Source organism: Pseudomonas sp. C32 (assembly GCF_030417915.1).
Taxonomy (GTDB): Bacteria; Pseudomonadota; Gammaproteobacteria; order Pseudomonadales; family Pseudomonadaceae; genus Aquipseudomonas.
The window spans coordinates 286,547-343,740 of the sequence record NZ_JAUHUK010000001.1 but is presented as its reverse complement, the minus strand read 5'-3'; the positions used below and the strand labels follow the sequence as shown (position 1 = coordinate 343,740).

At 59.3% G+C, this 57,194-nt stretch carries 56 protein-coding genes and 1 tRNA gene (2 of these 57 running past the window's edge); 17 read left to right on the top strand and 40 right to left on the bottom strand.

Annotated elements, in window-relative coordinates; translation table 11 throughout:
- Nucleotides 1-498, bottom strand: partial view of a CoA pyrophosphatase gene (locus QYH43_RS01605; RefSeq protein WP_095058620.1) — the 5' portion only. The gene continues 102 nt to the left of window position 1, outside the view; the window shows 498 of its 600 coding nt (coding positions 1-498); it begins with the start codon at nt 496-498; the stop codon falls past the left edge of the window.
- A gap of 147 nt (nt 499-645) precedes the next feature.
- Here QYH43_RS01605 and QYH43_RS01600 point away from each other — a divergent pair, with 147 nt between their 5' ends.
- Nucleotides 646-1,197 carry an NUDIX hydrolase gene (locus QYH43_RS01600; RefSeq protein WP_301156012.1) on the top strand — a complete coding sequence of 184 codons (552 nt, stop codon included), beginning with the start codon at nt 646-648 and terminating at the stop codon, nt 1,195-1,197.
- A gap of 108 nt (nt 1,198-1,305) precedes the next feature.
- Nucleotides 1,306-1,809: a L,D-transpeptidase family protein gene (locus tag QYH43_RS01595; RefSeq protein ID WP_095058618.1), complete on the top strand. Its 504-nt coding sequence runs from the start codon at nt 1,306-1,308 to the stop codon at nt 1,807-1,809.
- Nucleotides 1,810-1,938: 129 nt separating this feature from the next.
- Here the strand turns inward: QYH43_RS01595 and QYH43_RS01590 are convergent, their stop codons facing one another.
- Both QYH43_RS01590 and purL read right to left on the bottom strand, forming a co-directional pair.
- Nucleotides 1,939-2,250: a YqfO family protein gene (locus QYH43_RS01590; protein WP_095058617.1), complete on the bottom strand. Its 312-nt coding sequence runs from the start codon at nt 2,248-2,250 to the stop codon at nt 1,939-1,941.
- 5 nt (nt 2,251-2,255) lie between these two features.
- Nucleotides 2,256-6,152: a phosphoribosylformylglycinamidine synthase gene (gene purL / locus QYH43_RS01585; RefSeq protein ID WP_301156011.1), complete on the bottom strand. Its 3,897-nt coding sequence runs from the start codon at nt 6,150-6,152 to the stop codon at nt 2,256-2,258.
- Between the two features lie 285 nt (nt 6,153-6,437).
- Between purL and mltF the strand changes: the two genes are divergently transcribed.
- Nucleotides 6,438-7,898: a membrane-bound lytic murein transglycosylase MltF gene (mltF, locus tag QYH43_RS01580; protein WP_095151951.1), complete on the top strand. Its 1,461-nt coding sequence runs from the start codon at nt 6,438-6,440 to the stop codon at nt 7,896-7,898.
- A 120-nt stretch (nt 7,899-8,018) separates the two neighbouring features.
- On the opposite strand, the gene pdxJ is transcribed toward mltF, so the two are convergent.
- The 8 genes from pdxJ to lptF all read right to left on the bottom strand — a co-directional run bounded on the left by pdxJ (nt 8,019) and on the right by lptF (nt 16,410).
- Complete coding sequence (gene pdxJ, locus QYH43_RS01575) at nt 8,019-8,765, bottom strand: pyridoxine 5'-phosphate synthase (RefSeq protein ID WP_095058614.1); 747 nt, start codon at nt 8,763-8,765, stop codon at nt 8,019-8,021.
- 50 nt (nt 8,766-8,815) lie between these two features.
- Nucleotides 8,816-9,505 (bottom strand): DNA repair protein RecO, encoded by a 690-nt coding sequence (gene recO / locus QYH43_RS01570; RefSeq protein ID WP_301156008.1) that lies wholly within the window; start codon nt 9,503-9,505, stop codon nt 8,816-8,818.
- Nucleotides 9,506-9,636: 131 nt separating this feature from the next.
- The gene (era, locus tag QYH43_RS01565) at nt 9,637-10,539 is read right to left on the bottom strand and encodes a GTPase Era (RefSeq protein WP_095058612.1); all 903 of its coding nucleotides are present in this window, start codon (nt 10,537-10,539) and stop codon (nt 9,637-9,639) included.
- Complete coding sequence (rnc, locus tag QYH43_RS01560; protein ID WP_053162288.1) at nt 10,532-11,221, bottom strand: ribonuclease III; 690 nt, start codon at nt 11,219-11,221, stop codon at nt 10,532-10,534. The genes era and rnc overlap by 8 nt, the downstream gene beginning before the upstream one ends.
- Nucleotides 11,222-11,406: 185 nt before the next feature.
- Nucleotides 11,407-12,261 carry a signal peptidase I gene (lepB, locus tag QYH43_RS01555; RefSeq protein WP_095058611.1) on the bottom strand — a complete coding sequence of 285 codons (855 nt, stop codon included), beginning with the start codon at nt 12,259-12,261 and terminating at the stop codon, nt 11,407-11,409.
- A gap of 5 nt (nt 12,262-12,266) precedes the next feature.
- The gene (gene lepA / locus QYH43_RS01550) at nt 12,267-14,066 is read right to left on the bottom strand and encodes a translation elongation factor 4 (protein ID WP_095058610.1); all 1,800 of its coding nucleotides are present in this window, start codon (nt 14,064-14,066) and stop codon (nt 12,267-12,269) included.
- A gap of 171 nt (nt 14,067-14,237) precedes the next feature.
- Entirely contained in the window at nt 14,238-15,299 is a 1,062-nt protein-coding gene (gene lptG, locus QYH43_RS01545; protein WP_095058609.1) for an LPS export ABC transporter permease LptG, read from the bottom strand.
- Nucleotides 15,292-16,410 carry an LPS export ABC transporter permease LptF gene (gene lptF, locus QYH43_RS01540; RefSeq protein ID WP_095058608.1) on the bottom strand — a complete coding sequence of 373 codons (1,119 nt, stop codon included), beginning with the start codon at nt 16,408-16,410 and terminating at the stop codon, nt 15,292-15,294. Before lptF ends, lptG begins: the two co-directional genes overlap by 8 nt.
- Nucleotides 16,411-16,825: 415 nt before the next feature.
- Between lptF and QYH43_RS01535 the strand changes: the two genes are divergently transcribed.
- From QYH43_RS01535 to QYH43_RS01525, 3 genes are read left to right on the top strand one after another with little or no spacing between them, the layout of a single operon-like run.
- Nucleotides 16,826-18,316, top strand: coding sequence for a leucyl aminopeptidase (locus tag QYH43_RS01535; protein ID WP_095151948.1), 1,491 nt, complete (start codon nt 16,826-16,828; stop codon nt 18,314-18,316).
- Nucleotides 18,317-18,374: 58 nt separating this feature from the next.
- Nucleotides 18,375-18,803 (top strand): DNA polymerase III subunit chi, encoded by a 429-nt coding sequence (locus QYH43_RS01530; RefSeq protein ID WP_301156002.1) that lies wholly within the window; start codon nt 18,375-18,377, stop codon nt 18,801-18,803.
- Between the two features lie 8 nt (nt 18,804-18,811).
- The gene (locus QYH43_RS01525) at nt 18,812-19,204 is read left to right on the top strand and encodes a DNA polymerase III subunit chi (RefSeq protein ID WP_095058605.1); all 393 of its coding nucleotides are present in this window, start codon (nt 18,812-18,814) and stop codon (nt 19,202-19,204) included.
- A 143-nt stretch (nt 19,205-19,347) separates the two neighbouring features.
- Here QYH43_RS01525 and QYH43_RS01520 read toward each other — a convergent pair whose 3' ends face one another.
- Nucleotides 19,348-20,115, bottom strand: a complete 768-nt coding sequence (locus tag QYH43_RS01520) for a sulfite exporter TauE/SafE family protein (protein ID WP_301156000.1) — start codon at nt 20,113-20,115, stop codon at nt 19,348-19,350.
- Nucleotides 20,116-20,214: 99 nt separating this feature from the next.
- On the opposite strand from QYH43_RS01520, the gene QYH43_RS01515 reads away from it, so the two are divergent.
- From QYH43_RS01515 to QYH43_RS01505, 3 genes are read left to right on the top strand one after another with little or no spacing between them, the layout of a single operon-like run.
- A complete protein-coding gene (locus QYH43_RS01515; protein ID WP_301156130.1) occupies nt 20,215-21,105 on the top strand; it encodes a LysR family transcriptional regulator in 891 nt (296 codons plus the stop codon).
- A 42-nt stretch (nt 21,106-21,147) separates the two neighbouring features.
- Entirely contained in the window at nt 21,148-22,527 is a 1,380-nt protein-coding gene (xseA, locus tag QYH43_RS01510; RefSeq protein WP_095151945.1) for an exodeoxyribonuclease VII large subunit, read from the top strand.
- A 3-nt stretch (nt 22,528-22,530) separates the two neighbouring features.
- Nucleotides 22,531-23,352, top strand: a complete 822-nt coding sequence (locus QYH43_RS01505; protein WP_301155997.1) for a M23 family metallopeptidase — start codon at nt 22,531-22,533, stop codon at nt 23,350-23,352.
- 39 nt (nt 23,353-23,391) lie between these two features.
- Here the strand turns inward: QYH43_RS01505 and QYH43_RS01500 are convergent, their stop codons facing one another.
- Nucleotides 23,392-23,748, bottom strand: a complete 357-nt coding sequence (locus QYH43_RS01500) for a hypothetical protein (RefSeq protein ID WP_095058600.1) — start codon at nt 23,746-23,748, stop codon at nt 23,392-23,394.
- Between the two features lie 388 nt (nt 23,749-24,136).
- Between QYH43_RS01500 and leuA the strand changes: the two genes are divergently transcribed.
- The gene (leuA, locus tag QYH43_RS01495; protein ID WP_095058599.1) at nt 24,137-25,816 is read left to right on the top strand and encodes a 2-isopropylmalate synthase; all 1,680 of its coding nucleotides are present in this window, start codon (nt 24,137-24,139) and stop codon (nt 25,814-25,816) included.
- A 144-nt stretch (nt 25,817-25,960) separates the two neighbouring features.
- On the opposite strand, the gene QYH43_RS01490 is transcribed toward leuA, so the two are convergent.
- The 21 genes from QYH43_RS01490 to trmJ all read right to left on the bottom strand — a co-directional run bounded on the left by QYH43_RS01490 (nt 25,961) and on the right by trmJ (nt 44,961).
- Entirely contained in the window at nt 25,961-26,752 is a 792-nt protein-coding gene (locus QYH43_RS01490; protein ID WP_301155995.1) for an amidohydrolase, read from the bottom strand.
- Nucleotides 26,740-27,888 (bottom strand): pyridoxal phosphate-dependent aminotransferase, encoded by a 1,149-nt coding sequence (locus QYH43_RS01485; protein ID WP_095058597.1) that lies wholly within the window; start codon nt 27,886-27,888, stop codon nt 26,740-26,742. The genes QYH43_RS01490 and QYH43_RS01485 overlap by 13 nt, the downstream gene beginning before the upstream one ends.
- Before the next feature lie 210 nt (nt 27,889-28,098).
- Entirely contained in the window at nt 28,099-29,568 is a 1,470-nt protein-coding gene (gene der / locus QYH43_RS01480) for a ribosome biogenesis GTPase Der (RefSeq protein WP_095058596.1), read from the bottom strand.
- Between the two features lie 236 nt (nt 29,569-29,804).
- A complete protein-coding gene (gene bamB, locus QYH43_RS01475) occupies nt 29,805-30,956 on the bottom strand; it encodes an outer membrane protein assembly factor BamB (protein ID WP_095058595.1) in 1,152 nt (383 codons plus the stop codon).
- Nucleotides 30,949-31,590 (bottom strand): tetratricopeptide repeat protein, encoded by a 642-nt coding sequence (locus QYH43_RS01470; protein WP_095058594.1) that lies wholly within the window; start codon nt 31,588-31,590, stop codon nt 30,949-30,951. Before QYH43_RS01470 ends, bamB begins: the two co-directional genes overlap by 8 nt.
- A 42-nt stretch (nt 31,591-31,632) precedes the next feature.
- A complete protein-coding gene (hisS, locus tag QYH43_RS01465) occupies nt 31,633-32,922 on the bottom strand; it encodes a histidine--tRNA ligase (RefSeq protein ID WP_095058593.1) in 1,290 nt (429 codons plus the stop codon).
- A 37-nt stretch (nt 32,923-32,959) separates the two neighbouring features.
- Nucleotides 32,960-34,069 carry a flavodoxin-dependent (E)-4-hydroxy-3-methylbut-2-enyl-diphosphate synthase gene (ispG, locus tag QYH43_RS01460; RefSeq protein WP_095058592.1) on the bottom strand — a complete coding sequence of 370 codons (1,110 nt, stop codon included), beginning with the start codon at nt 34,067-34,069 and terminating at the stop codon, nt 32,960-32,962.
- A 3-nt stretch (nt 34,070-34,072) separates the two neighbouring features.
- A complete protein-coding gene (locus QYH43_RS01455; RefSeq protein ID WP_095058591.1) occupies nt 34,073-35,092 on the bottom strand; it encodes a RodZ family helix-turn-helix domain-containing protein in 1,020 nt (339 codons plus the stop codon).
- Entirely contained in the window at nt 35,092-35,850 is a 759-nt protein-coding gene (gene pilW / locus QYH43_RS01450) for a type IV pilus biogenesis/stability protein PilW (protein ID WP_095151941.1), read from the bottom strand. Before pilW ends, QYH43_RS01455 begins: the two co-directional genes overlap by 1 nt.
- A gap of 16 nt (nt 35,851-35,866) precedes the next feature.
- On the bottom strand, nt 35,867-37,012 hold the full coding sequence (gene rlmN, locus QYH43_RS01445) for a 23S rRNA (adenine(2503)-C(2))-methyltransferase RlmN (protein WP_095058589.1): 1,146 nt from the start codon (nt 37,010-37,012) through the stop codon (nt 35,867-35,869).
- Nucleotides 37,013-37,040: 28 nt separating this feature from the next.
- Complete coding sequence (ndk, locus tag QYH43_RS01440; RefSeq protein ID WP_007916882.1) at nt 37,041-37,466, bottom strand: nucleoside-diphosphate kinase; 426 nt, start codon at nt 37,464-37,466, stop codon at nt 37,041-37,043.
- Nucleotides 37,467-37,554: 88 nt separating this feature from the next.
- Nucleotides 37,555-37,755, bottom strand: coding sequence for a Fe-S cluster assembly protein IscX (gene iscX / locus QYH43_RS01435; RefSeq protein WP_007973999.1), 201 nt, complete (start codon nt 37,753-37,755; stop codon nt 37,555-37,557).
- Between the two features lie 14 nt (nt 37,756-37,769).
- The gene (fdx, locus tag QYH43_RS01430; RefSeq protein ID WP_095058588.1) at nt 37,770-38,111 is read right to left on the bottom strand and encodes an ISC system 2Fe-2S type ferredoxin; all 342 of its coding nucleotides are present in this window, start codon (nt 38,109-38,111) and stop codon (nt 37,770-37,772) included.
- A complete protein-coding gene (gene hscA / locus QYH43_RS01425; RefSeq protein ID WP_301155991.1) occupies nt 38,111-39,976 on the bottom strand; it encodes a Fe-S protein assembly chaperone HscA in 1,866 nt (621 codons plus the stop codon). The genes fdx and hscA overlap by 1 nt, the downstream gene beginning before the upstream one ends.
- 51 nt (nt 39,977-40,027) lie before the next feature.
- A complete protein-coding gene (gene hscB, locus QYH43_RS01420; RefSeq protein ID WP_095058586.1) occupies nt 40,028-40,549 on the bottom strand; it encodes a co-chaperone HscB in 522 nt (173 codons plus the stop codon).
- An 8-nt stretch (nt 40,550-40,557) separates the two neighbouring features.
- The gene (gene iscA / locus QYH43_RS01415; protein ID WP_003227904.1) at nt 40,558-40,881 is read right to left on the bottom strand and encodes an iron-sulfur cluster assembly protein IscA; all 324 of its coding nucleotides are present in this window, start codon (nt 40,879-40,881) and stop codon (nt 40,558-40,560) included.
- Nucleotides 40,882-40,908: 27 nt separating this feature from the next.
- Entirely contained in the window at nt 40,909-41,295 is a 387-nt protein-coding gene (gene iscU / locus QYH43_RS01410) for a Fe-S cluster assembly scaffold IscU (RefSeq protein WP_007974006.1), read from the bottom strand.
- Between the two features lie 101 nt (nt 41,296-41,396).
- Nucleotides 41,397-42,611, bottom strand: coding sequence for an IscS subfamily cysteine desulfurase (locus QYH43_RS01405; RefSeq protein ID WP_095058585.1), 1,215 nt, complete (start codon nt 42,609-42,611; stop codon nt 41,397-41,399).
- A 50-nt stretch (nt 42,612-42,661) separates the two neighbouring features.
- A complete protein-coding gene (gene iscR, locus QYH43_RS01400) occupies nt 42,662-43,153 on the bottom strand; it encodes a Fe-S cluster assembly transcriptional regulator IscR (protein ID WP_003227911.1) in 492 nt (163 codons plus the stop codon).
- 258 nt (nt 43,154-43,411) lie between these two features.
- Nucleotides 43,412-44,188 (bottom strand): serine O-acetyltransferase, encoded by a 777-nt coding sequence (cysE, locus tag QYH43_RS01395; protein ID WP_301155969.1) that lies wholly within the window; start codon nt 44,186-44,188, stop codon nt 43,412-43,414.
- Nucleotides 44,189-44,190: 2 nt separating this feature from the next.
- Nucleotides 44,191-44,961: a tRNA (cytosine(32)/uridine(32)-2'-O)-methyltransferase TrmJ gene (trmJ, locus tag QYH43_RS01390; protein WP_095151938.1), complete on the bottom strand. Its 771-nt coding sequence runs from the start codon at nt 44,959-44,961 to the stop codon at nt 44,191-44,193.
- A 146-nt stretch (nt 44,962-45,107) separates the two neighbouring features.
- Between trmJ and suhB the strand changes: the two genes are divergently transcribed.
- The gene (gene suhB / locus QYH43_RS01385; RefSeq protein WP_016984379.1) at nt 45,108-45,926 is read left to right on the top strand and encodes an inositol-phosphate phosphatase; all 819 of its coding nucleotides are present in this window, start codon (nt 45,108-45,110) and stop codon (nt 45,924-45,926) included.
- Nucleotides 45,927-46,252: 326 nt separating this feature from the next.
- Here the strand turns inward: suhB and QYH43_RS01380 are convergent, their stop codons facing one another.
- From QYH43_RS01380 to queA, 6 genes are all read right to left on the bottom strand, one after another.
- Complete coding sequence (locus QYH43_RS01380; RefSeq protein WP_095058582.1) at nt 46,253-46,801, bottom strand: glycine zipper 2TM domain-containing protein; 549 nt, start codon at nt 46,799-46,801, stop codon at nt 46,253-46,255.
- 119 nt (nt 46,802-46,920) lie between these two features.
- The gene (gene secF, locus QYH43_RS01375; RefSeq protein WP_095058581.1) at nt 46,921-47,835 is read right to left on the bottom strand and encodes a protein translocase subunit SecF; all 915 of its coding nucleotides are present in this window, start codon (nt 47,833-47,835) and stop codon (nt 46,921-46,923) included.
- Nucleotides 47,836-47,844: 9 nt separating this feature from the next.
- On the bottom strand, nt 47,845-49,713 hold the full coding sequence (gene secD / locus QYH43_RS01370) for a protein translocase subunit SecD (protein ID WP_095058580.1): 1,869 nt from the start codon (nt 49,711-49,713) through the stop codon (nt 47,845-47,847).
- 64 nt (nt 49,714-49,777) lie between these two features.
- A complete protein-coding gene (gene yajC / locus QYH43_RS01365; RefSeq protein ID WP_007916913.1) occupies nt 49,778-50,116 on the bottom strand; it encodes a preprotein translocase subunit YajC in 339 nt (112 codons plus the stop codon).
- A gap of 43 nt (nt 50,117-50,159) precedes the next feature.
- Complete coding sequence (gene tgt / locus QYH43_RS01360) at nt 50,160-51,275, bottom strand: tRNA guanosine(34) transglycosylase Tgt (RefSeq protein WP_160387208.1); 1,116 nt, start codon at nt 51,273-51,275, stop codon at nt 50,160-50,162.
- A gap of 14 nt (nt 51,276-51,289) precedes the next feature.
- Nucleotides 51,290-52,354: a tRNA preQ1(34) S-adenosylmethionine ribosyltransferase-isomerase QueA gene (gene queA / locus QYH43_RS01355; protein WP_095151936.1), complete on the bottom strand. Its 1,065-nt coding sequence runs from the start codon at nt 52,352-52,354 to the stop codon at nt 51,290-51,292.
- A 106-nt stretch (nt 52,355-52,460) separates the two neighbouring features.
- On the opposite strand from queA, the gene QYH43_RS01350 reads away from it, so the two are divergent.
- From QYH43_RS01350 to QYH43_RS01325, 6 genes are all read left to right on the top strand, one after another.
- Nucleotides 52,461-52,545: transfer RNA gene (locus QYH43_RS01350), tRNA-Leu, on the top strand.
- Between the two features lie 163 nt (nt 52,546-52,708).
- Nucleotides 52,709-54,037: an integrase arm-type DNA-binding domain-containing protein gene (locus tag QYH43_RS01345; protein WP_027605406.1), complete on the top strand. Its 1,329-nt coding sequence runs from the start codon at nt 52,709-52,711 to the stop codon at nt 54,035-54,037.
- A gap of 988 nt (nt 54,038-55,025) precedes the next feature.
- Nucleotides 55,026-56,006, top strand: a complete 981-nt coding sequence (locus QYH43_RS01340; protein WP_301155966.1) for an integrase domain-containing protein — start codon at nt 55,026-55,028, stop codon at nt 56,004-56,006.
- Nucleotides 56,003-56,278 carry a hypothetical protein gene (locus tag QYH43_RS01335; RefSeq protein ID WP_027605403.1) on the top strand — a complete coding sequence of 92 codons (276 nt, stop codon included), beginning with the start codon at nt 56,003-56,005 and terminating at the stop codon, nt 56,276-56,278. The genes QYH43_RS01340 and QYH43_RS01335 overlap by 4 nt, the downstream gene beginning before the upstream one ends.
- Nucleotides 56,279-56,586: 308 nt before the next feature.
- Nucleotides 56,587-56,760, top strand: a complete 174-nt coding sequence (locus tag QYH43_RS01330) for a hypothetical protein (protein WP_177327728.1) — start codon at nt 56,587-56,589, stop codon at nt 56,758-56,760.
- A 215-nt stretch (nt 56,761-56,975) separates the two neighbouring features.
- Nucleotides 56,976-57,194, top strand: partial view of an Sbal_3080 family lipoprotein gene (locus tag QYH43_RS01325; protein WP_301155964.1) — the beginning only. The gene runs 390 nt beyond the window's last position; the window shows 219 of its 609 coding nt (coding positions 1-219); the start codon lies at nt 56,976-56,978; the stop codon falls past the right edge of the window.

The window sequence follows — 57,194 nt, the reverse complement described above, 5'->3', positions numbered from 1 at the left end:
CTTGAACTCGCCATAGCGATAGCTCGGCACGTACCAACTGCGGCCCTGATAGTCGATGCGGTGGGTATGTTCGCGCGGGTCCTTGCGGAAGAATTCCAGGGGCACGCTGAACACTGCAGCGATCTCGGCATCGTTGGCCTGGTATTCGACGAAGTCGGGAATCACCCCGACATAGGGCGTGACCCTGATGCCATGCAGGGAGATCAACGGGCTGAGCGGGCCGATCACTTCGACCAGCCCCGGCGGCAAACCGATTTCTTCCTCGGCTTCGCGCAGGGCGGTGAAAATCAGGTCGGGGTCTCCGGGGTCACGGCGGCCGCCCGGAAAGGCCACTTCGCCACCGTGGGTCGAGAGCCCGCTGGCGCGCAATGTCAGCACCAGTTCCGGCTCGTCACTGCGAGTGATGGGTACCAGCACCGCTGCCTCGGGGAAACGACGGTCAGTCTCCAGCGTACGTGGAATATGATTACTTACCCGATGCAGTAGCTCATCCAGCATGAGTGTTCTCGATCTGTGCCTTACCCTGCATCATGCACCAATCATTGCGGTCGCCCAACCCCCGAAACAGCCCCATGTCGCGAAACGACAACTTGCCGACAGACACCGCCGCACGCCAAGATAGGCGCAGCATTCAGGAACCCAAGCATGAAATTTTGCAGCCAGTGCGGTAACCCGGTGACCCAGCGCATTCCCGAGGGCGATTCGCGCCTGCGTTTTGTCTGCGACAGCTGTCACACGATTCATTACCAGAACCCCAATATCGTCGCTGGCTGCGTGGCGACCTGGGGCACCAAGGTGTTGTTGTGCCGCCGCGCCATCCAGCCACGCCTCGGCTATTGGACCCTGCCCGCCGGTTTCATGGAAAACGGCGAGACCATCGAGCAGGCAGCCATTCGTGAAACCGCCGAAGAAGCCTGCGCCCGCGTGCGCAACCTGAGCATCTATACCCTGATCGACGTGCCGCACATCAGTCAGGTGCATGTGTTCTTCCGCGCCGAACTGACGGACCTGGACTTCGCCCCCGGCCCCGAGAGCCTGGAAGTGCAATTATTCGACGAAGCGGACATCCCTTGGGACGAGCTGGCTTTCCGCACGGTGGGCCGTACCTTAGAATGCTTCTTCGCTGACCGGCGGACCGAGGTCTATCCCGTACGGTCCGAATCGATCCCGCCGCTTGCTCAGCCTGTCATCACTTGATACATACTGGATACTCCTGAAGCCGCCGAAAGATCGCAGCCTTCGGCAGCTCCTACAAAAACACCTATAAATATATGTAGTCGCGACACCTCCTGGGGAATCGTTTCAATGCGCTGGTTGCTTGCCCTATTCTGTTTGTCGTTCGTCTCGGTATCCCAGGCTTCTGCCGTGGAAACCCTGAACGGCAAGGTCATCGAGAAAATTCTGGTTCTCAAGTCTTCCCATCAATTGCAATTGATCAATGACGGCAAGCCGATCAAGACCTATCGCATTTCCCTGGGCAAACGCCCCACGGGTCCGAAGCTGATGGAAGGCGACAAACGCACGCCGGAAGGTTTCTACTGGGTTGACTGGCGCAAGGTCAGCGAACGCTTCAACCTGGCGATGCATGTTTCCTACCCGAACATCAGCGACGCCGCCCGTTCACGGCGCGAAGGGGTTGATCCTGGCGGCATGATCATGATCCACGGGACTCCGGACACCGAAGAAAACCCGGAAAACCTGTTCCACACCCTGGACTGGACCGACGGCTGCATCGCCATGCGCAACATGGACATGCGCGAAGTCTGGAACCTGGTGCCGGACGGCACGATGATCGAGATTCGCCCCTGACCTCGTGTTGAGTTGGGGCTTTTGTGGCGAGGGGGCTTGCCCCCTCGCCACAGAGATCACATTCCTACGGGCATTAAAAAACCCGCTGAAATCGCTTTCAGCGGGTTTTTCGTTTCAACGGCGGAAAGATCAGAAATCCTCCAACCGCCACACCTCATAAGCCGGTGTTTCGTAGGGATGGCTCTGTTTAAGCGCCGCCACTACCGAGTGAATCAGCTCATCGGCGACCACCAGCTCAACCTTCCATTCCTCGACCTGTTCGACCTGCCCCGCTTCGCCAATGAACGGCTGACTGCCGTCCAGTGGGCGAAACTGACCCTGGCCCAACACCTGCCATGCACAGTGATCGTAAGCACCGATCCGCCCGCCACCGGCGGCGAATACGGCACTTTTGACCACGTCGACATGACTGTCGGGAACAAAGAAGCTGAGCTTGTACACGGCTATCAGTTAACCCAGACGCGAGCGTTACGGAACATACGCATCAGCGGAGCATCTTCGTTCCACTCATCCGAACGCCACGAGTTCTGCACGGCGCGGAACACACGCTCCGGGTGCGGCATCATGATGGTTACGCGACCGTCGCGACTGGTCAGACCGGTGATCCCGCGCGGCGAGCCGTTCGGGTTGGCCGGGTAGCTTTCGGTGACCTTGCCGTGGTTGTCGACGAAACGCATCGCCACGCAACCGGACAGATCGGCTTGCAGCAGTGCCTCTTCGCTTTCGAACTCGGCATGGCCTTCACCGTGGGCGATGGCGATCGGCATGCGCGAACCGGCCATGCCTTGCAGGAAGATCGAGTTCGACTCCTGGATCTGCACCATTGCAACACGGGCTTCGAACTGTTCGGAGCGGTTACGCACGAAGTGCGGCCAGAACTCGCTACCCGGAATCAGCTCGTGCAGGTTGGACATCATCTGGCAACCGTTGCACACGCCGAGGGTGAAGCTGTCGTTGCGCTCAAAGAAACCCTGGAACGCATCGCGGGCACGGCTGTTGAACAGCGCGGATTTCGCCCAGCCTTCACCGGCACCCAATACGTCGCCGTAAGAGAAGCCGCCACAAGCGACCATGCCCTTGAACTCGTTCAGGTCGACACGGCCGGCCAGAATGTCGCTCATGTGCACGTCGATCGCGTTGAAACCGGCGCGGTCGAACGCAGCCGCCATTTCCACCTGACCGTTGACGCCCTGCTCACGCAGTACGGCAACCTGTGGGCGAATGCCTTTCTTGATGTAAGGCGCGGCGATGTCCTGGTTGACGTCGTAGCTCAGCTTGACGCTCAGGCCCGGGTTGTCTTCTTCCAGCAGCACGTCGAACTCTTGCTCGGCGCAGTCGGCGTTGTCACGCAGACGCTGGATCTGGTAGCTGGTCTCGGCCCACTGGCGTTGCAGCAGACGACGCTGGCCTTCAAATACGGTGTCACCGTTGAAGGTGATGCCGATCTCGCCATTGTTGATTGGCTGACCGATCACCGACACGCAATCACCCAAACCGGCAGCACTGAACTGCGCGAGGATGTCTGGAGTGGAATCCTGGCGAACCTGGATGACCGCGCCCAACTCTTCGTTGAACAGGATGGCCGCGATGTCGGCAGACGTTTCGGCCAGACCGTCGAGGTTCAGGCTCAGGCCGCAGTGACCGGCAAACGCCATTTCCACAACGCTGGTCAGCAGACCACCGTCGGAACGGTCGTGGTAGGCCAGCAGGTGACCGTCGGCGTTGAGGCCCTGGATCACCGCGAAGAAGGCCTTGAGGTCTTCGGCGTCATCGACGTCCGGAGCCTGACTGCCGAGCTTGCCGTGAACCTGAGCCAGGATCGAGGCGCCCATGCGGTTCTGGCCACGACCCAGATCGATCAGGATCAGGTCGGTGGTGCCCTTGTCCATGCGCAGTTGCGGGGTCAGGGTCTGACGGATGTCAGTCACTGGCGCGAAACCGGTCACGATCAGGGACATCGGCGACGTGACGGACTTGTCCACGCCTTCATCGTTCCAGCGCGTGGCCATGGACATCGAGTCCTTGCCCACCGGAATGGTGATGCCCAGCTCAGGGCACAGCTCCATGCCGACCGCTTTCACGGTGTCGTACAGACGTGCGTCTTCGCCCGGGTGACCGGCCGCCGACATCCAGTTCGCCGACAGTTTGATGTCGGAGATCTTGCCGATACGCGAAGCCGCGATGTTGGTCAGGGTTTCACCGATGGCCATGCGGCCCGACGCCGGAGCGTCCAGCAGTGCCAGCGGAGTACGCTCGCCCATGGCCATGGCTTCACCGGTGTAGACGTCGAAGCTGGTGGCGGTGACGGCAACGTCGGCCACCGGAACCTGCCACGGGCCGACCATCTGGTCACGGGCCACGAGGCCGGTGATGGTGCGGTCGCCGATGGTGATCAGGAAGCTCTTGCTCGCCACGGCCGGGTGATGCAGGACGCGCTCGACGCAGTTGGCGATGTCGAGGGTCGACGGATCGAAATCGTCGCCCAGTTCGTTTTCACGAACCACCGAACGGTGCATGCGTGGAGCCTTGCCCAGCAGCACTTCCAGCGGCATGTCCACCGGGCTGTTGCCGAAGTGGCTGTCGGTCACGGTCAGTTGCGGTTCGGCGGTGGCCTCACCGACGACGGCAAACGGGCAACGCTCACGTTCGCAGATCGCCTTGAAGCGCTCGAAGTCAGCCGGGCCGACTGCCAGAACGTAACGTTCCTGGGATTCGTTGGACCAGATTTCGTGCGGGGCCATGCCCGGCTCGTCGTTTGGAATGTTGCGCAGTTCGAAACGGCCACCACGGTCGCCGTCGTTGACCAGTTCCGGGAAGGCGTTGGACAGACCACCCGCACCCACGTCGTGGATGAAGCTGATCGGGTTCTTGTCGCCCAGTTGCCAGCAACGGTCGATGACTTCCTGGCAGCGACGCTCCATCTCAGGGTTTTCACGCTGTACGGAAGCGAAGTCGAGGTCTGCCGAGCTGGTGCCGGTGGCCATGGAGGAAGCCGCCCCGCCGCCCAGGCCGATCAGCATCGCCGGGCCGCCGAGCACGATCAGCTTGGAGCCGACCAGAATCTCGCCTTTCTTGACGTGTTCTTCACGGATGTTGCCCATACCGCCAGCCAGCATGATCGGCTTGTGGTAACCGCGAACTTCATCACCGTGCGGGGTGGTGATCGATTGTTCGAAGGTACGGAAATAACCGGTCAGGGCCGGACGACCGAATTCGTTGTTGAACGCAGCGCCGCCCAGCGGGCCTTCGATCATGATGTCCAGCGCGGTAACAATGCGCTCAGGCTTGCCGTATGGCACTTCCCACGGCTGTTCAAAGCCCGGGATCTGCAGGTTCGACACGGTGAAACCGGTCAGGCCAGCCTTCGGCTTGGCGCCACGGCCGGTTGCACCTTCGTCGCGGATCTCGCCGCCGGAACCGGTGGATGCGCCCGGGAACGGGGCAATCGCGGTCGGGTGGTTGTGGGTTTCAACCTTCATCAGGATGTGCACCGGTTCCTGCACCGCGCCGTACTGGCGGGTCTCAGGGTCCGGGAAGAAACGACCGGCCACGGAGCCGACGATTACCGAAGCGTTGTCCTTATAAGCCGACAGAACGCCTTCGCTGTGCATCACGTAGGTGTTCTTGATCATGCCGAACAGGCTTTTTTCCTGGCTCTGGCCGTCGATGTCCCAACTGGCGTTGAAGATCTTGTGACGGCAGTGCTCGGAGTTCGCTTGGGCGAACATCATCAGTTCGATGTCGTGCGGGTTGCGCTTCAAGCCGACGAAGGCGTTGACCAGATAATCGATCTCGTCTTCGGCCAGGGCCAGGCCCAGCTCGGTGTTGGCTTTTTCCAGCGCGGCGCGGCCGCCACCCAACACGTCGATGGCGGTCAGGGGCTTCGGTTCGGCGTGGCTGAACAGACCGGCAGCCTGTTCCAGGTTGCCGAGGACGATCTGGGTCATGCGGTCGTGCAGGCCGTCGGCAATCAGCTGGGCTTCAGCGTCGCTGAACTGGCCGGCCACGTAGAACGCGATACCGCGCTCAAGCCGCTGGATTTTCGCCAGGCCGCAGTTGCGAGCGATGTCGCTGGCCTTGCTCGACCACGGCGAGATGGTGCCGAAACGCGGCAACACCAGAAACAGACGACCGGTCGGCTCTTGTACTGGAACGCTAGGGCCGTACTTCAGAAGGCGCGCAAGCACCTGCTGTTCGTCGCCGGTCAGGACGCCGGTGACTTCGGCGAAGTGAGCGAATTCAGCATACAAGCCACTGACAGCCGGAACCTTCTGGCTCAGTTGCTCAAGGAGTTTGCTGTGGCGAAAGGCAGAAAGGGCAGGAGCGCCGCGCAGGATCAACATCTTCGGGACAGCCTCGGGAAGGGGTGTGCTTTGAGGCCGTGCATTCTAGCCTAAACCGCCCGCGACATCACCCGAAACGCTACGCACGGTTGCACTCGAGTGTCGATCTGTGTTTCTGCCTCGAAAGTCAGGTTAATCAGGCGTGACACAACCGCTTATTTTTACTGTAACAAAATGCACGAAAGGCCCATTCCAGTGGGGTTTCGGCCGGTTTTGTGATGTCTAGCAGACAACCCCCTCGCTGTCGAGATATGGCGCCCGTGGTCCTTTGCGTATACTGCGCAGATGTTTTCCCCAACGGCTTTGCGTCCGCGGTACGCCAAATGGCTGATCGCAACCGGACTCTTCCTGGTGCTCGGTGGCTGTGTTGATAAACCCAACACGCTCGAGCGCGTAAAGGAGGATGGTGTGCTGCGCGTGGTTACGCGAAACAGCCCCGCCACCTACTTTCAGGATCGTAACGGCGAAACCGGCTTCGAATACGAGCTGGTGAAGCGCTTTGCCGAGGATCTGGGCGTCGAACTCAAGATCGAGACCGCCGACAACCTCGACGACCTGTTCAATCAGGTCGGCAAGCCCAACGGCCCGGTGCTGGCGGCTGCCGGCCTGGTCGGCAGCGAAGAACGCAAAAAACAGGTGCGGTTTTCCCACTCCTATCTGGAAGTGACTCCTCAGGTCATCTATCGCAACGGCCAATCGCGGCCGACCGATGCGAAGGATCTGGTAGGCAAGAAGATCATGGTGCTCAAGGGCAGCACCCACGCCGAGCAACTGGCGCAGCTGAAACAGAAATTTCCCGGCATCGAATACGAAGAGTCTGACGCGGTTGAGGTCGTTGATCTCCTGCGCATGGTCGACGAAGGTCAGATCGATCTGACCCTGGTCGACTCCAACGAAGTCGCGATGAACCAGGTGTATTTCTCCAGCATCCGTGTCGCCTTTGACCTGGGTGATGCCAGCAACCAGAGCTGGGCCGTCGCGCTGGGCGATGACAACAGCCTGCTCAACGAAATCAACGACTACCTCGACAAGGTCAAGAAGAACGGCACGTTGCAGCGCCTCAAAGACCGCTACTACGGGCACGTCGACGTTCTCGGCTACATGGGTGCCACCACCTTCGCCCAGCACTTGCAGCAGCGTCTGCCCAAGTACGAGCAGCACTTCAAGGCGTATGCCAAGAAAGAGAAAGTCGACTGGCGCCTGCTCGCAGCGATCGGTTACCAGGAATCGTTGTGGCAGCCCGCAGTCACGTCCAAGACCGGCGTGCGCGGCCTGATGATGCTGACCCAGAACACCGCGCAGGCCATGGGCGTGTCCAACCGCCTCGACCCCAAGCAAAGCATTATGGGCGGCGCCAAGTACCTGGCTTATATGAAAGAGCAGCTCGACGATTCGATCCAGGAACCTGATCGCACCTGGTTTGCCCTGGCCGCCTACAACGTCGGCAGCGGCCATCTGGATGACGCGCGCAAACTGACGGCCAAGGAAGGGTTGAACCCGGACAAATGGCTGGACGTGAAGAAGATCCTGCCGCGCCTGTCAGAAAAGAAGTGGTACAGCAAAACCCGTTACGGCTACGCCCGTGGCGGCGAACCGGTGCACTTTGTGGCGAACATCCGTCGCTACTACGACATCCTGACCTGGGTCACGCAGCCGCAGCTTGAAGGCGATCAGGTGGCCGAGGGCAAACTGCTGGTTCCGGGGATCGACAAGAGCAAACCGGCTCAAGAGGCTGCGCCGCTCTGACTCCATGGCACCTTCAAGATCGCCTTCCCTGGCAAGCCAGCTCCTACAGGGTTAGCCCACCATTGCGGATCGACACAGATTTGTAGGAGCCGGCTTGCCAGCGATGGTAGCGCCCCGATGTCAGCCTTTGAGCGCCGCCGCCAGAATCAGCGCCTTCATCTCCGACACCGCCGACTTGAAGCCCACGAACAACGCATGGGCCACCAGCGCATGGCCGATGTTCAGCTCGTTGATGCCCTTGATCGCCGCCACGGCTTCAACGTTGTGATAGTGCAGGCCATGGCCGGCATTGACGATCAGGCCCTGGGCCAGACCAAACGCCACGCCATCGGCCACACGCTTGAGCTCTTCGGCCACGTCGGTCGGGGTTTCGGCATCGGCATAACGTCCGGTGTGCAGTTCGATGGCTGGAGCACCGACACGGCGCGAGGCTTCGATCTGGCGCTCGTCGGCATCGATGAACAACGACACTTCAGAACCGATCTTCGACAGACGCTCAACCGCTGCCTTGATGCGCGCTTCCTGCCCCGCGACATCCAGGCCACCTTCGGTGGTCAGCTCCTGACGGGTTTCCGGCACCAGACAGATGTGTGCCGGGCGGATGCGCTCGGCGAACTGCATCATTTCTTCGGTGACGCCCATTTCGAAGTTCATGCGGGTTTGCAGCACATCCTTGAGCACCAGAACGTCGCGTTCCTGAATGTGGCGACGGTCTTCACGCAGGTGCACGGTAATGCCGTCGGCGCCTGCCTCTTCCGCGTCCAGCGCTGCCTTGACCGGATCCGGGTAACGAGTGCCCCGGGCCTGACGCAGGGTGGCAACGTGGTCGATGTTCACGCCAAGAAGAATGCGGGTGCTGGTGGTCACGGAAAGCGCTCCAGAAGAAGAGAAAGTTCGGTGCACAGCATACGGTGTGATCAGGGCTTGCGAAACAGCTCGCGACTGACAAGTGGACGTCCGCCCAAATGAACGGCCAACGCCTGGCGCATCAAGCGCTTGGCGGCAGACAGAGCACCAGGGGCAGACCAATCGGCTTCGGCCATGGCCAGCAGTTCGGCGCCATTGAACAGACCGGGTTGCAGCAGATACACCCGCTCCAGCCCCGCATCCACTTGCAAGCGGTAGAGGCCGTCCGGCGCGATGGGGGCGTCGTGGATATCGAGAATCAACGAAAAACCGTAACCGAGATCATCGAGCAAGCGCCACTCGAAGGAGCGCAGCAACGGCTCCAGCGGTCGACCTTCGGCCAGCGCCAGCAGGGTCGCGGCGTAGTGATCAAACACCGAGGGAAGCGGGTCTTCGGCGGGCAGCAGGCGAATCAGCAGTTCATTGAGGTAAAGCCCGCTGAACAATGCCTCGCCGTTGAGCCAGGTCGAAATGCCGGCACTTTCCATTCGCCCGACATTCTTCAGCTCTCCCCTGCCCCGGAATTCGACTTCCAGCGGCACGAACGGCCGCGCCAGCGTCCCGGCCTTGCCTCGCGCACTGCGCAACACCGCCCGCAGCCGACCTTGCGGCGTGAGGAAGTCCACCAACGCACTGTTTTCGCGGTAGGCGCGGGAGTGCAGGACGTAGGCGGGTTGAGCGATGGGCGGAGTTGAGGACATCAAGTCTCACATACTGTAGGAGCGAGCTTGCTCGCGATGGTGGATAACGATAACGCGGGCTTTCTGAATGAACGCGGCGCTCTCAAGTCCATCGCGAGCAAGCTCGCTCCTACAGGGGGGCTTTCGGAGTGTTACAGGTCGCCGTAACCCAGCGAACGCAATGCGCGCTCGTCATCGGACCAGCCGCCCTTAACCTTGACCCACAGGTTGAGCATGATCTTGGAGTCAAACAGCAGCTCCATGTCCTTGCGCGCCTCGGTGCCGATGCGCTTGATGCGCTCACCCTTGTCGCCAATGATGATCTTCTTCTGGCCATCACGCTCGACGAGAATCAAGGCATGGATGTGCAGGGTCTTGCCCTGCTGCTTGAACTCTTCGATTTCGACGGTGATCTGGTAAGGCAGCTCGGCGCCCATCTGGCGCATGATTTTCTCGCGCACCAGTTCGGCGGCGAGGAAACGGCTGCTGCGGTCAGTGATCTGGTCTTCCGGGAAGAAGTGATCGTTTTCCGGCAGGTAACCGGCGATCACGCGCTCCAGCGCTTCGAGGTTGTGCCCGTGCTGCGCGGAAATCGGGATGATCTGCGCGTTCGGCAGCTGCTCCTGCAACCAGCTCAGGTGCGGCATCAGCTCGGCCTTGTCTTCGATGCGGTCGGTCTTGTTCAGCGCGACGATCAGCGGGCCGGTCACGTACTGCACGCGCTCCAGAACCATCTGGTCTTCTTCGGTCCACTTGGTGCGGTCCACCACGAAGATCACCACGTCGACGTCTTTCAACGCCGCCGAAGCGGTCTTGTTCATGTAGCGGTTCAGGGCCTTTTCGCCACCCTTGTGCATGCCGGGGGTGTCGACGTAGATCGCCTGCACATCACCTTCGGTCTTGATACCGAGCATGTTGTGACGGGTGGTTTGCGGCTTGCGCGAGGTGATCGCCAGCTTCTGACCCAGGATGTGGTTCAGCAGCGTGGACTTGCCCACGTTGGGACGGCCGACGATGGCAACATAGCCACAGCGAGTTGCGTTTGAATCAGTCATTGCCATTCTCCACACCCAGGGCAATCAGTGCTGCGGCGGCCGCTACCTGTTCGGCAATACGACGACTCACACCCTGACCTCGGCTTTTTTCATTCAGTAAGATGATTTCGCATTCGACGAAGAACGTCCGGCAATGCGGTTCACCCTGGATATCCACCACTTCGTAACGCGGCAGTTCGCAACCACGGGACTGCAGGAATTCCTGCAGGCGGGTCTTTGGATCTTTGTTGGTGTCGACCAGCGTCAGGCCTTCGAACTCGCCGGCCAGCCAGGCAAGCACACGCTCGCGGGCCATTTCCATGCCGGCATCAAGGTAGATCGCACCGATCAGCGCTTCGAGGGCATCGGCCAGAATCGACTCGCGACGGAAACCGCCGCTTTTCAACTCGCCAGAGCCCAGGCGCAGGTAATCGCCAAGGTCGAAACCACGGGCCAGTACGGCCAGGGTCTCACCTTTCACCAGGCGTGCGCGCAAACGCGACAACTGGCCTTCGCGGGCCAGCGGGAAGCGATCGAACAGCGCCTCGCCAGCAACGAAGTTGAGGATGGCATCACCGAGGAATTCCAGGCGTTCATTGTTACGCCCGGCAAAACTGCGGTGAGTCAGGGCCAGGACCATCAGCTCCTGATCCTTGAAGGTGTAGCCGAGCTGACGCTCGAGACGGCTTAAGGAGACGCTCACGGTTTACCCACGCTGAGTTCGTGGTTGGATTCCACCGCCACCGCCGGGATTCGGCGCAGGCCTGGGACAATTAACGCTGTGTTCAAAAATAACGTCCTGAATATCATTGGCTTCATGCTCCCGGGCACCGATTGTGTCGGTTCCAGAAATGCATTCGGCGCTGTGTTCAACAGCGCCGTGTTTGATTACTTGATCAGGCCAACCCGCGAGAAATTCGGCAGGTGACTGAGTTTGGGTTCCGGCCAGCTCATCCAGACCGCGAAGGCCTTGCCGACGATATTCTTGTCGGGAACCATGCCCAGCAGATCCTTGGGAATGCTCGGATCATCCCAGTAGCGACTGTCGTTCGAGTTATCGCGGTTGTCGCCCATCATGAAGTAGTGCCCGGCAGGCACAGTCCACGAACGGTCAGGCGTGGCGCGGTAGCGGCTCATTTCCTTGCGGATCAGGTGCTCGGCGACACCGAGCTTTTCCTTGTAGAGTTCCGCGCTGCCCAGCGTGCCCGGCTCGGAGCCGAGCAATTGTTCGGCAACCGATTCACCGTTGACGAACAATCGCTTGTCGGCGGTGTAGCGAATCTTGTCACCCGGCAGGCCCACCACACGCTTGATGTAGTTGACGTTCGGATCGCTTGGATAGCGGAACACCATCACATCACCGCGCTGCGGATCACCGACGTCGATGACTTTCTTGTCGATCACCGGCAGGCGAATCCCGTAGGAAAACTTGCTCACCAGGATGAAGTCGCCGACATCCAGGGTCGGCTTCATCGAACCGGACGGAATCTGGAACGGTTCCACCAGGAACGAACGCAGCACCAACACGATGAACAACACCGGGAAGAACGACTTGCCGTATTCAACCAGCAGCGGTTCTTTGTTCAGTTTCTCGACCACGACCATGTCCGGCTGGCTGACGCTGCCCTGATAGGAGGTGATGGCAGCACGCCGACGCGGCGCCAGGATCAACAGATCAAGCAACGCCAACAGGCCGCAGACAAACACGGCGATGACCAGCAACAGCGGGAAATTTAGTGACATAGGACCTAACTATCCAACCTGAGCACGGCAAGGAAGGCTTCTTGTGGAATTTCCACGTTACCGACCTGCTTCATGCGTTTTTTACCGGCCTTTTGCTTTTCCAGCAGTTTCTTCTTACGGCTGACGTCACCACCGTAGCATTTGGCCAATACGTTCTTTCTGAGCGCCTTGACGGTTGTACGCGCCACAATCTGCCCGCCAATGGCGGCCTGGATTGCCACGTCGAACATCTGCCGCGGAATCAGTTCTTTCATCTTCTCGGTCAGTTGGCGACCTTTGTAGTGCGAGTTGTCACGGTGCACGATCAGCGCCAGGGCATCGACCTTGTCACCGTTGATCAGCACGTCCAGTTTCACCAGACTAGCCGATTGATAACGATCGAAATGGTAGTCCAGCGAAGCATAGCCGCGGCTGGTGGATTTCAGACGGTCGAAGAAGTCCAGGACCACTTCGTTCATCGGCAGGTCGTAGGTCACTTGTACCTGAGTGCCGAGGAACAGCATGTCGACCTGTACACCACGTTTTTCGATGCACAGGGTAATGACGTTACCCAGGTGCTCTTGCGGCACAAGAATGTTGGCGCGCACGATCGGCTCGCGCATGTCTTCGATGGAAGACAGGTCCGGCAGCTTGGACGGGTTATCGACGTAGATCGTCTCGCCGGTCTTGAGCAGCAGCTCGAAGATTACCGTCGGCGCCGTGGTGATCAGGTCCAGGTTGTACTCGCGCTCCAGGCGCTCCTGGATGATTTCCATGTGCAGCATGCCGAGGAAACCGCAACGGAAGCCGAAGCCCAGTGCGTCGGAGCTTTCCGGCGTGTATTGCAGCGACGAGTCGTTCAGGGTGAGCTTTTGCAGCGCTTCACGGAAGTCTTCGAAGTCGTCGGAGCTGACCGGGAACAGACCGGCATACACCTGCGGCTGAATGCGTTTGAAGCCTGGCAGCACGTCCACGTCTGGCGTGGTGTTCAAGGTCAGGGTGTCGCCCACTGGCGCACCGTGAATGTCCTTGATGCTGGCGATGATGAAGCCCACTTCACCGGCCTTGAGGTCAGCGGTAGGGGTGTGCTTCGGGTTGAATACACCGACGCTGTCCACCAGGTGGATCTTGCCGGTGGATTTGACCAGGATCTTGTCGCCCTTCTTCACGCGGCCATGGCGAACGCGCACCAGGGACACAACGCCCAGGTAGTTGTCGAACCAGGAGTCGATGATCAACGCTTGCAGCGGATCTTCGTAGTTGCCGGTCGGTGCTGGAATGGTGGCGACCAGACGCTCAAGCACTTCATCGACGCCCAGACCGGTCTTGGCAGAGCACGTGACCGCGTCAGTGGCATCGATGCCGATGATTTTTTCGATTTCTTCTTTGACGCGGTCCGGATCGGCCTGTGGCAGGTCGATCTTGTTCAGCACCGGCATCACTTCCAGGCCCTGCTCGATGGCCGTGTAGCAGTTGGCAACCGACTGTGCTTCAACGCCTTGACCGGCGTCGACCACCAGCAGCGCGCCCTCACAGGCAGCCAGCGAACGGCTCACCTCATAGGTGAAGTCAACGTGGCCGGGGGTATCAATGAAGTTCAACTGGTAGTTGATGCCGTCTTTGGCCTTGTAATACAGAGTAACGCTGTGAGCCTTGATGGTGATCCCGCGCTCGCGCTCGAGGTCCATGGAGTCCAGAACCTGGGCTTCCATTTCGCGCTCGGCGAGGCCGCCACACATCTGGATGAAGCGATCGGCCAGCGTCGACTTGCCATGGTCAATGTGGGCGATGATGGAGAAATTGCGGATATGACTCAAATCACTCACGGATCAACACTCAAAAAGGCTGCAGGCATAGCCCGCCGAAAAATAGCCGGGAATTGTACCTGATCCACGGCGCAAGCGTCACGTTCGCAGGTCAGACGGCACGTACAAAAACGCCCCGGCCTTGCGACCGGGGCGTTTCTTTGTCATCAAACGCGGGGTTTTACCCTGCCATCATCCGGCGCGTCGTAGTAACCAGAGCCCCGCCAGGGCACAGACACCGGCCGGCAGCAGTACGGAAAACAGCGGCGGGAACCCGAATACCAGGCTCGAAGGCCCCAACAGATCCTGGACGATGCGGAAGGTGAAGCCCACCAGCACGCCGGTGAAGACCCGCTGACCGAGGGTCACCGAGCGCAAGGGTCCGAAAATGAAGGAAATCGCCATCAGCACGAGCGCGGCAGTGACCAACGGCTGCAACACCTTGACCCAAAACGCCAGCCAGTAGCGACCATTGTTCAGCCCCTGATCCGCCAGATAGTGGATGTAACTCCACAGACCACTGATCGACAGCGACTCCGGCGTCATGACCACGGTATTGAGCAATTGCGGGCTCAACGCCACATCCCAACGCTCGACCGGTGTAGACACCACTTCGGTGTTCTTTTCATGGAACAGCGTGGTGCTGACGTCCGACAGCTGCCAGTGATCCGTGTCGAACTCCGCACGCCTGGCGAAGCTCGCCGACAACATGTGCCGCTCGTTATCGAAGCGATAACGGGTCACGCCGTACAGAACACCGTTGGGTTGGACCGAGTTGACATGGATGAACTCGTCACCCTGACGGTGCCACAAGCCGTGTTTGGCGCTTTGTGAGTCGCCACTGCCCTGAGCCAGCGAGCGGTTGGCCTGGGCAATGGATTCAGAGGCCGGGGCGACATACTCGCCGACCAGCACACCCGCCAGCATCAGCACCAGCATCGGCTTCATCACCGCCCAGACGATTCGGCCAATCGACACGCCAGCGGCGCGCATGATGGTCAATTCGCTGTTGCTGGCCAGGCTGCCAAGGCCGATCAGGCAACCGATCAGAGCCGCCATCGGCAGCATGTCGTACAGACGACGCGGTGCGGTCAGCAACACATAGCTCAGCACATCGAGCAGCGTATAGGTGTCGCTGACGTCACTCATTTCATCAATGAACGCAAACAGCGTGGCCAGGCCCAGGATGATCCCGAGCACTGCGAGAATCGCCATGAACACACTGATACCGATGTAGCGATCCAGCTTAACCACGGGCCACCTCCAGCTTGCTGCGGCGACTCGCCATCTTCAAGCGCAAGGGTTCCCAGTAAAGCAGGCCCAGGCCAATGACCAGGAAGATCCCGTGAACCCACCATAAACCCAGCGCTGGTGGAATCTTGCCTTTTTCGAGGGCGCCGCGGGCGGCAATCAGGATGGACAGGTAAGCCATGTAAAGAAGAATCGCCGGCAGCAGCTTGAGGAATCGGCCCTGGCGCGGATTGACCCGCGACAGCGGCACCGCCATCAAGGTCACGATGAACACCAGCAATGGCAGGGACAAACGCCATTGCAGCTCGGTGCGCGAACGAATGTCATCGCTGCCCAGCAAGGTGGCCGTGGTCATGGCATCGCGGTCGGTGACTTCGTCGCTGACATCAGGCTTGGGCAGCAACACACCGTACTCGTCGTACTTGATCGCCCGGTAGTCGGCCTGCCCCGGATTACCGTCATAGCGATAGCCGTTATCGAGGATCAGGTAGCGGTTGCCGTCGGGGCGGATCTCTTGACGACCCTTTTCAGCCACCAATACGGAGATCCCGCGGTCCTTTTTGTCTGAATTGAGGTTTTTCTGGGAAATGAACACTCCGCCCAGATTGACGCGATTATCCGACAGCTGTTCGGTATACGTCACTCGGGTACCGTCGCGCAGGGCCTGGAAACGGCCGGGTTCCAGGGTATCGAACTCGGTCAGTGCATCCTGCTTGTTCAGCAGCAATTGAAATTGATTGGCGCCCTGTGGGGCCAGGCTCAGGCTCAACCAGGCAACGATCAACGCCACCAGTGTCGCCGGGAAAAGGGTCATGCAAAACAGGCGCTGCTGGCTCATGCCAGTGGCCGACAGGACGGTCATTTCGCTCTCAAGATAAAGGCGACCGTAGGAGAGCAGGATCCCCAGAAACAGCCCCAGCGGCAAAATCAGCTGGAGAAAGCCCGGCATGCGAAAACCCATGATCAGGAACAACGAGCCCGGATCGAGTTGACCCGCAGCTGCCTGGGCAAGGTATTTGATGAAGCGGCCGCTCATGATGATGACCAGCAGCACGGCGCTGACGGCGCTCAAGGTCAAGAGGACTTCGCGGGACAGATAACGGAAGACAATCAAACCAGACACTCCAGGGTTGTCAGGCTAAGGCGGCCAAACAAGCAAACGTATCAGACAGCCCGCAAGGCAGGAGCCGCCGAAAAAGATGGCGCATTATCCTGTGATTGGGTGCGCCTGTCACTGCGCAATGCATTGAAGCACCTTGTAGTAGCGAGCTTGCTCGCGATGCTCGTCAACGATAACGCGACAACCCAGAAACCCCACAGCGGTCCGGGGCTCCTCGCGAGCAAGCTCGCTCCTGCTGTGGCCTGCAAACCATGAAGATCGCACAACCGAGGGTTGTCAGGCGCCGGTAGCGAGGTTCAAACTGCGGCCTTTGTCGCCGATCGACCTGGCGTCTTTCTCTTTATAGGCAAGTGGGCGCACATACGGTGTCGGGCACTTGCGAGATCACCATCAATTCAGGGAACCGGACATGGAACTGGTTGTAAAAAGCGTAAACCCGGAAACGTTGAAGACCGCCACGCTGGTGGTTGCCGTCAGCGAAGGCCGCAAGCTCGGCGCCGTGGCCAAACAACTCGATGAATTGAGCGGTGGCGCGATCAGCACCGTACTCAAGCGCGGCGATCTGGCCGGTAAAGTTGGCCAGAGCCTGATGCTGCACAGCCTGCCGAACCTCAAGGCCGACCGCGTGCTGCTGGTGGGCGTGGGCAAGGACGACGAACTGGGTGATCGCCCGTTCCGTAAAATCATCGCCGGCATCCTCAACACCCTCAAAGGCCTGGGCGGCAGCGACGCGGTACTGGCGCTCGACGAAGTCGTGGTCAAAGGTCGCGACAGCTACGGCAAGACCCGCCTGCTGGCTGAAACCCTGGTAGATGGCGAATACACGTTCGATCAGTTCAAAAGCCAGAAAGTCGAACCTCTCGCGCTGAAGAAAATCACCCTGCTGACCATCAAGGCCGCTCAGGCTGAAGTGCAGCGCGCCGTGACTCACGCTACCGCGATCGCTAACGGCATGGCCTTCACCCGCAACCTGGGCAACCTGCCGCCTAACATCTGCCACCCGACCTTCCTCGGCGAGCAGGCGAAAGACCTGGGCAAAGAGTTCAAGGATCTGAAAGTCGAAGTCCTCGACGAGAAGAAGATCAAGGCTCTGGGCATGGGCTCGTTCTACGCGGTCGGCCAGGGCAGCGCTCAACCGCCGCGCCTGATCGTCATGCAGTACAACGGCGGCAAGAAATCCGAGAAGCCGTACGCACTGGTCGGCAAAGGCATCACCTTCGACACTGGCGGCATCAGCCTGAAGCCGGGCGCCGGCATGGATGAAATGAAGTACGACATGGGCGGCGCGGCCAGCGTGTTCGGTACCCTGCGTGCCGTGCTTGAGCTGAATCTGCCGATCAACCTGGTGTGCATTTTGGCCTGTGCCGAAAACATGCCGAGCGGCAACGCTGCACGCCCGGGTGACATCGTCACCACCATGAGCGGCCAGACCGTGGAAATCCTCAACACCGACGCCGAAGGCCGCCTGGTGCTGTGCGACGCCCTGACCTACGCCGAGCGCTTCAAGCCGCAAGCGGTGATCGACATCGCCACCCTGACCGGCGCCTGCATCGTTGCACTGGGCTCGCACACCTCGGGCTTGCTGGGCAACAACGACGAACTGATCGGCCAACTGCTGAGCGCCGGCAAAGCTGCTGACGACCGTGCCTGGCAACTGCCGCTGTTCGATGAGTACCAGGAGCAACTGGACAGCCCGTTCGCCGACATCGCCAACATCGGCGGCCCGAAAGCCGGCACCATCACCGCTGCCTGCTTCCTGTCGCGCTTCACCAAGAACCTGAACTGGGCGCATCTGGACATCGCCGGTACCGCATGGATCAGCGGCGGCAAGGACAAGGGCGCCACTGGCCGTCCGGTCCCCCTGCTGACCCAGTACCTGCTGGACCGCGCCAAAGCCTGAAACCAATGATCCAGGGGGCGTTGCTTTCGGGCAACGCCGCCCCGGCTCAGGAACCGCAATGACCAAAGTCGACTTCTATATCCTGCCCAGCGCCGACCCTTCGGCACGCCTGGATTTCGCCTGCAAGCTCACCGAAAAAGCCTGGCGCATGGGCCACCGCGTTTACCTGCATTGCAGCGATGCGACCCAGCGCGATGACCTCGATGCACGCCTGTGGACCTTCAAGGGCGAAAGCTTCGTGCCCCACGGTCCCGCCGAAAATGAACCGGACGGCTTGATCGTGCTGGGTTTTGGCGATGACTGCGGTCAGCATCAAGACTTGCTGGTCAACCTCGACCTGAAAGTCCCGGCCTTCGCCCCGCGTTTCGCCCGCGTGGCGGAAGTGGTGGTGGAAGACCCGACAATTCGCCAGACCGCGCGGGAGAGTTTTCGTTTCTACCGCGAACAAGGCTATCCTCTGCAAGACCACCGTTTACAGCGACTCTGAGCATTCCGATGGACACTCCAAAACCGCTGCAACCGTCTCACCTGCTGGATGACCTTGAGTCGATCCGCCAGTTGCTCGGCGACGAAAACCTGCAACCACCACTGCTGACCGAAACGGTCGAGGACGACGACCAGGAACAGATTCCCATGTTGTTCGACGCCGTCAGCGAACCCGCACCGAGCGTCGCACCGCCAGCCCCGGCACCCGTTGCCGAACCGGCACCTGCGCCAGTGGCCAGCAAGAACCCGGACGATTTGCTGCACCTGGACAGCGAACTGCGCGCCGCCGCAGAGCTGATCATGCAAGACGTGATCGACGACTTCGCCCCGCACATCGAAACCGAAATCAAACGACGCCTCAGTGCGCGACTGGAACGGCTGTTGAGTCAGTACAACGACTGACGCCCTGCCCCGTCGATCGAACCGCTCTCTTGCGAACCGCAAACTCTGTAGGAGCCCGGCTTGCCGGCGATGAGGCCCTTGAGGACGCTATCGCCGGCAAGCCGGACTTCTACAGAGCGGCGCGAGACATCGCCGTTATCTGTTCAGGTGCTCAAGTAGCGCCCAATCAAGGCAATCCCGCTGGCCAGCACCAACCAGGTCACCAAGCGCACGAACGCCTCGCGCGACAGCTTCATGGTCAGCCGTCGGCCGATCCACAGTCCCAGCGCCATGGCCGGCAGCAGGCACACCGCCAGCGCCAGCAACGGCAAATCGGCATACACACCCGCGATAACGAACAGGCTCAATCGCACCACCGTGCTGCAGCTGATCAATGCACTCTGGGTCGCTCGCGCCGCCTCCTTGGACAAACGACTGTTCAGATAGATCGCATACAAAAACCCACCACTGCCGAACAACGCGCCAAACATCCCGCCCACGGTACCCATCGGCACTGCCCATGCTGCGGACAATTGCGTCGGCCGGCTTTTCACCCACAGGCTGTAGATCGCATAGGCGCTGATAAACAGCCCCATCAACAACAGCAACAGATCCGACTTGAGGTTCAGCAGAAAAACCACCCCCACGGTGCAGCCCACCGCCATACACGGCAGCAACCGCAGCAACTCCGGCCTGGCCACATCACGCCGCGAAGGCAGCAGATTGCCGAAAGCCGCGACGAAATCCAGCAACACCAGCAGCGGTACGATCTTCGACAGCGGCATAAACAGAATCAGAATCGGCCCCGCCACCAACGCGGTGCCGAAACCGGCGATGCCAAACACGATGTAAGCCAGGGCGATGCCCCCACCAATCACCAGCCAGTCCATGGCGCCAAACGGCCATTGCCCCAGCAACGTCAATACGCTCATTGCAGCGTTCCTCTATTTAAGTTCGCTGACTTTAGCCATTGCCGAGGGTTGCGACTAATATCGTCAAAGCCACCCACCAATCTCAAAAAGGCATGCCTTGTGCTTTCAATCCGGCAACTGCGTTACTTCGTAGAAATCGCTGAGTGCGGCAGTTTTGGGGCCGCAGCCGAGCGCCTGTTCATCGCCCAGTCGGCGCTGAGTCGACAAATCAAGGACATGGAAGCGCACCTGCAAACCCCGCTCTTTGAACGTACTGCACGCAGGCCCCAGCTCACACCTGCGGGGGAAGCTTTTTTACCCCGAGCCAAAAATCTGTTGAGCGAACTGGTCAAGGCCAGCGAAATGGCCACCAAGATCGGTAGTGGCCAAACCGGTACCTTACGCCTGAGTCATTCCAGCACGGTGCCCATGAGCGGCCGACTGCTACGCAGTGTCAGCGATTATCTTGAACATCATCCCGGTGTATCCATGGACATCGCCCAGTTGTCTTCCGAAGCGCAGCTGCAAGAATTGGCAGACGGTCGACTGGATGTCGGTCTATTGCGTTTGCCATTGCTCCGCCAGTGCGAAGGGATACAGATAGAGGTGCTTTACGATGAACCTTTGCTGGTGGCAGTTCCGCCCGATCACTGGTTGGCCGGGGACATACCCGGGCAGCCAATCAACCTGGGACAGTTACGTGAAGAAGCGTTTATTTCCATCCCTCACCCCCAACGAGGAGGGCTTAGCTACCTGTCTGCGCAGTTGTGCATGCGCCAGGGTTTCTTTCCCAAAGCAGCTCGGGTGATGTCGCGTAAAACCACGCAACTGCAATTAATCCAGGCGGGATTTGGTATCGCCCTTTTGCCGGAATCGATGCAGGACATTGCGCCACCCGACGTCCATTTTCTGCCATTGGCAGACCCCGACAGCCATAGCAGCGTCGCCTTGGCATACCGCAAACACCCAACGACGCTGGTTCAACAGTTCATCGATCATTTGGTGATATAGGGATCGTGCATTCACTTGGAAAATGCCTTTAAACTGCGCCCCATGATTAAAGATCCCTTTGCAAGACTCGGCCTGGACCGCGAGGTCCTGACCGTCAGCCAGCTCAACGGCCGTGCGCGGGTGTTGCTCGAAGACGTGTTCAGCAACATCTGGGTCGAGGGCGAAATATCCAACCTCGCCCGCCCGGCGTCCGGCCACGTGTATTTCACCCTCAAGGACAGCGGCGCCCAGGTGCGTTGCGCACTGTTTCGGCAAAACGCCGCGCGCGTGCGTCAGGCCTTGAAGGATGGCCTGGCGGTCAAGGTGCGCGGCAAAGTCTCGTTGTTCGAAGGACGCGGCGATTATCAGCTGATCCTCGACACCGTAGAGCCGGCCGGGGATGGCGCCTTGCGCCTGGCCTTCGATGCGCTCAAGGAAAAACTCAGTGCCGAAGGCCTGTTCAGCGCCGAACGCAAGGTGCCGCTGCCGGCGCACCCACAACGCATCGGCATCATCAGTTCGCCTACCGGCGCTGTGATCCGCGACATCATCAGCGTGTTTCGTCGCCGTGCGCCGCAAATACAGCTAACGCTGATCCCCACCGCCGTGCAGGGCCGCGAAGCCACCGCGCAGATTGTCCGCGCCTTGAAACTGGCGGATGCCCGCGGCTTCGATGCGTTGATCCTGGCCCGTGGCGGTGGTTCGCTGGAAGACCTCTGGTGCTTCAACGAAGAAGCGGTTGCCCGCGCCGTTGACGCCTGCGTAACACCGATCGTCAGCGCCGTCGGCCATGAAACCGACGTATCGATCAGTGACTTCGTCGCCGACGTTCGCGCCCCGACACCCTCCGCGGCCGCCGAACTGCTGGCACCAGATTCCAGCGACCTGGTACGCCGGGTCGAAAGCCTGCACCGCCGATTGGTGATGCGCATGCGCGACCGTTTGATGCGCGACCGGCTGCGACTGGAAGGCATCTCTCGACGTCTGCGCCATCCCGGCGAACGTTTGCGCCAGCAAGCGCAACGTCTGGACGACCTGGACATGCGCATGCGCCGCGCGTTCGAGCGCAGCCTCAACACGCGTCGTGAACGTTTGATCCGTCTGGAGACACGGCTGGCCGGGCAGCATCCGGGACGTCAACTGGCGATGCTGCGCCAGCGCCTCGACAGCCTGGCCGAACGCCTCCCCCGCGCCATCCGCGAAGGGCTGAAGAGCCGTCGCCTGCAACTGCACAGCCAGATGCAGACGTTGCATGTGGTCAGCCCACTGGCGACTCTCGGCCGTGGCTACAGCATTTTGCTGGACGAGCGCGGCAAGGCGATCCGCAGCGCCGGGCAAACCCGCACCGGCCAGCGCCTGACCGCCAAACTGGGTGAAGGCGAACTGCAGGTCCGGGTCGAAGACAATCACCTGACGCCTGTCACCCTTTCTTTACTGGACTGATCCATGCCGCGCTTTTTAGCTCCACTGCTGTTGCTGTGCCTGACCTTCAACGCCCACGCCGACAGCTACATCACCCGCCTGCTGAACAAACCCGTGCCGGGCGGCGTGGCCGTGATCGATTTGGGCGCTTCCGCCCAGACGCCAAAAGCCAGCTATCAGGGCAAACCGGTGCTTGTGGTCAAGGAACAGAACAACTGGCTGGCCATTGTCGGCGTGCCGCTGACGGTCAAACCGGGCGCACAGTCCATCAGCAGCGGCGGTCGCAATCTGGGTTTCACTGTTGGCAACAAAAAATACCCGGAACAGCGCATCACGCTGAAGAACACGCAACAGGTCAATCCGGACCCGGAGAACCTCAAGCGCATCGAGCGTGAACTGGCTGAGCAGATCACCGCCTACCGCACGTTCAGCCCGAACACGCCGAGCAACCTGCTGCTGGACAAACCCGTCGCCGGCCCGCTGTCGAGCAAGTTCGGCGTGCGCCGTTTCTTCAACGGTGAAGAGCGCAATCCTCATTCAGGCCTGGACTTTGCCGTGCCGGCCGGCACACCGATCAAAACCCCGGCTGCCGGTAAGGTGATCCTGATCGGCAATTACTTCTTCAACGGCAACACAGCGTTCGTCGACCACGGCCAGGGCTTCATCAGCATGTTCTGCCATATGTCGAAGATCGATGTGAAGGTCGGCCAGCAACTGGCTCGCGGCGGCGTGGTCGGCAAGGTCGGGGCGACGGGTCGTGCGACCGGCCCGCATATGCATTGGAATATCAGCCTGAATGATGCACGGGTGGATCCGGCGATTTTTATTGGGGCGTTTCAGCCTTAAGCAAGATCAAAAGATCGCAGGCTGCGATCTTTTCGAGCCCTACTCAGCGTCCAGATCCTCAATCCCATGAACCTCCCGGTCCGCCAGGCAGTGCCTGACCCATTCCTGGGTCTCCTGCGAGAAACCGCTCAACTCCTGCGTCGTAATCAACTCCCGCGCACATAGCCCAAGCAGATGCGAGCGGGCTTCATGGCGTGAAAACCGAAAGACGCCAAACGCCCAATACAACTCTTTCTGCCCGGCCTTCAGCAGCTCTTCGCTCGCGTCGATCCGCTCGTAGGGTGGGATGCTCTTGTCCAGCACGATCTTTTCGACGTCGGTCATGATGCGGGTGCACATTCGCTCATGGGCGACCGGGCGCAATTCGCAATATCGTTTCCAATCGGACTCGTTCATCACCGACTCCTGCTTGCCAACTGAGGCTTTAAGAATAGCCTCGCTACCCGGTCATGGTGCTCGAGGTTTCGATTGCGCATCGCTTAAACCTTGCGCAAACAAGACAAATATTTATGCAACAAAAAGCAATAAAATCTCGGAAAATACCCGTTCACGAGTATTCCTCTCAATTTTTTTCGACTGCTTGCCATCCTTCCCCCCCAAGGTTAGGGTTGAACGCATGAAAACTTCTCACACCCTCATTCAGCTTCGCCAGCACCGCAGCCTGTGCCTCGTCAGTGCACGACTGCCGGGCTGAATCGTGGTGCCTCGTCCCAAGCGTTAGTCCAAGAACTTTTGATCCACCGGCAGGCCGCCTTTTTTCGGCCCACACAATAAGGATTTCCCGATGAGCATGCTCAAAGACCCGTCTTCGAAATACCGCGCGTTCCCGACCATCGACATTCCGGACCGCACCTGGCCGTCGAAAACCATCACCGCCGCGCCGATCTGGTGCAGTTCCGACCTGCGTGACGGTAACCAGTCGCTGATCGAGCCGATGGACGCTGTCAAGAAGCTGCGCTTCTGGAAAACCCTCGTGCAGGTTGGCGTGAAGGAAATCGAAGCATCGTTCCCGGCCGCTTCGCAAACCGACTTCGACTTCGTCCGCACCCTGATCGAAGACAACCATATCCCGGAAGACACCACCATTCAGGTGCTGACCCAGGGCCGTGAAGACTTGATCGAGCGCACCTTCGAATCCCTGCGCGGCGCGAAGAAAGCCATCGTTCACCTGTACAACGCGACCTCCCCTTCCTTCCGCCGCATTGTCTTCAACCAGGACAAGGACGGGATCAAGGCCATCGCCGTGAACGCCGCCAAGCTGTTCGTCAAATACGCCGCCATGCAGCCGGACACCGAGTGGACCTTCGAGTACTCGCCGGAAACCTTCAGCGCCACTGAGCTGGAGTTCGCCAAGGAAGTCTGCGACGCCGTGATCGAGGTCTGGAACCCGACGCCTGAGCACAAGATGATCCTCAACCTGCCGGCCACGGTGGAATGCGCGACCCCGAACATCTATGCCGACCAGATCGAATGGTTCGGCCGTCACATCAACCGTCGTGACAGCGTGATCATCAGCCTGCACACCCACAACGACCGTGGCACTGGCGTTGCCGCCACCGAGTTGGGCCTGATGGCCGGTGCCGACCGTGTCGAAGGCTGCCTGTTCGGCAACGGCGAGCGCACCGGTAACGTCGACCTCGTGACCGTGGCCCTGAACCTTTACACCCAGGGCGTTCACCCTGAGCTCGACTTCTCGGACATCGACGGTGTGCGCAAAGTCGTCGAAGAGTGCAACCAGATCCAGGTGCACCCGCGTCATCCGTACGTCGGCGACCTGGTTCACACCGCGTTCTCCGGCTCGCACCAGGACGCAATCCGCAAAGGCTTCGCCCAGCAGAAACCCGATGCCATGTGGGAAGTGCCTTACCTGCCAATCGACCCGGCCGACATCGGTCGCAGCTACGAGGCGGTCATCCGCGTCAACAGCCAGTCGGGCAAGGGCGGTATCGCCTACCTGTTGGAACAGGAATACGGCATCAGCCTGCCACGTCGCATGCAGATCGAGTTCAGCCAGGTTGTACAGCGTGAAACCGATCGCCTCGGCCTTGAGATGACTGCCCAGCAGATCCACGCGCTGCTGCACAGCGAGTACTTGCAGGCCAACACCCCGTACGCGCTGGTCAGCCATCGCCTGCAGGAAGAAAACGGCAACAGCGCCGTTGAAGTGGAAGTGGCCAGCAAAGGCCAGGGCGAAACCAACCTGCACTGGCGCGGCAAGGGTAACGGTGCTCTGGAAGCACTGGTAGCCGGCCTGCCGATTCCGGTGGAAATCATGGACTACAACGAGCACGCCATCGGCGCGGGCACCAATGCCAAGGCTGCGGCCTACATTGAACTGCGAGTGAACGGTGAACGTGCGGTGCACGGCGTGGGTATCGATGAAAACATCACCACCGCGAGCTTCAAGGCGCTGTTCAGTGCCCTGAACCGTTCGCTGAGCCAGCCGGAAGCGAAAGCGGCCTAAGCGTCGCTGAAATGCAAAAGGCCCCAAGGTGCGAACCTTGGGGCCTTTTTTCATTCTGCGGTAGGAGCCGGCTTGCTGGCGATGCTGAGTTCTCGATGCATCTGTCAGGACGCAATCGCTGGCAAGCCAGCGCCTACAGAGTTATCAGGTGAACTCGAAGGTATCCGCATCCAGATTCGCCGGAAACCGTTTGCGATACGCCGCCAGCTCAGCCGCATCCAGTGTCACCTTGAACACTCCATCCGCCTCCCCCGCACTGAGCAACGTCTCACCCTGGAAATCCAGCACCTGACTGTCGCCGGTATAGGCAAAGCCCTTGCCATCAGTCCCGATGCGATTCACCGCCGCCACATAACACAGGTTTTCAATCGCCCGCGCCGGCAGCAAGCGGTTCCAGTGCTGACGACGTGCACCCGGCCAGTTAGCGGTGTACAGCAACAGGTCGGTGTCCTGGGCATCGCGACTCCACACCGGGAAACGCAGGTCGTAGCAAATCAGCGGCCGTATCCGCCAGCCTTTCAACTCGAACTGAACCTGACGCTCGCCAGGGGTGTAATGGTTGTGCTCGCCAGCCATGCGGAACAGGTGGCGCTTGTCGTAGTGCAGCACCTCGCCATCCGGCCGAGCCCACAACAGGCGATTACGATGACTGCCATCAGCGGCCTGAACGATGATGCTACCGGTGATCACCGCATCAAGCTTCGCCGCCTGAACGCGCAACCATTTGCTGGTCGGCCCGTGTTCCGACTCCGCAAGGGTTTCGGACTCCATGGAAAACCCGGTGGTGAACATCTCCGGCAGGATGATCAGATCAGCGTCACGGGCCTGCTCCAGCAGCGGTTCGAAATGTTCCAGGTTGGCCTGGCGGTCGTGCCAGGCCAGGGACGTCTGGATCAGCGCCACGTTCAGATTGGGCAACGCACTCAGATCACGCATAGTTTTTCCGCTGCTTCACGCAGGGTCTCCTCGCGTTTGGCAAAGCACAGCCGTACCAGGCGCTGGCCGACTGGCGGCGATTGGTAGAACACCGAGATCGGGATGCTGGCCACGCCGTGTTCGCGGGTCATCCACAGCGCCATCTCGACGTCATTGAGGTCCGGGCGGATCTGCGAGTAATCGACCAGCTGGAAATAGGTGCCAGTCACCCGTTTGAAGCTGAAGCGCGACGGCGCCAGCAGATCGCAGAACAGGTCGCGCTTGGCCTGATAGAAGCCCGGCAGTTCTTCGACGTGTTCAGGATGCTCGGCCATGTAATCGGCCAAGGCGTATTGCAGCGGGGTCACGCCGCAGAAACTGACGTACTGGTGCACCTTGCGCAGCTCTGCCGTCAGGGCCGGTGGCGCGACGACGTAGCCGGTTTTCCAACCGGTGACGTGATAGGTCTTACCGAAGGAGCTGACCACGAAGGCACGCTGATACAGCTCTTCATGGGCCAGCACGCTGACGTGATGCACGCCGTCGTACACCAGGTGTTCGTAGACTTCGTCGCTGATGACATAAATGTCGCGATCGCGGATCAGTGCCGCCAACTGGTCCAGATCGGCTCTGCTGATCAGCGCGCCGCTGGGGTTGTGCGGGGTGTTGAGGATGATCATCCGCGTGCGCGGGCTCAACGCATCGGCGAGCTTCTGGAAGTCGATGCTGAAGTCGTTCACACCCAACTGCACATGCACGCAACGACCACCGGCCAGTTCTACCGAAGGCTCGTAACTGTCATAAGCCGGGTCAAACACGATGACTTCGTCACCGCTGTGGATAACTGCCTGAATGGCGCAAAAGATCGCCTGGGTCGCACCGGGGGTGACCGTCACTTCATGGTCGGCATCGACATTCACGCCATAGCTGCGGGCGATCTTCGTCGCAATCTGCTGACGCAACACCGGCAGGCCGGTCATCGGTGAATACTGGTTGTGGCCGCTGGCGATATGCCGACCGACCGCATCGCACAGGGCTCGCGGGGCGTCGAAATCGGGAAAGCCCTGGGACAAATTGAGCGCGCCGGTCTGAGCCGCGAGCTGAGACATCTGAGTGAAGATAGTGATGCCGACATTCGGCAGCTTACTGGTGATCATCGGTGATTCCCTGCTCTACACCCGGCTCTACGGCGGCACGGGAGAGCCCGAGGATAGCCCATCCGGCGCCCATAAAAAAAGGGCACTCTGGTGAGTACCCTTTTTACTGCCGAACCCTGTAGGAGCCGGCTTGCTGGCGATCCTATCACTGCGGTACTTCAGATGAACCGCGATGGTGCCATCGCCAGCAAGCCGGCTCCTACGCAAGCGTCAACGCTTGTCGCGGCGCTTCTTGTCGGCCTTCTTGTGGTGCGACATCAAGCGACGCTTCTTGTTGACCTGACGGTCGGTGAGCGAGTTCTTGTTGCCTTCGTACGGGTTCTCGCCACCCTTGAACTCGATGCGGATTGGCGTACCGACCAGCTTCAAGACACGCCGGTAAGTGTTTTCCAGGTAACGCACGTAAGACTTCGGCACCTTCTCGATCTGGTTACCGTGAATCACGATGATCGGCGGGTTCGCACCACCCAAGTGGGCGTAACGCAACTTGATCCGGCGGTTGTTGACCATCGGTGGCGCGTGCTCGCCAACCGCATCTTCCAGAATCTGGGTCAGGCGGTTGGTTGGCCAGCGGGTAACCGCCGACTTGAACGAGTTCTGTACGGACGCGTAGAGGTTGCCCACGCCGGTACCGTGCAGCGCCGAGATGAAGTGGATGTCGGCGTAATCAACGAAGAACAGTCGGCGTTGCAGCTCGACCTTCACGAAGTCGCGCTCGCTCGGCGTCATGCCGTCCCACTTGTTGATCGCGATGACCAACGCACGACCCGACTCAATGGCAAAGCCCAGCAGGTTGAGGTCGTGATCCACTACGCCTTCGCGGGCGTCCATCACGAAGATCACCACGTTGGCGTCTTTGATCGCTTGCAGGGTTTTGACCACGGAGAATTTTTCGACTTCTTCGTGGATCTTGCCGCGCTTGCGCACACCGGCGGTGTCGATCAGCGTGTACTTCTCTTCGTTACGCTCGAACGGGATGTAGATACTGTCGCGAGTGGTGCCGGGCTGGTCGTACACGATAACCCGGTCTTCACCGAGCATACGGTTGACCAGGGTCGACTTGCCAACGTTCGGACGGCCGATGATGGCGATCTTGATCCCGTCTTTTTCGCTCGGGCCAGGAATGCGCTTGGCTTCCTCGCCTTCGGCAACGATCTCTTCTTCGCCGTCTTCCGGCTCTTCTTCGTCTTTCGGGAAATCGCTCAGGGCGATTTCCAGCATCTGAGTGATGCCACGACCATGAGCACCTGCGATCGGGATCGCGTGGCCCATGCCCAACGGGGCGAATTCGGCGCGGGCCATTTCAGGGTCGATGTTGTCGACCTTGTTGGCAACCACATAGGAACGCTTGTTACGTTTGCGCAAGTGCTCGGCGATCATCTGGTCGGCGGCGGTGAAACCGGCCTTGGCATCTACCAGGAACAGAACAACATCCGCTTCTTCAATGGCCAGCAGCGACTGCTCGGCCATTTTTTCGTCCATACCATGTTCATCACCGGAGATACCGCCGGTGTCGACCAGAATGTAGGAACGCCCTTGCCACTTGGCCTCACCGTATTGGCGATCACGGGTCAGACCGGACAAGTCACCAACGATGGCGTCACGAGTCCTGGTCAGGCGGTTGAACAAGGTGGACTTGCCGACGTTCGGTCGACCCACCAGGGCGATTACGGGAACCATGCGGCTCTCCACTTCGTTATTTCAGAAAATACAAAAGCCGCTGCTAGGCAGCGGCTGGTGCTCGGGGCAACACTGTGCGCTTGTCTGTGGGAGCGAGCCTGCTCGCGAAAAACGCGGGGGCACCGCGTTTATTCGGGACGCAAACGAATTCGTTAACGTCCATCGCGAGCAGGCTCGCTCTCACATTCATACCCACAAGTGAAGCAGCCTGGGGCGGTTAACCCCAAGCATAGTTCTTACTTGATGGTCAGGGCTTCCAGTTTGCCGCTGTTGCCATACACATAAATCGTGTCACCCACCACCAGCGGACGGGCACGCAGGCCGTCGCTGTCGATGCGTTCGCGGCCGACGAAACGGCCGTCCACTTGACTCAGCAAGTGCAGGTAACCTTCCAGGTCACCGACTGCAACATAGCTGGAGAACACTTCCGGAGCCGACAGTTGACGGCGAGCCAGCGAGTCGTTGGTCCACAAGGCTGTGGTGGAACGCTCGTCGACGCCTTCAACGGTGCCCGAAGACAGGCTCACGTAAACAGTGCCAAATCCCTGGGCGACACCGGCATAGCTGGAAGCATCACGCTGCCAGAGCTGGCGACCGCTTTCCAGGTCCAAAGCCGCAACGCGACCCTGGTAGCTGGCGACGTACAGCGTACCGCCGGAGAGCAACAAGCCGCCGTCGATATCGACCACACGTTCCAGCTCGGAACGACCTTGCGGGATGGCTACACGCTGCTCCCACACCGGTACGCCGTTGGAGATATCCACAGCGACCACTTTACCGGTCGACAGGCCAGCCACCGCGAGACGGTTGGTCACGATCGGCGCACTGGTACCACGCAGGGTCAGTACCGCAGGGGTGCTGTCATAGATCCAGCGACGGTTACCGGTGGCGGCATCCAGACCGATCAGACGGTCGTCCTGAGTCTGAACCACAACAACGTCACCGTTGTTGGCCGGTGGTGCGAGAACTTCGCTGGACACGCGAGCGCGCCATTTCTCTTCACCGTTGATGGCGTCCAGGGCAACAATTTCACCCTTGATCGTACCGATCGTCAGCAGACCGTAAGCGACGCCAACGGCACCGGAAACAGGCAGCTCAAGATCCTTCTTCCATTTCACGTCGCCGTTGCTGCGGTCCATGGCCATGACCACACCGGTAACGTCGGCGGCATAGATGGTATCGCCATCGATCGCCGGAACCAGCATATTGTAGGACTCGCCCTGACCGTCACCGATCGAACGACTCCACTGCTTTTGCAAAACCACTTCTTCCTTGAAGTCGACCAGTTCAGCCGGCGGCAGTTCTTTTTTGCTGTTGCTGCTGCAACCCGCGGCCAACAGGGCCAGGGCCAGCAATGCTGCATGTTTCCAACGAATCACGTCACGCATCCCCTTTGGCCAGGTCGTCCAGCTTGATTTGTAGGCCACCGACCGCCGCTTCGTCCGACAGTGCCGCCTTGGCTTTTTGATACGCTGCGTTCGCTTCATCGGTACGGCCCAACTGCACCAGCAGGTCGCCCTTGAGTTCTTCGCGAGTGGCCAGGAACGCCTTGTCGGCATCGCCTTCCAGCAGTTTCAACGCTTCATCGGCCTTGTTCTGCGCACCGAGCACCTGAGCCAGGCGCTGGCGGGCGATTTCGCCCAATGCAGGGTTGGCCGGTTTGGCGATAATGGCTTTCAGCTCAGTGGCTGCGTCGTCCAGCTTGCCGCTGTCGACCGCAACCTTGGCCACGAACAGGCTGCCGTACTGCGCATAAGCGCTACCGGCGAACTCGGTGTTGAGTTTACCGGCCAGGTCCGCAACACGGGCTGCATCAGGCTTGCCGTCGGGCGTCAGTGTGGTTTCCAGCAATTGCTGATAGAGAATCGAGGCGCCTTGCGACTGATTGCTCTGATATTTGTGATACGCCTGCCAGCCGAATACGATGACCAGCGCCAACAGGCCGCCAGTAACCAGGGGCTTGCCGTTGCGCGACCACCAATCCTTCAGATCCGCCAAATTTTCGTCTTCGGTACTCGACACCCCAATACTCCTTAATCGCTAATTCGGCTGTTTAAGACAGCTTCAACCCTGCACGACGCAGGTGGCCAGGTGAGCGGCAAGCGCATCCCAGGCAATGCTTTGTTGTTCGCCCTGGCCACGCAGGGGTTTGAAACCTACCACTTGCTGGGCCATTTCGTCGTCACCGAGGATCAGCGCATACAGCGCACCGCTCTTGTCGGCTTTCTTGAATTGGCTTTTGAAACTGCCGGCGCCGGCATTCACTTGCAGACGCAGGTTGGGTAATTGATCACGTACACGTTCAGCCAGGGTCAGACCGGCCAACTCCGCTTCTTCCCCGAAAGCACAGAGATAGACGTCGACCTGACGGGAGATCTCTTGCGGGATCTGCTCCAGGGTTTCCAGCAGTAGCACCAGACGCTCGATGCCCATGGCGAAACCGACGCCAGCCGTAGGCTTGCCGCCCATCTGCTCGACCAGGCCATCGTAACGACCACCGGCACACACGGTGCCTTGGGCACCCAGTTTGTCGGTGACCCATTCGAAAACGGTCTTGCTGTAGTAATCGAGCCCGCGCACCAACTTCGGGTTGATCACGTAAGGAATGCCGGCAGCATCCAGACGAGCCTTGAGGCCTTCGAAGTGCAGACGGGATTCTTCGTCGAGGTAGTCGGCCATTTTCGGCGCGTCGACCAGAATCGCCTGTGTATCGGCGTTCTTGGTGTCCAGGACCCGAAGCGGGTTGGTCTTCAGACGGCGTTGGCTGTCTTCGTCCAGCTTGTCCAGGTGACCGGACAGGAACTCGACCAGCGCTTCACGGTAGCGGCCACGGGACTCACTGGTGCCCAGGCTGTTGAGCTCGAGCTTGACCGCGTCACGGATACCCAGCTCGCCCCACAGGCGCCAGGTCAGCACGATCAGCTCAGCATCGATGTCCGGACCGTCGAGGTTGAAGACTTCGACACCGATCTGGTGGAACTGGCGATAACGGCCTTTCTGCGGACGCTCGTGGCGGAACATCGGGCCGATGTACCACAACTTCTGCACCTGGCCACCGCCGGTGATGCCGTGCTCAAGCACCGCACGCACGCATGCCGCGGTGCCTTCAGGGCGCAGGGTCAGGGAGTCGCCGTTGCGGTCGTCGAAGGTGTACATCTCTTTTTCGACGATGTCGGTCACTTCACCGATGGAGCGCTTGAACAGCTCGGTGAACTCGACGATCGGCATGCGGATCTGCTTGTAACCGTAGTTATCGAGCAGGCGCGAAACGGTGCCTTCGAAATGACGCCACAGGGGAGTCTGATCGGGCAGGATGTCGTTCATGCCACGAATGGCTTGCAATGACTTGCTCACTTTAAATCCTTAAATTCGTTCGGCTCTTCAGTCAGGTTCAGCCGCGCGCGATAACGGCAGCGTCAGCTTCGACCTTTTCGGCCGCTTTCTGGCGGATCAAGCGTTCCAGCTCATCCACCAGATTGTCATTCGTCAGTTTCTGCGACGGCTTGCCGTCGATGTAAATCAGGTTCGGCGTGCCGCCGGTCAAGCCGATATGGGCTTCCTTGGCTTCACCCGGCCCGTTGACCACGCAACCGATGACCGCAACATCCAGCGGTACCAAAAGGTCTTCGAGGCGCCCTTCCAGCTCGTTCATGGTCTTGACCACATCGAAGTTCTGCCGCGAGCAGCTCGGGCAGGCAATGAAGTTGATGCCACGGGAACGCAGGTGCAGGGACTTGAGAATGTCGTAGCCGACTTTCACTTCCTCGACCGGGTCGGCCGCCAACGAGATGCGGATAGTATCGCCAATCCCCTCGGCGAGCAGCATACCGAGGCCCACGGCAGATTTCACCGTACCAGAACGCAAACCACCGGCTTCAGTGATGCCAAGGTGCAGCGGCTGGACAATTTCTTTGGCCAGCAATCGGTAGGCTTCGACGGCCATGAACACGTCGGAAGCCTTCACGCTGACCTTGAAGTCCTGGAAATTCAAGCGCTCAAGATGCTCGACATGACGCAGGGCCGACTCGACCAGCGCGGCCGGGGTTGGCTCGCCGTATTTCTTTTGCAGGTCTTTTTCCAGGGAGCCCGCGTTGACGCCGATGCGAATCGGGATCCCGCGATCACGGGCCGCATCAACCACTGCACGCACACGGTCTTCGCGACCGATGTTGCCCGGGTTGATGCGCAGGCAGTCAACGCCCAATTCGGCTACGCGCAATGCGATCCTGTAGTCGAAGTGGATGTCGGCAACCAAGGGCACCTTGACCTGTTGCTTGATCTTGCCGAAGGCTTCGGCGGCGTCCATGTCCGGCACCGAGATCCGCACGATATCGACACCGGCCGCTTCCAGACGATTGATCTGCGCAACGGTGGCCGCGACATCGTTGGTGTCGCTGTTGGTCATGCTCTGCACAGCGATAGGCGCATCGCCGCCAACAGGTACGTTACCGACCCAGATCTTGCGCGATTCGCGACGTTTGATTGGAGATTCGCCGTGCATGACTTATTGACCCAACTTCAGGCGAGCAGTCTCGCCACTGGTGAACGGAGCAACATCAACCGCCTGGCCGTTGTAGCTGATCTGTGCGCCACGGGCATAGCCCAGACGTACAGCAAACGGCGGCTTGCCGCTGACAGAAACGTTATCGCCTTTACGCTTGAGACCACTGAACAGCACTTTGCCGCTGCCGTCGGTCACCTGCGTCCAGCAGTCGGACGTGTACTGAATTTGAACCTGGCCCTGACCGGCAACAGGAGCAGTCGCGACAGGAGCGGGTGCGACCGGTGCAGCTGGGGCCGTCACAACCGGAGCCGGAACGGCAGGAGCCGCCGGGGCCGGGGTCACAGGAACTGGCACGGTGTTGTGTGCAATTGCAGGTGCAGCAGGTGCCGGCGCAGTCGGCGCGGCGGGTGCGGCTGCCGGGGTTTCAGCTGGCGCTTCGTCCGAGGTTTCGGCCTGTGGCAACGCCAAAGCCGTTTCGCCTTCAGCCTGACCTTCCGCGACAGCCTGGTCTTCCGGCTCGTCCAGCGGATGAATCTGCGTGGTGCCGTCGGCGCCTTCGACTTCAACGTGTTCCGGAGCCAGGCCGATCAGGTCCTTGGTGCGCAGCGAGGTTTGATCCTGCCACCAGACAAAACCACCGCCAATCACCGCGATCAGCAACAGCAGGCTGACGATTCGCAGAATGGTATGGGAAACACGGACCGGTTCTTCGATTCGCCCCAGGCTGTGGACGCTGCTGCCCTGGGAATCGGTACCGGTGGATTGGTCGAATTGCTGGACCAGAACGGTCTGGTCCATGCCGAGCAACTTGGCATAGGCGCGAATATAGCCGCGAGCAAAGGTATGCCCAGGCAGCTTGTCGAAGGCGCCGGCTTCCAGATTGCTCAGGGAAGTGGTGGTGAGGTTGAGCTTGAGGGCCACTTCGGCCAGCGACCAGCCATTGCTTTCGCGGGCCTGGCGCAAAGTCTCACCGGGGTTAACGCGATTCGCTGCTACAACTTCGGGATGCGCCGCTTTCATCATTGCTCCGACAGGTATTGCTGATATTCCGGCGTACCGGGATAGAGTCTTTTTAGTTGCAGGCCCTTGCTGGCGGCCTTGTCGCGATCTTCAAACACTTTCGCCAGCCGAATGCCGAGCAATAGACTACGTGCATTTTGCTCGGTGAGTTGGCTAAAACGGTCGTAATAGTCACGCGCGGGCACATAATGCCTGTCTTCGTAAGACAACTCAGCCATTTCCAGCAATGCGCGTGGCTGCTGGCGATTCAAGCGCAGTGCTTTTTCCAGCTGTTGTTGGGCCAAATCACGCTGCCCCAACATCGCCGCCGTCATGCCCAGGTTCTCGAACACCCGCGAGCGTTCAGGATACAGGGTATCGGCAGCAGCTTGTTCAAAGCGCTCGTAGGCGTCCTTGTAACGTTTTTGCTCGAACAGAAAACTGCCGTAATTGTTGAGGATTCGCGCATCGGCGGGACGGGAAGACAGCGCCTTGCGAAAATGCTGGTCAGCCAGCTCCGGCTCCATCTCGGCCTGGAACACCAGACCCAGCGCCGCGTTGGCGTCCGGGTCTGCGTCGTCCAGATCCAGCGCTTTCTTCAAGGGTACTTTCGCGCGCTCGGTCATGCCTTGCTGTAAATAACCGATACCCAGCTGCACGTATGCCTCTCGCGCTTCATCACGGCCCTTGCTGGTCTTCATCGGATTGTAATCACCCGAAAGCACGCAGCCAGCACACAGGCTGGCCAACAGCAAAAGCAGCGCAAAGCGCAGGGACATAGAGATCCTCTCTTGGTTACTTGTTCGCAGCGTCTTGTGCCATATCGTTTTCGGCGTTGAGTTCACGCACGGCGATATAACGTTCGCTGCGACGGGTGCGATCCAGCACCTGCCCTACCAGTTGGCCACACGCCGCGTCGATGTCTTCACCACGGGTGGTGCGGACGGTGACGTTGAAGCCGGCATGATGAAGCTGATCCTGGAACCGGCGGATGGCGTTGTTGCTCGGCCGCTCGTAACCGGAATGCGGGAACGGGTTGAACGGAATCAGGTTGATCTTGCACGGGATGTTCTTGAGCAACTCGATCATTTCAACGGCGTGCTCGACCTTGTCGTTCACGTCCTTGAGCAAGGTGTACTCGATGGTCAGCACGCGCTTCTCGCCCAAGGACGACATGTAGCGCTGGCACGACTCGAGCAGCATCTTAAGCGGATACTTCTTGTTGATCGGCACCAATTGGTTACGCAATGCGTCATTCGGTGCGTGCAGGGACAACGCCAGCGAGACGTCGATGTGCTTGGACAGCTCATCGATCATCGGCACCACGCCGGAGGTCGACAGGGTCACACGGCGCTTGGAAATGCCGTAGCCCAGGTCGTCCATCATCAGATGCATGGCCGCAATGACGTTATCGAAGTTCAGCAGCGGCTCACCCATGCCCATCATCACCACGTTGGTGATGGCACGGTCGACGGTTGCCGGGACGCTGCCAAAGGATTTGTTGGCAATCCACACCTGACCGATGACTTCGGCGGCGGTGAGGTTGCTGTTGAAGCCTTGCTTGCCGGTGGAGCAGAAACTGCAATCCAGGGCACAGCCTGCCTGGGACGAAACGCACAAGGTGCCGCGTTTGCCCTGGGGAATGTACACGGTCTCGACGCAGCTGCCGGACGCCACGCGCACCACCCACTTACGGGTGCCGTCGCTGGAGATGTCCTCGCTGACCACTTCCGGACCACGGACCTCAGCAACAGCCTTGAGCTTTTCGCGCAAGGCCTTGCTGACGTTCGTCATGGCATCGAAATCATCGACGCCAAAGTGGTGAATCCATTTCATTACCTGACCGGCACGGAAACGCTTCTCCCCGATTGAGTCGAAGAATTTTTCCATTTCCAGCTGAGTCAGACCCAGCAGGTTAATTTTTACAGTCGATGTAGTCATGGATTCACCTTCACTCTTAAGCCAATGCTTAGCGAGTGGTTACTTCAGTAGCTGCGAAGAAGTACGAGATTTCGCGAGCGGCAGCGGCTTCGGAGTCCGAACCGTGCACAGCGTTGGCGTCGATGGAATCAGCGAAGTCAGCGCGGATGGTGCCGGCAGCAGCTTCTTTAGGGTTGGTAGCGCCCATCAGCTCACGGTTCAGAGCGATAGCGTTTTCGCCTTCCAGAACCTGAACGACAACCGGACCGGAGATCATGAAAGCAACCAGGTCGCCGAAGAAACCACGAGCGCTGTGCTCAGCGTAGAAGCCTTCAGCTTCAGCTTTGGACAGTTGCTTCAGTTTCGAAGCTACAACGCGCAGGCCAGCTTTTTCGAAACGAGTGGTGATCTCGCCGATAACGTTTTTTGCAACAGCGTCAGGCTTGATGATGGAGAAAGTACGTTGAACAGCCATGGTGTAACTCCAGAAACGGTAATTTACGAAAAATTAAACCCGCGAATTATACGCGGGTTCTCGGGTATTGCCTAACCTGCGGCGTGGCTCAGTCGCGTTCTTCGATCCAGTGGGCCTGGATGGCCTCCAGGATCTTTTCGCCACAATGCTCAGGCATGTCGTCGAAATCGGGCAGTTCCATCACCCATTTACGCAGATCGACGAAGTTGACCGACATAGGGTCCACGTCGGGCTTGCTTTCAGCCAGCTGGATCGCGATTTCCAGCACATCAGTCCACTTGAGTTTCATGACAATTCCTTGAATCAGTGCGGTGCTTCGGCTGCGTGGTTGAGCGAGTACTTCGGAATCTCGACGGTCAGGTCTTCGGTACCGACCCTGGCCTGACAACCCAGACGGGACTCACGCTCAAGACCCCAAGCCTTATCAAGGTAGTCTTCTTCCAGCTCGTCGGCCTCTTCCAGCGAGTCGAAACCCTCACGAATGATGCAATGACAAGTGGTGCACGCACAGACGCCGCCACAAGCACTTTCCATCTCGATGTGGTGCTCATGGGCCAGTTCGAGGATGGAAACACCCGTCTCAGCCTCAACAACCATGCCTTCCGGGCAGAACTTCTCGTGGGGCAGAAAAATGACCTGCGGCATCAGATATCCTCGATTTCATTCAGGTTGCGCCCCGACAGAGCGGCTTTCACCGTCAAATCCATGCGGCGGGCAGCAAAAGCGTCGGTCACTTGCGACAGACGCTTGGTCTGCTGCTCGATGGCGTAACCATCGGTACCTTTCATCAGTTCGACCAGTTCCTGCACCTGCATGTCGATGACCATGCGCTCTTCAGCGTCGAGCAAACGCTCGCCGTCGACCTCAAGTGCAGCCTGCACCGCTTCGATCAGGCGCTGAGCGTCGACCTGCTGCTCACGCAGCACGCGGGCAACCTTGTCGTCATTGGCGTGCTGGAACGAATCCTTGAGCATTTTGGCGATTTCGCCGTCGGTCAGACCGTAGGACGGCTTGACCTGGATGCTGGCCTCAACGCCCGAACCGAGTTCGCGGGCGGAAACGCTGAGCAGACCATCGGCATCGACCTGGAAGGTCACGCGAATCTTCGCCGCGCCAGCCACCATCGCCGGAATACCGCGCAGCTCGAAGCGAGCCAGCGAGCGACAGTCGCTGATCAGCTCACGCTCGCCCTGCAATACGTGGATGGCCATGGCCGACTGGCCGTCTTTGTAAGTGGTGAAGTCCTGGGCGCGGGCGACGGGGATGGTGGTGTTGCGCGGAATCACCTTCTCCATCAAGCCACCCATGGTTTCCAGCCCCAGGGACAACGGAATCACGTCGAGCAACAGCAGTTCGCCGCCGTCACGCTTGTTGCCGGCCAAGGTATCGGCCTGGATCGCAGCACCAATGGCTACCACTTGATCCGGGTCGATTTCCGTCAGCGGCTGGCGACCGAAGGCTTCGGCGACAGCTTCGCGAACGCGAGGCACGCGAGTCGAACCACCGACCATGACCACGGCATGTACGTCTTCCAGTTCGATACCGGAATCACGCACCGCACGGCGGCAGGCTTTCAGGCTGCGAGCGACCATCGGCTCGATCAGCGCATCGAAGGCTTCGCGGGTCAGCTCGGCTTTCCAGTCGCCGTGGGCCACTTCGACCGACGGAGCATTGGTCAGCGTTTCCTTGGCCGCACAGGCGGTTTGCAGCAGTTGACGCTGCGCGCCCGGATCGAGATCGGCGGACAGGCCCGCGCTCTCAATGATCCAGCCAGCGATCGCGTGGTCGAAGTCATCGCCGCCCAGGGCGCTGTCGCCGCCAGTGGCCAGAACTTCGAAGACACCGCCGGTCAGGCGCAGAATCGAAATATCGAAAGTACCGCCGCCCAGGTCATAAATCGCGACCAGGCCTTCGGCGTGTTGATCCAGACCATAGGCCACAGCGGCGGCGGTCGGCTCATTGAGCAACCGCAGCACGTTCAGACCGGCCAGCTTGGCCGCATCCTTGGTGGCCTGGCGCTGAGCATCGTCGAAATACGCCGGAACCGTGATGACCGCACCCACAAGTTCGCCACCCAACGTCGCTTCGGCGCGTTGACGCAGGACCTTGAGGATATCGGCAGAGACTTCGACCGGGCTTTTCGGGCCCTGGATCGTATCGATGAACGGCATATGCGACTCGCCACCGACAAAACGGTATGGCAGTTGCTCACCCAATTGCTTGACGTCGGACAGACCACGACCCATCAAGCGCTTGACCGACAGCACGGTATTCAAGGGATCGGTAGCGGCAGCCAGCTTGGCGGATTCGCCCACTTCGACGCGATCAGCGTGGTAGCGCACAGCAGACGGCAGGATGACCCGCCCTTCTGCGTCGGCAAGAGGCTCGGAAAGACCACTGCGCAATGCAGCGACCAGCGAATTGGTAGTGCCCAAGTCGATCCCCACAGCCAGACGACGCTGGTGCGGTTGAGGACTTTGGCCGGGTTCGGCGATCTGCAGTAGGGCCATCGTTATCAGGACTTATCTGTATATCAGGCGTGCGACCGGAGCGGCACTGGGTTAATCGTCGAGGCGCTCTTCTAACTGGCGCACTTCGTAGGTGAGCTTGTCGAGGAACTGCATGCGCCGCATCAGGCGTTCGGCCTGTTCGCGTTGCGCGGCATCGTTCCAGCAAGCCGAGAAGCTTTGGTTCAGCCGATCCTGGGCTGCCTTCAGGCGACGCTTGAAGACGGCAACTCCATTCAAGTCTGCGCTGTCCTGCAGGTCTTCGAGCTCTTCGCGCAACTCCATCTGTTGCAGCAGAAACTCCGGATCATGCACCGTGACCTCCAGCGGCAGCTCGCCACCATTCAAGGCGAGCAGGTAACGCGCGCGCTTGGGTGGGTTCTTGAGCGTCTGATAGGCCTCGTTGAGGCTCGCGGATTGCTCCAGCGCCAGCCGCTGCTCACGCTCGGAAGCGTCGGCGAAGCGGTCCGGATGAACACTGCGCGCCAACTCACGGTAGCGCGTAGCCAGCTGATCGAGATCCAGATCGAAACTCGGTTGCAGCTCAAATAAAGCGAAATGACAAGGAGTACCCACGACAAGCCTCAGATGTTGAAGCTTTCGCCGCAGCCACATTCACCGCGCACGTTGGGGTTGTTGAACTTGAAGCCTTCGTTCAACCCTTCCTTGACGAAATCGAGCTCGGTGCCGTCCAGGTAGGCCAGGCTTTTCGGGTCGATAATCACTTTTTCGCCGTGACTTTCGAACACCTGATCCTCTGCAACCACCTCGTCGACAAACTCCAGCACGTAGGCAAGGCCGGAACAGCCTGTGGTGCGAACACCCAGACGAATCCCTTCACCTTTGCCGCGCCCGTCGAGGGAGCGCCGCACGTGTCGAGCAGCCGCTTCTGTCATGCTGATAGCCATCGGTGACTCCTTACTCGTCGCCAAAAATCAGATCAAGCCTTTCTTCTGCTTGTAGTCGCGAACGGCCGCTTTGATAGCGTCTTCAGCGAGTACGGAGCAGTGAATTTTCACTGGCGGCAGGGCCAGTTCTTCAGCCAGCTGAGTGTTCTTGATGGTTTCTGCTTCGTCCAGGGTCTTGCCCTTCATCCACTCGGTGGCGAGGGAGCTGGAAGCGATAGCCGAACCGCAGCCGTAGGTCTTGAACTTGGCATCTTCGATGATGCCGGCGTCGTTGACCTTGATCTGCAGGCGCATCACATCGCCGCACGCCGGAGCGCCGACCATGCCGGTGCCGACATCAGGATCTTCCGCGTCCATCTTGCCGACGTTACGCGGGTTTTCGTAGTGGTCGATGACCTTTTCGCTGTAAGCCATGATTCTAAATCCTCACTCATCAGGGCCGCTCTTGAGACCCTGTAGTTACGCTGCGTTTACCGCCGCGCTGCTACAGGACCTGTATCCGGCGGCTTCTTTGTTTAGTGTGCCGCCCACTCGATCTTCGAGATGTCGACGCCGTCTTTGTACATGTCCCACAGCGGCGACAGAGCGCGCAGCTTGGTAACGGCCTCGCAGACTTTCTGCGCGGCGTAATCGATTTCTTCTTCGGTGGTGAAGCGGCCGAAGGTGAAGCGGATCGAGCTGTGTGCCAGTTCGTCGTTGCGGCCCAGGGCGCGCAGTACGTACGAAGGCTCCAGGGACGCAGAGGTGCAGGCCGAACCGGACGAAACCGCCAGATCCTTGAGCGCCATGATCAGCGACTCGCCTTCAACGTAGTTGAAGCTCAGGTTCAGGTTGTGCGGAACGCGGGCGGTCAGGCTGCCGTTGACGTACAGCTCTTCCAGGTGCTCGACCTGCTTGTAGAAGCGGTCGCTCAATGCCTTGATGCGCACGTTCTCGCTCGCCATGTCTTCTTTGGCAACACGGAACGCTTCACCCATGCCTACGATCTGGTGAGTGGCCAGGGTGCCGGAACGCATGCCGCGCTCGTGACCGCCGCCGTGCATGGTCGCCTCGATGCGCACACGCGGCTTGCGGCTGACGTACAGCGCGCCGATGCCTTTAGGACCGTAGGTCTTGTGGGCGGAGAACGACATCATGTCGACTTTCAGCTTCTGCAGGTCGATCTCGACCTTGCCGGTGGACTGAGCGGCGTCGACGTGGAACAGAATGCCCTTGGAGCGGAGTAGTTCGCCGATCGCTGCAATGTCGTTGATGGTGCCGATTTCGTTGTTCACGTGCATGACCGAAACCAGGATGGTGTCGTCGCGCAGTTCGGCTTCGATCATCTCAGGGGTCACCAGGCCATCGGTACGAGGCTCGATGTAGGTCACTTCGAAACCTTCACGCTCCAGTTGGCGCATGGTGTCGAGGACAGCCTTGTGCTCAATCTTGGTGGTGATCAGGTGCTTGCCTTTGGTGGCATAGAAATGCGCCGCACCCTTGATTGCCAGGTTGTCGGACTCGGTGGCACCGGAGGTCCAGACGATTTCACGCGGATCGGCGTTGACCAGGTCGGCGACCTGACGACGGGCGTTTTCAACGGACTCTTCAGCTTTCCAGCCGAACACGTGGGAACGGGACGCCGGGTTACCGAAGTTTCCGTCGACCAGCAGGCATTCACTCATTTTTTGCGCAACACGCGGATCAACCGGGGTGGTCGCAGAGTAATCAAGGTAAATCGGCAATTTCATGGACTATCTCCTAAATCAGGCTGGCTGTCGTGCCGCTAGCTCTTCGGCTGTCATTCGACGGCGGACGCTTCAATCTTGTCCAGGCGTGGCGCCTTGCTGTTGCAACGGCGCTGGTCCTGACGCTGGGCTACTTCTTGCACCTCACGGCGAGTCACAAGGTCAGCCAAGCTGATACCGCTCAGAAATTCGTGAATCTGCAAGCTCAGGTCGCACCACAAGTGGTGAGTCAGGCAAGTGTCACCGGAGTGGCAATCACCCTGGCCCTGGCATTTGGTTGCATCGACCGATTCGTTCACCGCATCGATCACCTGGGCGACCTGGATACCCTGCATGTCGCGTGACAGCTGGTAACCGCCGCCTGGACCCCGGACGCTGGACACCAGATTGCTGCGGCGCAATTTGGCGAAAAGCTGCTCGAGGTAGGACAGGGAGATGCCTTGGCGCTCGGAGATATCGGCCAGGGACACGGGCCCGTGCTGCGCGTGCAACGCCAGATCGAGCATGGCGGTCACGGCGTATCGGCCTTTTGTAGTCAGTCGCATGGACAATTACCACGGAGTTCGGAATGGGGCGAGTATGCAATTCCCGAGTATTTAAGTCAACTATAAGACCTAGTACTTTAGTCAGGATTACCCGCAAAAGAGCGGGCGCATCATAGCAGGGTCTGCGGCTTAATGGCACACCGGTCAGCGCTCTGCCATTACCTGATTGCGACCCGCAGGAGCTGCCGCAGGCCGCGATCTTTTGATCTTGCCCGTTTAAGATCAAAAGATCGCAGCCTTCGGCAGCTCACAGTGACATCAACCGGCTTTGCTTTCGTCTTTGTCTTTTACGCAGGCGAAGTCTTCTTCGCGCAGCTCAGGCAGATCTTTCGCACAGTAATTACTGCCCAGATCCTTCAGCGCCCCGCACATCCCCTCCAACCGTCCATCGACCGCCTGCAGGTGATCGAGCAGCTGACCAATGGCACGCGCCACCGGGTCGGGCATTTCTTCAGTCACGCCGTAGGCATCGAAGCCGATTTTCTCGGCCATGGCTTTGCGCTTGGCGTCCTGCTCTTCGTCGGGCTTGACGATGATCCGCCCCGGAATACCCACCACCGTGGCACCCGGCGGTACTTCCTTGGTCACGACCGCATTGGAACCGACCTTGGCCCCAGCACCGACCGTGAACGGACCGAGCACCTTCGCGCCCGCCCCGACCACTACGCCATCGCCCAGGGTCGGGTGGCGCTTGCCCTTGTTCCAGCTGGTGCCGCCGAGGGTCACACCCTGATAGATAGTCACGTCGTCGCCAATCTCGGCGGTCTCACCGATGACAATACCCATGCCATGGTCAATGAAGAAGCGACGACCGACTTTCGCACCCGGATGAATCTCGATCCCGGTCAACCAGCGACCGAAGTTCGACACCAGCCGCGCCAGCCATTTCAGGTCCGCGCGCCACAGCATTGCCGACAAACGGTGAATCCAGATGGCGTGCATGCCGGGGTAGCAGGTCAGGACTTCAAAAGCGTTACGCGCCGCCGGGTCTCGATGGAATACGCTCTGGATATCTTCACGCAAACGCTCAAACATCATTAATCCTTCCGATTAAGAAGCTCACCACGGGCCGCTTTTTGGGTTTCCGTGAGGATGCCACGCAAAATATTCATTTCCGCCCGACTGACCGAGCTGCGTCCGTACAACCGGCGCAGGCGCGCCATCAAGTGCCGCGGTTTTTCCGGATCGAGGAATTCGATGGCCACCAGGGTTTGCTCCAGGTGCTCATAGAATCGCTCCAGCTCATCCATGGTCGCCAGCTCAGCGCTTTTGACCGAAGCCACTTCTTCCTTCTCGACCTTGCTTGGCTGACCTTGGGCCGCCAGCCAGGACATGCGCACTTCATAACTCAACACCTGCACCGCCGCCCCAAGGTTCAGCGAGCTGAACTCAGGGTCTGATGGGATGTGCACGTGATAATGACATCGCTGCAGCTCTTCGTTGGTCAGGCCGGAATCTTCTCGACCGAACACCAGGGCGATCTCCGCCCCCTGCTCGGCCTCCTCGACCACTTTCGTGCCGCATTCGCGGGGATCGAGCAACGGCCAGGGAATGCGACGGTCGCGGGCACTGGTGCCGAGCACCAGATTGCAGCCGACCAACGCATCTTCCAACGTGGCGACGACTTGCGCGTTTTCAAGGATGTCACCGGCACCGGAGGCACGGGCATCGGCCTCGTGATGCGGGAACAGACGAGGCTCGACCAGCACCAGCCGCGACAGGCCCATGTTCTTCATGGCACGCGCAGCCCCGCCGATATTGCCCGGATGGCTGGTATTGACCAGGACGACACGAATGTTTTGCAGCAAGGGAGGCGCTCTCGAACACAATAATCGGGAGCGGAATCTTACAGCGCTCGCTACCGTTAAGCCATGAAAGCGAACGTCGTCCTTCTCCTGTAGAAACTTTCTGATAGAATGCTCGGCTTTCTTTAACAACCTTAGGTGACACATCCATGCAGCCCATGCTGAATATCGCGCTGCGCGCCGCCCGCAGCGCCAGTGAATTGATCTTCCGCTCCATCGAGCGCCTGGATACCATCAAGGTCGACGAAAAAGACGCCAAGGATTACGTATCCGAGGTGGATCGCGCCGCTGAACAGAAAATCATCGACGCCCTGCGCAAGGCTTACCCGAACCACTCGATCCGCGGTGAAGAGACCGGCCTGCACGCCGGCACCGGCATCGAAGGCGAAGAATACCTGTGGATCATCGATCCACTGGACGGCACCACCAACTTCCTGCGCGGCATTCCTCATTTCGCTGTCAGCATCGCCTGCAAATACCGCGGTCGTCTTGAGCACGCGGTTGTTCTGGACCCGGTTCGCCAGGAAGAATTCACCGCCAGCCGTGGTCGCGGCGCTCAACTGAACGGTCGTCGCCTGCGCGTCAGCGGCCGCACCAGCCTGGACGGCGCCCTGCTGGGTACCGGCTTCCCGTTCCGTGACGACCAGATGGACAACCTCGACAACTACCTGGGCATGTTCCGCGCCCTGGTTGGCCAAACCGCCGGCATCCGCCGCGCTGGCTCGGCGAGCCTGGACCTAGCCTACGTGGCTGCCGGCCGTTTCGACGCGTTCTGGGAGTCGGGCCTGTCCGAGTGGGACATGGCAGCAGGCGCCCTGCTGATTCAAGAAGCCGGCGGCCTGGTGAGCGACTTCACCGGTGGTCACGACTTCCTTGAAAAAGGCCACATCGTTGCCGGTAACACCAAGTGCTTCAAGGCAGTTTTGACGGCCATCCAGCCGCACCTCCCAGCCTCGCTGAAGCGCTAAGCGTCCAGCGACAGAAAAAGCACCCTTCGGGGTGCTTTTTTTATGCCTGGAATTCACGATTCCCTTTGTAGGAGCCGGCTTGCTGGCGATTCCATCTGACATTCACTATTGATGTCGACTGTTACACCTAGATCGCCAGCAAGCCGGCTCCTACAGATCCAGCAATGCCCACCCCCTGTAGGAGCTGGCTTGCCAGCGATAGCGGTGCGTCAGGCAAACGGTGTGGCATCATTCGCCAGCAAGCCGGCTCCTACAGATCAGCAATAAGTTGCGCACACAAAAAAAGCACCCCGCAGGGTGCTTCTTTTTTAACCAGTGCCAGCAGATCAATGAGCCGTCTGATTCTCCGACAAGATCAACTTGCCTTCTTTATCCACCGGAATCTGGTTGCCCGGATCACGATCCATGCGCACTTTGCCTTCCTTGCCTTCCAACGAGTACCGCACGTCGTAACCCACTACCTTGTCACTGATGTCATTCACCGTATTACAACGGGTCTGAGTCGTGGTGTAGGTGTCACGCTCCTGCATGCCCTCCTGAACCTTGTTGCCGGCGTAACCGCCACCGACCGCGCCCGCAACCGTGGCAATTTTCTTGCCGCTGCCGCCGCCGATCTGATTACCCAGCAGACCACCCGCAAGTGCACCTACTACGGTACCGGCGATCTGGTGTTGATCTTTCACCGGCGCTTGCCGGGTGACCGCTACGTCCTTGCACACTTCACGTGGAGTCTTGATTTGTGTCTTGACCGGCTCAACGGCGAGTACTTGTGCGTACTCTGGGCCGCTTTTAACCAGGCTGTAGGTGGCGACAGCACCCCCGGCAGTTACACCGACAGCACCCAGCACAGCACCAACCAGCATCGACTTGTTCACATGAACCTCCTGACCATCACATGCGGAACATGTCCGCGCTTCTCCCTGCCTTGGAGCACAAAAAAAGGCGCGAGTTCAACTCGCGCCTTTTTGGACTACACCGCCAGGAGAACTTTCCTTCAAGGACGGTCGTCGACTTCCTTCTCGGTATTAACCGCAGGAATCAAATCCTCAGTGCTCAGGTTCAGCCAGATCAGCACCACGTTCGCGATGTAGATCGACGAGTAAGTACCCGCCAGAACACCGATGAACAGCGCGATGGAGAAGCCGAACAGGTTGTCGCCACCGAAGAACAACAGGGCCGCGATCGCCAGCAACGTGGAGATCGACGTCGCCATGGTCCGCAGCAGGGTTTGCGTGGTCGAGATGTTGATGTTCTCGATCAGGCTGGCCTTGCGCAGTACACGGAAGTTCTCACGAACCCGGTCGAATACCACGATGGTGTCGTTGAGCGAGTAACCGATGATCGCCAGTACCGCCGCCAGCACCGTCAAGTCGAAGGTGATCTGGAAGAACGACAGGATACCGATGGTCACGATCACGTCGTGAATCAGGGACACGATCGCACCGACCGCAAACTTCCACTGAAAGCGGAAAGCCAGGTAGATCAGGATGCCGCCCAGCGCCATCAGCATGCCGAGGCCGCCCTGGTCGCGCAGCTCTTCACCCACCTGCGGGCCGACGAACTCGACACGCTTGACCGTCGCCGGGTTCTCGCCACCCACCTTCTGCAAGGCCTCGGCCACCTGGTGACCCAGCTGCGGGTCTTCGCCAGGCATACGCACCAGCAGATCGGTGGTTGCACCGAAGTTCTGCACGATGGCGTCGTTATAACCGGCACTCACCAGCTGCTCACGCACCTTGGTGACGTCAGCCGGACGCTCGTAGGTCAGCTCGATGAGCGTACCGCCGGTGAAGTCCAGGCCCCAGTTCATGCCCTTGGTGGCGACGCTGAACAAGGCCAGCACCGTGAGGAACAATGTGACGCCGAACGCAAAGTTGCGAACGCCCATGAAGTTGATTGTACGTAACATGGCAGCCCCTTAAATCCACAACTTCTTGAAGTCACGACCACCGAAGATCAGGTTGACCATCGCGCGGGTCACCATGATGGCCGTGAACATCGAGGTAAAGATCCCGAGGGACATGGTCACTGCGAAGCCCTTGACCGGGCCGGTGCCCATGGCAAAGAGGATGCCGCCGACCAGCAAGGTGGTCAGGTTGGCGTCGAGAATCGCGGTGAATGCCCGGCCGAAGCCTTCGTTGATTGCACGCTGCACCGACATGCCCGCGGCAATCTCTTCACGAATCCGCGAGAAGATCAGCACGTTGGCGTCGACCGCCATACCCATGGTCAACACGATACCCGCGATACCCGGCAGGGTCAGCGTTGCACCCAGCAGCGACATCAAGGCCAGCAGCAGCACCATGTTCACCGCCAGCGCGACGGTGGCGATGACGCCGAAGAAGCGGTAGATGGCCATGATGAACAGCGAGACGAACAGCATGCCCCACAGCGATGCATCGATGCCTTTGGTGATGTTGTCGGCACCCAGGCTTGGACCAATGGTGCGCTCTTCAGCGAAGTACATTGGCGCCGCCAGACCACCGGCACGCAGCAGCAGTGCCAGTTCAGACGATTCGCCCTGGCCGTTCAGGCCAGTGATGCGGAACTGAGCACCCAGCGGCGACTGAATGGTCGCCAGGCTGATGATCTTTTTCTCTTCCTTGAACGTCTGCACCGGCACGTCTTTCTCGACGCCGTTGACCATTTGCTTGACGTAAGTGGTGACCGGACGCTGCTCGATGAAGATCACCGCCATGCTGCGACCCACGTTCGAACGGGTCGCACGGTTCATCAGCTCGCCGCCGTGACCGTCCAGACGAATGTTCACTTCCGGCGTACCCTGCTCACCGAAACCGGCCTTCGCGTCAGTGACCTGGTCACCCGTGATGATCAGGCCACGCTCGATCAGAGCCGGAGGACGGTTGCCCTCACGGAACTCGAAAGACTCGGAAGTGGCTTTCGAAGCACCAGGCTCAGCAGCCAGACGGAACTCGAGGTTGGCCGTCTTGCCGAGGATACGCTTGGCTTCGGCGGTGTCCTGCACGCCCGGCAGCTCAACCACGATGCGGTTGGCGCCCTGGCGCTGGACGATCGGTTCGGCAACACCCAGTTCATTGACGCGGTTACGTACCGTGGTCAAGTTCTGCTTGATGGAGTATTCGCGGATTTCCGCCAGCTTGGCCGGGGTCATCGCCAGACGCAGTACCGGTTGGCCATTGAGGTCGGCCGGAACAATGTCGAAATCGTTGAAGCTCTTGCGGATCAGCGTACGGGCCTGTTCGCGGGCTGCTTCATCAGTGAAGCCCAGCTGAATGGCACCATCGAGTTGCGGCAGGCTGCGATAACGCAGTTTCTCTTTGCGCAGCAGGCTCTTGACGTCGCCTTCGTAGACTTTCAGGCGGGCGTCGAGGGCTTTATCCATGTCCACTTCCAGCAGGAAGTGCACACCACCGGACAAGTCCAGACCCAGCTTCATCGGGTGCGCAGCGAGGTTGCGCAGCCATTGCGGGGTGGTTTGCGCCAGGTTCAGCGCGACGACGTAGTCATCACCCAATGCCTTGCGCACGACGTCTTTGGCCGGCAGCTGGTCTTCAGCCTTGGTCAGGCGAATCAGACCGCCCTTGCCGCCCTCTGCCAGGGTGGCAGCCTTGACGTTGATCCCGGATTCCTTGAGCGCAGCGCTCACTCGATCCAGATCAGCCTGATTGACTTGCAGCGCAGTGCTTGCACCGCTGACCTGAATGGCCGGGTCATCAGGATAAAGATTGGGAGCGGAATAAATCAGACCGACCGCCAGCACCGCCAGGATCAGAATGTATTTCCACAGAGGATATTTGTTCAGCATCACGCCGCCCGTTTATGACGCGGGGCGCCTTGCGCGCCCCGTCGATTGAAAATGAAGATGAAACTTAGATCGCTTTCAGCGTGCCTTTTGGCAGCGTGGCAGCGATGGCGCCTTTCTGGAATTTCATTTCGACGGTGTCGGAAACTTCCAGAACAACGAAATCGTCTGCAACTTTAGTGATCTTGCCGGCGATGCCGCCGGTGGTCACAACTTCGTCGCCTTTCTGCAGGCTGCTCAGCAGATTCTTCTGCTCTTTGGCGCGCTTGGCCTGTGGACGCCAGATCATCAGGTAGAAGATGACCAGGAAACCGACCAGGAAAATCCACTCGAAACCGCCGCCCATTGGGCCGGCAGCAGCAGGTGCAGCGGCGTCAGCCATGGCATTAGAGATAAAAAAGCTCATTTAGCACTCCAGTTGCAAATGTTGAATCTTGGGGTCAGTAAACTCAGTCCAAAGGCGGAACAGGTAACCCGCGTTTGGCGTAGAAGGCATCGACAAAGGCGGCCAATGTACCCTGTTGAATAGCCTCGCGCAAACCAGCCATAAGCACTTGATAATGACGCAAGTTATGGATGGTATTGAGCATGCTCCCGAGCATTTCGCCGCACTTGTCCAGGTGATGCAGATAAGCGCGGGAGAAGTTCTGGCAGGTATAGCAATCGCAGGTCGGATCGAGCGGCGAATCATCATGGCGATGGAACGCGTTTCGGATCTTCAGCACGCCGGTATCAATGAACAGATGCCCATTGCGGGCATTACGGGTTGGCATCACGCAATCGAACATGTCCACACCGCGGCGCACACCCTCAACCAGATCTTCCGGTTTGCCAACGCCCATAAGGTAACGAGGTTTGTCAGCCGGCATCATGCCCGGTAGGTAATCCAGCACCTTGATCATTTCGTGCTTCGGTTCGCCCACCGACAGGCCGCCGATGGCCAGACCGTCGAAGCCGATCTGATCGAGGCCTTCCAGGGAGCGCATGCGCAGGTCCTGGTGCATGCCGCCCTGCACGATGCCGAACAGCGCTGCCGTGTTTTCGCCATGGGCTTCTTTCGAACGCTTGGCCCAACGCAGGGACAACTCCATGGAAATACGCGCGACGTCTTCATCAGCCGGGTACGGCGTGCATTCGTCGAAAATCATCACGATGTCGGAGCCCAGGTCACGCTGGACCTGCATCGACTCTTCCGGGCCCATGAACACCTTGGCGCCATCGACCGGGGAAGCGAAGGTCACGCCTTCCTCCTTGATCTTGCGCATGGCGCCCAGGCTGAACACCTGGAAACCGCCGGAGTCGGTCAGGATCGGGCCTTTCCACTGCATGAAATCGTGCAGGTCGCCGTGCTTCTTGATCACTTCCGTACCCGGGCGCAGCCACAGGTGGAAGGTGTTGCCCAGAATGATTTCAGCGCCAGTCGCCTCGATATCCCGTGGCAGCATGCCCTTGACCGTGCCGTAGGTGCCCACCGGCATGAAGGCCGGGGTCTCGACGGTACCGCGCGGGAAGGTCAAACGACCGCGACGAGCCTTGCCATCAGTGGCCAGCAGCTCGAAAGACATACGACAGGTGCGACTCATACAGTTTCCTCTGGGCCCGATTCTTTAGGGGCAGTCGGCGCAGGATTACGCGTGATGAACATCGCATCACCGTAACTGAAAAAGCGGTAACCGTTGTCGACCGCGGCCTTGTAGGCAGCCATGGTCTCGGGATAACCGGCGAACGCCGAAACCAGCATCAACAGCGTGGATTCGGGCAAATGGAAGTTGGTGACCAGGGCATCGACCACATGAAACGGCCGGCCCGGGAAGATGAAAATGTCGGTATCGCCACTGAACGGCTTGAGCACGCCATCGCGGGCGGCGCTTTCCAGGGAACGCACGCTGGTGGTCCCCACGGCCACCACGCGACCACCGCGAGCGCGGCAGGCGGCAACGGCATCCACCACGTCCTGGCCGACTTCCAGCCATTCGCTGTGCATGTGGTGGTCTTCGAGCTTCTCGACGCGCACCGGCTGGAACGTGCCAGCGCCGACGTGCAGGGTCACGAACGCGGTCTCGACACCCTTGGCGGCAATCGCCTCCATCAGCACCTGATCGAAATGCAGCCCCGCCGTCGGTGCCGCCACCGCACCCAAACGCTCGGCGTAGACGGTCTGGTAACGCTCGCGATCGGCGCCTTCATCCGGGCGGTCTATATAAGGAGGCAGCGGCATGTGCCCGACGCGGTCGAGCAGCGGCAACACCTCTTCAGCAAACCCCAGCTCGAACAACGCATCGTGGCGCGCCAGCATCTCGGCCTCGCCACCGCCGTCGATGAGGATCTTCGACCCAGGCTTGGGCGACTTGCTGGAACGCACATGGGCCAGCACGCGATGACTGTCGAGCACCCGCTCCACCAGGATTTCCAGCTTGCCGCCGGAAGCCTTCTGGCCAAACAGCCGCGCCGGAATCACCCGGGTATTGTTGAACACCATCAAGTCGCCGGGACGCAAATGCTCCAGCAAATCCGTGAATTGACGGTGTGCCAGGGCGCCGCTGACCCCATCCAGGGTCAACAGGCGACTATTGCGACGCTCGGCCAAAGGGTGGCGGGCGATCAGCGAATCAGGGAGCTCAAAAGTAAAGTCAGCAACGCGCATGATGGGGTGTCGTCTAGCAGGGCCGGGAAGTCTAGCGGAAATATCAAAAATTCTCCATGTACCTGATTGACCAGCGGTTATCTCATCTCTATACTCCGCGGCCATTGCCCTGATGGCGGAATTGGTAGACGCGGCGGATTCAAAATCCGTTTTCGAAAGGAGTGGGAGTTCGAGTCTCCCTCGGGGCACCATTTGCAGTACATAGACGACTACCAGCGTCTACGTAACACCCCTAGAGCCCGCTAACTGCGGGCTTTTTGGTCTCTGGGGTTCCACCCCCATCTCTTGCAAGCCAGCCTCTTTTTGGTACATTTTCTGTACATATTCCAGTTCGAGAACCGGAGGTGTACAGCGATGCCATTGACCGCCTTGCAAATCAAAGCGTCCAAGCCTGCCGACAGACCGTTCACGTTGAGTGATAGTTCGGGTCTTGCCTTGCTGGTGAAACCCAACGGCAGCAAGTATTGGCACTTCCGGTACACCTATCAGGGGCGGGCGGCGCGCATGTCACTGGGTGTGTATCCGCATATCTCCTTGCAGGAAGCCCGTGAACGAGCTGCAGAATGCCGCAACCTACTCAAGCAAGGCACCAACCCCGGCGCCAAACGCCGCGATGACAAACTGCGACAGCAGGAGGCCGGGCTCAACACCTTCAGGCGAGCCGCGGAGTACTGGTACCAATTCAAATCGGACTCCGGCCGCAGCAGCGCGACGCTGAAGAAGATCCGCGACTATCTCGATAAGGATCTACTGCCCGCTCTCGGCGAGAAGCAACTGGAGCTCATCACGCGAAGCGACTGCGCAAAACTGCAGGCCTGCATCGAAAAACGAGGCGCCTTCAATGTTGCGGACAAGACCCGGACCTGGCTGAAACAGATTTTCAGTCAAGCCATTGCACGCGGCCTGTGCGAACACAATCCAGCCTCCGAACTCCATGCCATTGCGATAGCCCCACCGCCCACTCAACACTACCCACATCTGCACGAACACGAACTACCTGAGTTTCTCCGGGCCTTAAGCAAGACCACCAGCCGGCTACCAGCGAGGATTGCATCATGGATGACAATTCTGACAGCGAGCCGCCCCGGCATGGTTCGCTACGCAAAATGGGAGGAAATCGATTTTGAGGAAGGGATATGGACCATCCCGGCCGCCCGCATGAAGATGCGCAGAGACTACGTCAGCCCTCTACCTCATCAGTTGATCGCCATGCTTACCAAACTGAACCAAAGCACTGGCCGCAGTCGGTATCTATTCCCAGGCAATGGTGAAAAGCAGCCAGTCATCAGTGAAAACACGATCAACCTGGTGTTCGCCAAGATCGGCTATAAAGGACGACTCGTCAGCCATGGCACTCGTCATACCGCAAGCACGCTGCTGCGCGAACATGGCTGGCTGAAGGACCATGTCGAAAGCCAGCTGGCTCACGTCGAGGGCGGCATCTCTGGCGAGTACAATCAAGCCCTATACCTGCCGCAACGTCGGATCATGATGCAGTGGTATGCAGACTATCTCGACGCCCTCAAAGAAGGCATTACAGCCAACCTTCGCGATCAATTTGATACTCGCGTTAATCAGTTCCTCGCACGCCCTTCTGCACCGCCTCTAACAGCATCCCATGCACACAAAGATGATCACCTCCAAAAGTTGCCTATCGAGACAGACTCAACGGCGACTCAGTGATCACGTGACGCCTCACCAGTTCGACCCGGTCGACGACAACATCATCGCCTTGCAAAACTACCGTGGCGCATTCCAACACTGGTAAGTCGGTGAGATCTCCACAGCCCAGCCTTCCACGCGGGTCCATCCAAACAGGGCTGCAAAGCCGCCCTGCTTGGATGGACCTCACTTAAAAAATCTAAAGCCCATACAGCTGTCTGTGGAAAACTACTGATTTCCACCGGTGGATAATTTCACCCACCGCCGCAGAACTCCGGATAATTCGAGCCTTGACCCGAATTATCCACAGGCGTAAAAAAGATCGGGCAAAGCGCTGTCGTTGACAGCAACTCAGGTAGCCAGAACCTTTAAGGCTACGCCACACCGTGGTGGTTCTCCCAAAGTGCGATGAGCGTCCGGCGGCTCGCACAGTCACAGCGATGTGATGGATGCCTACTTCTACCAGAGTGCCCACTGCGGCAACTCACACCCCTTCGTAGCTGCCCTGCAGCAACCTATCCGCTTGGCCATTTCATTGCGCCAACCTGCGCCCGTCTCTTTCTTCCGGAAAGAGACGGGCGCTCCTACCGCTGCTGCAGCCCATCTCGTACAAGGCTTTGCGGCATTTCCCCTCGTGACAATCGGCGTGACAAACACCGAAGTCACCAGCAACGGCGATGCAGATGATGGTGCCGCAGCCTACGGAATGGACTGCACCTGACTGACAGTCAGGCATGCCCCGGTCATCGCTTCACTGCCTTCACCTGACTCAGGATCTCGCGGCACTGGTCTCGTCAGCCAGTGCAGCCTCCACCCGCCCACCGGTAACGGTGTTCAGGAGGCCAGATCATGAGATGCCCAAGCTCCCGGTCGTAAAGAGCCGACAGTCCCGCGTTAGTGGACAACCCTCACAGGTCGCAGGGGCCTTGATCCCTGATAACACTCAACATTCTTGGCGGGATGACGTGGGGAAAAGCTTCAACGTTTTGACTTCGAGAGGAGTTTGATCATGGCGCTGGTCGGTAAACGGGATGGGCGCAATTTTGGCTATGGCAGGCAATTGAGCTACGCCGGGCCGCAGGCGTTGAAAGACATGTTCGGCGGTGGGCATTACGGCACGGTCAAGGCGCACAGTGATCGCTGGCAGGCGTTTGTACGCTGGTGTCGGTCGGAGGATGGACCAGGGTTTAACGATGCGCGACAAATTGATCGGCAGACCTTGCTGGACTACGCCGGGTATCTGCGCCAGCAAGTTGAACAAGGTGAGCTCGCTATCGCGACTGCGCAAAACCGATTATCCAGTGTGAATCGGACCATGGCCGCGCTGAGAGGTGATCAGTATGTGAAGGTGTCGAGTCCGAGCAAGGCTTTAGGACTGCAGCGCACAACCGTCCGCACAGCAACCCCGCAAGGCCAGGATCGTGAACAGGTGAAGCGGATCGTCGAGGCGCTCTGCGAATACCAACTGCCGCGCGCGGCGGCCATCGCTCAGTTGGCGCGAGCCACCGGCATGCGCTTACGCGAGGCCATTTTGGCCGACCTACCACGCCTAAAACGTGAGGCCGAACAGTACGGCAAGTTCAACATCCAGGATGGCACCAAAGGTGGCCGTTCAGGTGCCTCGGCACCTCGCTGGATTACGGCAGATGATCATATTCGTGACGCACTGAGGTTTGCCGAACAGATCTCGCCCGACGGTAGTCGCAACCTGCTTGCACCGAACGAAAGCTACCTCGATTTCCAACAGCGAATCGTGCGACCCGCACGGGACATCCTCCATAAGCACAACCTCAAAGGCTTCCACGAATTGCGGGCGGCCTATGCTTGCGAGCGCTATGAGCAAATCACCCATCATCCCGCGCCCGTCAACGGTGGCCGTTGCTATCAGCTCGACCGACGGCTAGATAAGGATGCACGAGTGCAAATCAGCGATGAACTCGGGCACGGTCGTATCGATGTGGTATCGGCTTACATTGGTGGTCGAGCATGAGTGAGCCATTCGATATGGAGTTGTTCCTGGCGGGCGTCTTGACCGGGTCACACACCACACGCCAACGCCACCTGCGTCAGGCGAAGACTATCCAAACAGCGATCGCTGAGCGCTGGCAATGCGACAATCCATGGACTTGGCAGAGAAAACACCTTGCATGGTTTTTGAATCACCATCTAAACCAGCGCACTGAATCGACGCGCTATTACTATTTGCTGACCATGCAATTACTCACTCATCGTCTAGGAAAATCCTGGCAGTTCACCCCCTAAGCGAAGGTCAGAAAACGGCCATGAGCAGACGGTGGACGGAGCGATCAGCAAATGAGCAGCTATGCTTGGATGGTTGTTGGAGCTGATCGGGCTTTCCGTCCATGGTGCATAACTACCATCTGTGGTCACTCAACTGTCTCGATGCCCGAATTAGTCAGGGATAGATGAGGGAGCAAAGAATGTTATCCACCAAGCTCGTGAGGGCGCTATCACCCCACTGTGGGTCTTTTCTGAGTTAGGCTTCCTTGTCGCAGAACGAGGAAAGTCGCTTTACTTTTGGCAAACACTATTACAGATGGAGCAACAAGATGAGTAGAACACCTAATGATGACCGTAGTGATAGCATGAACCCAAACAATGATGCTTATGACTCAAGCATGGATAATCACTCCAATCAGCTCAATCCAAACAATGACGCTTATCAAGGAAACAATGATGATGACGAGATGGATCAAGGTGATTGCTTTGAACATGGCGAGTAACTAAGTTTAATTTTTGCGGTTATCTCGCTCAATACCAGCAGCCTAACAAGGCGCTGAAGCCGCCCATTTCAATCGCTGGGACGGCGTGTCGCCGCCCCTTAGCCAAAACGTTATGAATGTCTGCAAAGGGTCGTGAACGCACAACCACAAACAACTCAGCTTGACCGGGAAGCCCGTGATACCTTCCGAGGCTCATTCATGACACGGAGGTCGCCATGCGCACTCTTTATATCCCTATCATCTTGGCGGCAACTTTTTTGGCATCTGGCTGCAGCATCAAGCAAACCGTGACGCCTGCTGAGCTGTCTTCCGAGATGACGCCAGAAATCTGTCTGATCCCCGCCGAAGGACTGCGAGAAGGATTCAACACTGCCTATGAAAACCTGCTCAAAAACAAAGGATTCCATACGCGTCAGCTTCCGCCAGGCAGCAGT

Bases quoted from the DNA above. Each gene is read 5' to 3' on its own strand.
- QYH43_RS01530 (WP_301156002.1), top strand. From the start codon at position 18,375: ATGACCAAAGTCGACTTCTATATCCTGCCCAGCGCCGACCCTTCGGCA.
- iscU (WP_007974006.1), bottom strand. From the start codon at position 41,295: ATGGCTTACAGCGAAAAGGTCATCGACCACTACGAAAACCCGCGTAAC.
- QYH43_RS01505 (WP_301155997.1), top strand. From the start codon at position 22,531: ATGCCGCGCTTTTTAGCTCCACTGCTGTTGCTGTGCCTGACCTTCAAC.
- xseA (WP_095151945.1), top strand. From the start codon at position 21,148: ATGATTAAAGATCCCTTTGCAAGACTCGGCCTGGACCGCGAGGTCCTG.
- suhB (WP_016984379.1), top strand. From the start codon at position 45,108: ATGCAGCCCATGCTGAATATCGCGCTGCGCGCCGCCCGCAGCGCCAGT.
- recO (WP_301156008.1), bottom strand. From the start codon at position 9,505: ATGTCCTCAACTCCGCCCATCGCTCAACCCGCCTACGTCCTGCACTCC.
- iscR (WP_003227911.1), bottom strand. From the start codon at position 43,153: ATGCGACTGACTACAAAAGGCCGATACGCCGTGACCGCCATGCTCGAT.
- QYH43_RS01330 (WP_177327728.1), top strand. From the start codon at position 56,587: ATGAGTAGAACACCTAATGATGACCGTAGTGATAGCATGAACCCAAAC.
- ispG (WP_095058592.1), bottom strand. From the start codon at position 34,069: ATGCACGGCGAATCTCCAATCAAACGTCGCGAATCGCGCAAGATCTGG.
- der (WP_095058596.1), bottom strand. From the start codon at position 29,568: ATGGTTCCCGTAATCGCCCTGGTGGGTCGACCGAACGTCGGCAAGTCC.
- leuA (WP_095058599.1), top strand. From the start codon at position 24,137: ATGAGCATGCTCAAAGACCCGTCTTCGAAATACCGCGCGTTCCCGACC.
- lepB (WP_095058611.1), bottom strand. From the start codon at position 12,261: ATGTCACTAAATTTCCCGCTGTTGCTGGTCATCGCCGTGTTTGTCTGC.
- QYH43_RS01335 (WP_027605403.1), top strand. From the start codon at position 56,003: ATGAGTGAGCCATTCGATATGGAGTTGTTCCTGGCGGGCGTCTTGACC.
- mltF (WP_095151951.1), top strand. From the start codon at position 6,438: ATGTTTTCCCCAACGGCTTTGCGTCCGCGGTACGCCAAATGGCTGATC.
- iscA (WP_003227904.1), bottom strand. From the start codon at position 40,881: ATGGCTATCAGCATGACAGAAGCGGCTGCTCGACACGTGCGGCGCTCC.
- QYH43_RS01490 (WP_301155995.1), bottom strand. From the start codon at position 26,752: ATGCGTGATCTGAGTGCGTTGCCCAATCTGAACGTGGCGCTGATCCAG.
- QYH43_RS01535 (WP_095151948.1), top strand. From the start codon at position 16,826: ATGGAACTGGTTGTAAAAAGCGTAAACCCGGAAACGTTGAAGACCGCC.
- purL (WP_301156011.1), bottom strand. From the start codon at position 6,152: ATGTTGATCCTGCGCGGCGCTCCTGCCCTTTCTGCCTTTCGCCACAGC.
- hscA (WP_301155991.1), bottom strand. From the start codon at position 39,976: ATGGCCCTACTGCAGATCGCCGAACCCGGCCAAAGTCCTCAACCGCAC.
- QYH43_RS01600 (WP_301156012.1), top strand. From the start codon at position 646: ATGAAATTTTGCAGCCAGTGCGGTAACCCGGTGACCCAGCGCATTCCC.
- queA (WP_095151936.1), bottom strand. From the start codon at position 52,354: ATGCGCGTTGCTGACTTTACTTTTGAGCTCCCTGATTCGCTGATCGCC.
- QYH43_RS01485 (WP_095058597.1), bottom strand. From the start codon at position 27,888: ATGATCACCAGTAAGCTGCCGAATGTCGGCATCACTATCTTCACTCAG.
- QYH43_RS01455 (WP_095058591.1), bottom strand. From the start codon at position 35,092: ATGAAAGCGGCGCATCCCGAAGTTGTAGCAGCGAATCGCGTTAACCCC.
- bamB (WP_095058595.1), bottom strand. From the start codon at position 30,956: ATGCGTGACGTGATTCGTTGGAAACATGCAGCATTGCTGGCCCTGGCC.
- QYH43_RS01345 (WP_027605406.1), top strand. From the start codon at position 52,709: ATGCCATTGACCGCCTTGCAAATCAAAGCGTCCAAGCCTGCCGACAGA.
- QYH43_RS01520 (WP_301156000.1), bottom strand. From the start codon at position 20,115: ATGAGCGTATTGACGTTGCTGGGGCAATGGCCGTTTGGCGCCATGGAC.
- secF (WP_095058581.1), bottom strand. From the start codon at position 47,835: ATGTTACGTACAATCAACTTCATGGGCGTTCGCAACTTTGCGTTCGGC.
- QYH43_RS01500 (WP_095058600.1), bottom strand. From the start codon at position 23,748: ATGAACGAGTCCGATTGGAAACGATATTGCGAATTGCGCCCGGTCGCC.
- pilW (WP_095151941.1), bottom strand. From the start codon at position 35,850: ATGTCCCTGCGCTTTGCGCTGCTTTTGCTGTTGGCCAGCCTGTGTGCT.
- secD (WP_095058580.1), bottom strand. From the start codon at position 49,713: ATGCTGAACAAATATCCTCTGTGGAAATACATTCTGATCCTGGCGGTG.
- tgt (WP_160387208.1), bottom strand. From the start codon at position 51,275: ATGTCTTTCGAGCTGCTGGCCACTGATGGCAAGGCTCGTCGCGGTCGT.
- cysE (WP_301155969.1), bottom strand. From the start codon at position 44,188: ATGTTTGAGCGTTTGCGTGAAGATATCCAGAGCGTATTCCATCGAGAC.
- QYH43_RS01405 (WP_095058585.1), bottom strand. From the start codon at position 42,611: ATGAAATTGCCGATTTACCTTGATTACTCTGCGACCACCCCGGTTGAT.
- QYH43_RS01525 (WP_095058605.1), top strand. From the start codon at position 18,812: ATGGACACTCCAAAACCGCTGCAACCGTCTCACCTGCTGGATGACCTT.
- iscX (WP_007973999.1), bottom strand. From the start codon at position 37,755: ATGAAACTCAAGTGGACTGATGTGCTGGAAATCGCGATCCAGCTGGCT.
- era (WP_095058612.1), bottom strand. From the start codon at position 10,539: ATGACTGATTCAAACGCAACTCGCTGTGGCTATGTTGCCATCGTCGGC.
- fdx (WP_095058588.1), bottom strand. From the start codon at position 38,111: ATGCCGCAGGTCATTTTTCTGCCCCACGAGAAGTTCTGCCCGGAAGGC.
- QYH43_RS01595 (WP_095058618.1), top strand. From the start codon at position 1,306: ATGCGCTGGTTGCTTGCCCTATTCTGTTTGTCGTTCGTCTCGGTATCC.
- rlmN (WP_095058589.1), bottom strand. From the start codon at position 37,012: ATGACTACATCGACTGTAAAAATTAACCTGCTGGGTCTGACTCAGCTG.
- QYH43_RS01340 (WP_301155966.1), top strand. From the start codon at position 55,026: ATGGCGCTGGTCGGTAAACGGGATGGGCGCAATTTTGGCTATGGCAGG.
- yajC (WP_007916913.1), bottom strand. From the start codon at position 50,116: ATGAGCTTTTTTATCTCTAATGCCATGGCTGACGCCGCTGCACCTGCT.
- ndk (WP_007916882.1), bottom strand. From the start codon at position 37,466: ATGGCTGTTCAACGTACTTTCTCCATCATCAAGCCTGACGCTGTTGCA.